Raw genomic sequence first — 56,137 nt, forward strand, 5'->3', positions numbered from 1 at the left:
TGGATGGGTGTGTCCCGATCCCCAGCTCCCACTGAACACATTTCGGTGGGGGCTACAGAACCATACAAGGATGGGTGCAGCGCGAGAGTCCTTGAGCTAGCACTCAAGCGCCGAACGCGCGCAACCCATGCGGCCGTGAGAGGCCGTCTTCGCCGTTCGGTGTCAGACACCCGTGACGACCGGCCCCGGTTCGGGGCGGCATTTCGTACGGGTGTCTGACACCTTGCATCCTACGGCACGCTTCAGCCCGCGTGCTCGATCACCAGTTGCACCGACACCATCCCGTTCCAGACGTTCTGCTCCAGGCGGTAGGCGGCCTGGATGTGTTCCGGCAGCGACTGGTCGTGGCCGAACCAGATGGCGTCGAAACGCTGGTGGCCGCGTTCCAGCGACAGCTTCAGGTGCTTTTCGCCGACCAGGCGCTGGTTGCGCACCACGAATTCGTCCAGGAACAGGGGGGCGGCGAAACCCGCGCCCCAGACCTGCTGTTGCAGCATGCCGGCCACGTCGGCGTTGGCATAGCCCGATTCCAGCGATCCGTCGGTCTCGATGACCGGCTCGAAAGCATCGCGGCCGGTCAGTTCGCGCACGGCGGCGTCGAAGGCGGGGGCGAAGGCGGCGAAATCCTCGCGGCCGAGCGTCAGGCCGGCCGCCATGGCGTGGCCGCCGAACTTGCGTATCAGGTTGGGGTGGCGCTTGGACACCAGGTCCAGCGCGTCGCGCAGGTGCACGTCCGGGATGGAGCGGCCGGAACCGCGGATTTCGTCGTCGCCGGCGGGCGCGAAGGCCAGCGTGGGCCGCCAGAATTTTTCCTTCAGGCGCGAGGCCACCAGCCCCACGACACCCTGGTGCCAGCCGGGATCGAACACGCAGACGGTGGCGCCGGCGGCCGCGTTCGGCTCTTCCATGGCGGCCAGCGCCTGTTCGCGCATCTCGGCCTCGATCGTGCGGCGCTCGCGGTTGATGTTGTCGAGTTCGCGCGCCATTTCCAGCGCCTGGGCCTCGTCGTCGGTGGTCAGGCAGGCGATGCCCAGGCTCATGTCGGCCAGCCGGCCCGCGGCGTTGATGCGCGGGCCCAGCGCGAAGCCCAGGTCGAAACCATTGGCGCTGCGCGGTTCGCGGCCCGCGACGGCGAACAGGGCGCGCAGCCCGGGCTGCAGGCGGCCCGTGCGCATGCGCTGCAGGCCCTGGGTGACCAGCAGGCGGTTGTTCGCGTCCAGCTTGACCACGTCGGCCACCGTGCCCAGCGCGACCAGGTCCGACAGCGCGTCCAGGCGCGGGCCGCCGTCGGGCGCGTACACGCCGCGCCGGCGCAGTTCGGCGCGCAGCGCCAGCATCATGTAGAAAATGACGCCCACGCCCGCCAGGTTCTTGGACGGAAAGCCGCAGCCGGGCTGGTTGGGGTTCACGATGGCCAGCGCGGCCGGCAGGGTGTCGCCGGGCAGGTGGTGGTCGGTGACCACCACGCCGATGCCGGCGGCGTTGGCCGCGGCCACGCCGTCCACGCTGGCGATGCCGTTGTCCACCGTGATGATGATGTCGGGCTTGCCGGCGCGGTGCCGGCAGGCCAGTTCCACGACGGCGGGCGACAGGCCGTAGCCGGTCTCGAAACGGTTGGGGACCAGGAAGTCCACGTCGGCGCCCATGGCTGACAAGGCCCGCAGCCCGACCGCGCAGGCGGTGGCGCCGTCGCAGTCGTAGTCGGCCACGATCAGCAGCTTCCTGCCCGCCTGGATGGCGTCGGCCAGCACGCCGGCGGCATGCGCCGAATGCGTCAGGCCGGCGGGCGGCAGCAGGGACGGCCAGGCCAGCCGGGTCTGGTCGGGATGGGTGACGCCGCGGGCGGCCCACAGGCGGGCCAGCAGGGGATGGATGCCCGAGGCTTCCAGGACGCGGCAGGCGTCCAGGTCGGACGGGCGGACAGTCAAGCGGGGTGAGACCACCAGGCGCTCCAGTTTTTCTTGGGCGCGGGCAGCAAGCCGAGCAGGCCCCCGCGCGGTTTCAGGGTAAGGGCGGCCTTGCGGTCGTCGCCCAGCAGCAGCAGTTCGACGGGCGCGCCGGGCAGCCCGTTCTTGCCGGCCAGCGGGCGCAGGTGCTGCGCGTCCAGTTCGGCCAGGGCGTCCAGCCACGCGGCCCAGTCGCCGTTGCGCTGGGGGGCGTCCAGCCCGGTCAGCACGCGTTCGGGGCCGGCCGCGGCGACAGGCCAGGGCGAGCCGCCGCCGTACAGCCACAGCGCGTTGACCGGCGGCAGGCCGCGGGCCGCGCGCGCCTCGTTGACGGGGTGGCCGTGCCACGCCATCTGTATTTCGTTCAGCAGCCGGCGCCACGGGCGCGTCTGCGCGTCCTGGCGCCACCAGTCGTTCAGGCGCTGCCCGGCCACCGCCAGGGGGCTGGCGGTCTGGGGGCGCAGGCCGTCCGGCAGCCGCAGGCGCCAGCGTTCGGGCGACAGCGGTTCGGCGGCGAAGCCCGTGTCCTCGAAGAGGGGGCGGGCCGTTTCCAGCAGGGCGGCGGTTTCCTCGGCGCGCAGGTCCATCATGCCGGGGTCCAGCAGGGTGGCCTGGTCCGTGCCCAACGCCAGATGGACCAGTTCGGCCAGCCAGACGGCCTCGCCGCCATCCGCTTGCCCGGCGGCCAGCAGGGGGCCGAGGCCGGCGCCTTGCAGCAGGCCCGGCTCGGGCGTGTAGCCGGCGCGGGACAGTTGCCACGATTCGAAGGCGGTACAGCCATGGGCGCGCACGTCGTAGGCCTCGGGCCGGGCGGCGCCGGCCCGCAGCCAGCCGTGCAGGGTGGGCGCGCGTTCGGGCAGGAGCTTGGCCAGTTCCGAAGCGACGGGGAGGGCGGGCAAGGCGCCCGGAATAACAATGAGCATGGCGGCGATTGTAAGCCCCCTATACCCCGGGGAACTAAGCGGCGCGGCCGCTGCCTTAGCCTGAAGCGAAACGTGCTTTCCGGTGCGGGTCGTCCCTCCGCCCGTTAATGCCATAATGCGCACGTGCTGAAAATACCCTACGAACTCTGGATAGGCGCCCGCTACGCCGGGCTGGCCCGAATCCGCCAGCGACGCGGGCGCCGCGATCGCTTCATCTCTTTCATCGCCGCCAGCTCCATGGCGGGCATCGCGCTGGGCGTGGCCGCCCTGATCGTCGTGCTCTCCGTCATGAATGGTTTCCAGAAAGAAGTGCGCGACCGCATGCTGTCGGTGCTGCCGCACATCGAACTCTACATTCCCGGGGCCGTGCCGGAGCGGGTGCTGGAGCAATGGCAGCAGTTCGCGTCCGCCGCCGAGAAGAACACCGCGGTCAAGGCCGGCGCGCCGTTCGTGGCGGCGCAGGGCATGCTGGTGCGGGGGCAGGCCTTGCGCGGCGTGCAGGTGCGCGGCATCGATCCGCAGTCCGAAGGCAATGTGTCGGACCTGCCCAGGCAGATGGTCTCGGGCAAGCTCACCGACCTGAAGCCTGGCGGCTTCGGCGTGGTGCTGGGCAACGAACTGGCCGACGGCATGGGCGTGAAGCTGGGCGACACCCTGCTGATGATGGCGCCGCAGGGCTCGATCAGCCCGGCGGGATTCACGCCGCGCATGCGCCAGTTCACCGTGGTGGGCGTGTTCTCGTCCGGCCACTATGAATACGATTCCTCGCTGGCGTTCGTCGACGACGAGGACGCCGCCCGCGTGTTCCGCGAGAGCGGCACCGCCGGCGTGCGCCTGCGCATTGCCGACATGCAGCGGGCCCCGGAAGTGGCGGCCGAACTGCAGAAGGTGCTGCCGCCCTACGTGATGGCCAGCGACTGGTCGCGCAACAACCGGACGTGGTTCGCGGCCGTGAAGACCGAAAAGCGCATGATGTTCCTGATCCTGGCGCTGATCGTGGCGGTGGCGGCGTTCAACCTGCTGTCCTCGCTGGTGATGGCCGTGAAGGACAAGCAGTCCGACATCGCCATCCTGCGCACGCTGGGCGCGGGCCCCCGGGAGATCGCGCGCATCTTCCTGGTGCAGGGCGCGCTGATCGGCGTCATCGGCACGCTGCTGGGCGTGGCGGGCGGCATCCTCATCGCCTACAACGTCGACGTGATCGTGCCGTTCATCGAGGGCCTGCTGGGCGTGCATTTCCTGCCGCGCGAAATCTATTTCATCAGCGCCTTGCCGTCGGACCCCCAGATGGGCGACATCGCCACCATCGGCCTGACCTCCCTGGTGCTGTCGCTGCTGGCGACCCTGTATCCCAGTTGGCGCGCCTCGCGCCTGCAACCCGCCCAGGTGCTGCGCCATGACTGACAACCTGACTCCCGCGCTGCAGGCCGACAACATCGTCAAGGTCTACGACGAAGGCCCCGCGCGCATCGAAGTGCTCAGCAACGTCAGCCTGTCCGTCGCGCGCGGCGAGATGGTCGCCATCGTCGGCGCCTCGGGCTCCGGCAAGAGCACGCTGCTGCATATCCTGGGCCTCCTGGACGTGCCGACCAGCGGTTCGGTGTCGGTGGACGGCCAGCTTGCCGTCGGGCTGTCCGAGAGCCGCAAGAGCGCGGTGCGCAACCGCAGCCTGGGCTTCGTCTACCAGTTCCACCACCTGCTGCCGGAGTTCTCCGCGCTGGACAACGTGGCGATGCCGCTGATCGTGCGCCGCGAGAACCGCGACAAGGCCCGGGAGGCCGCCCGCGATGTCCTGGGCCTGGTGGGCCTGGCCGCCCGCGAAGAGCATTTCCCGGGGCAGTTGTCCGGCGGCGAACGGCAGCGCGTGGCGTTGGCGCGCGCGCTGGTGACCCGTCCAGCCTGCGTGCTGGCCGACGAGCCCACGGGCAACCTGGACCGCCACACCGCCCACAATATGTTCGAACTGCTGACGCGGGTGAACCGGGAGTCCGGCACGGCGTTCGCCATCGTGACGCACGATCCGGAACTGGCCGCCCGCGCCGACCGCCAACTGCTCATGGAAAACGGCCGCCTGGTTTCGGGTTGAGCGGGGCGGGTGGATAATCGGGGCTGGGGCCCGCGCGCGGCTCCTTTCCGTGTCAACAGGCCCCGGGAGGCCGAGCCCATGCTGATCGACACCCACTGCCATCTGGATGCCCCCGAGTTCGACGCCGATCGCGAGCAGGTGGCCGACGATGCCTGCGAGGCCGGCGTCCAGTCCATCGTGATCCCGGCCGTCGAACGCGCCAATTTCTCCGTCGTGCGAGAGCTGGCCGGCCGGACGGCCGGCGGCGCCTACGCGCTGGGCATCCATCCGCTCTACGTGGGGCGCGCGTCCGACGCCGACCTGGACGCGCTGCGCGCCGCCGTCGAGGACGCGCTGGGGGACCCCCGCTTCGTCGCCATCGGAGAGATCGGCCTGGACTTCTTCGTGCCCGAGATCGCCTCGGGCGAACCGCGCGAGCGCCAGGAACGCTTCTATGCCGCGCAACTGGCGATGGCGGCGGAGTTCGGCCTGCCGGTGCTGCTGCACGTGCGCAAGTCGCAGGACATCCTGTTGAAGTACTTGCGCCGCCATCCGCGCATCGGCGGCATCGCCCATGCGTTCAACGGCAGCGCCCAGCAGGCGCAGGCATTCATCGAGCAGGGGTTCGCGCTGGGCCTGGGCGGCGCGATGACCTACGAGCGCGCGCTGCAGATCCGCCGCCACGCGGTAGAGGTGGACCTGGAGCACCTGGTGCTGGAGACCGACGCGCCGGACATTCCGCCCGCCTGGCTCCATCCGCCCGACCGGCGCAACCGCCCCGGCGAACTGGCGCGCATCGCCGAAGTGCTGGCCGAACTGCGGGGGCTTTCGCTCGCGCGGGTTGCGCATGCCACCTCGGCCAACGCCATGCGGGTGCTGCCGCGCCTGCCGGCGGCCATTCTGGCCGACGCCGACTGATCTCCGTCCCGTTTTTTTTGGCTGCGCGATAACGGAAGTTGTTGCGTGAATACGTCATTTTTCTAAGAATTGTCTGAAACCTTTGATTTAGCTGAACAAAACCTGACAAATAATTGAACGTATTAATAGGAATGAATATCATTGGCGTTCCCTAAAAGAACCCAATCGGCGCCTTGCGCCAATCGCCCGGAAAAGGGCGGTTTTTTCTTGTCATTCCTATGCCCACACAGAAAAGCTTGAACGGCTCCGGCCGCACCCGTTCTCCACATCGCCTGCCTGTCCGCCAGTTGCCGCTTGCGCTGGCCCTGGCCGCCGCAGGGGCCGCCCATGCGCAAAGCGAAGACACCATGGGCGTGGCTCAACTGGATACCGTCGTGGTGACCGCGTCCGGTTTCGAGCAGGAGATCAAGAATGCGCCGGCGTCCATTTCCGTCATTACCCGCGAACAGTTGGAAACCAAGCCCTTCCACAACCTCGCCGACGCCGTCGCCGATGTCGAAGGCGTGACGGTGGAGCGGGGCGGCAAGGCGGGCGGCATGAACATCAGCATCCGCGGCCTGCCCAGCGACTACACGCTGGTGCTCGTGGACGGCAGGCGTCTGAACCAGAACAGTTCCGGCGCGCGCCCCAACGGCTTCGGCGACGTGGACACGAACTTCATTCCTCCCATGGCGGCGATCGAGCGCATCGAAGTGGTGCGCGGCCCGATGTCGACGCTGTACGGCTCCGATGCGATGGGCGGCGTCATCAACATCATCACGCGCAAGGTCAGCCAGGAATGGACCGGGCAGGTCACGCTGGACGGCACGGCGCAAGGCGACAACCGCTACGGCAACAACTATGGATCGGCGTTCTACCTGAGCGGCCCGCTGGTGACCGACAAGCTGGGCCTGACCCTGCGCGGCGGGCTGTACCGCCGCCTGAGCGCGCACGGCAGCTATCCGGCCAATCAGGCCGAGTCCGACAGCGGCGAATACACGGGCGACATCGCCAGCTTCAGCGGCCTGGGCGACAGCCTGCAGCGCAACGTCGGGCTGCGCCTGGCGCTGACGCCCAACCGCAACCATGACATCCTGTTCGACGTCGACAGCAACTGGCAGACCTACGACAACGCCAACGGCGAACTGGGCACCCTGAACGACAGCGTGGCGCCCAACCGCCAGGGCGGGGGCTATGAGCCCGAAATGAAGTTCAACCGCCAGCGCTATGCGCTGACGCACCTGGGCCGCTACGCCGGCTCGATCAGTTCCGATACCAGCCTGGTGTACGACACCACGGAAACCATCGGGCGCACCAATCCCATGAACGCGCCGCGCCGTCCCTCCGACGGCGACAAGCGCGACCTGGAATACGACAACTGGGTGTTCGACACCAAGTGGACCATGCCGCTGTTCAACGACCGCCACAATCTGACCATGGGCGGCCAATGGCGCGAACAGCATTTCAAGGACACGCTGGTATCGGCGCCGCTGGACATGAAGCAGTACCAGTGGGCCCTGTTCGCCGAAGACGAATGGCGCATCGTGGACGACCTGGCGCTGACCATGGGCGCGCGCTACGACCGCAACGAGCAGTTCGGCGGCAAATGGAGTCCCCGCGGCTACCTGGTGTGGAACGCCACGCCGGCGTGGACGTTCAAGGGCGGCGTGAGCAAGGGCTACAAGACGCCCGACATCAACCTCATGACCGACGGCATCATCGGGCTGGGCGCGCAGGGCACCATGCCGCTGCTGGGCAATTCGCAGCTCAAGCCCGAAAGCAGCACCTCGTCCGAACTGGGCGTGCTGTTCGACGACGGCGCGGGGCTGACCGGCAACCTGACCGCCTTCCACACCAAGTTCAAGGACAAGATCGACAGCCAGAACGTGCCCAACTGCCTGGCGGTGGGCGGCCCGGCGCCGGGGTGCCTGGACCTGGGCGTGTGGGAACGCAACGGCGTGCCCGTCGCCAACTTCTCGCAGCGGGTCAACGTGGATTCGGCCACCATCAAGGGCTTCGAATTCGGCGGCCGCGTGCCGCTGTACGCCGGCTGGTCCTTCAACGCCAACTACACGCTGACCGCAAGCGAAGTGACCTCGGGCGCCAAGCAGGGGCAGCCGCTGGGCTCGCAGCCCAGGCACGCCCTGAACCTGGGCCTTAACTGGAAGATCAACGACCAGTTCAATACCTGGGTGCGCGGCGAGTACCGCGCCAAGCAGTTCAACGACATGAACTGGGAAAAGGAGCAGGTGTTCTACAGCCCGTACTGGCTGGCCAGCCTGGGCGGCTCCTACGCGGTCAACAAGAACGTGACCTTGTCGGCATCGGTGCTCAACCTGTTCGACAAGAACTTCGTGGACTACGGCCCCACGAAGACCGGCACGTCGGCGCCGGCGGCCAATGCCAACTGGTCGAACTCCTACCGGCAGGTGCTGGAAGGCCGCCGCCTGTGGGTGTCGGCGAACATCACGTTCTGATGGCAGTGAACGCCCGGCTCCGGCCGGGCGTCGTATGGAAACGCACCGCGAAAAGTAGTAACGTACGTAATTATCTGGTGCGTACCGTATGTCTGCCACTGCCAAGTCCAATCGAGTCCCGCCGCGGTCCGCGGCCCAGGCGTCATCGTTCGATCCGTTCGAACAGGCCATGCGCGACTTGTCGCGAAGGCTGGGCCCGGATAGCGGCAATCCGTTGCAGCAGGCCGTCCTGTCGCGCCTGCTGCAGCACACGGCGTTGCGGCTGACGGATGCGCTGGATGCGCCATTGCGGCCGCATGGCCTGAATTCCACCCTGTGGACGGCGCTGGTGGTCATCTACAGCAGCCAGGACCACGAGCTGATGCCGTCGGCGCTCAGCGTTTTCATGAATTCATCGCGCACCAACATCACGCGCGTTTCCAGAGAACTGACGAAACAGGGCTTCGTGCGGCGGATCGCCAGCGCGCATGACGGCCGCCAGGTGCTGCTGCAACTGACCGGCAAGGGGCGGCGCTTCGTCGAAGACCACCTGCCGCTGCGCCGCGCCCAGATGACCCGCATCTTCGCGGCGTTCGACGCCGCCGAACTGGAGCAGTTCGAGGCGCTGGCGCGCAAGCTGTTGCGGGCGGCCGAATAGGATCCGGGCCGCCGCGCCATCATGACTGCCGACCTTCCCGTCCGGCCCGCTCCCGCGCCGTCCCACCGGCTGATGATTACGGTGTCCATCATGATGGCCACGATCATGCAGACCCTGGACAGCACCATCGCCAACGTCGCGCTGCCGCACATGGCGGGCGGCCTGTCCGCATCGCAGAGCCAGATTACCTGGGTGCTCACGTCCTACATCGTGGCCGCGGCGATCGCCACGCCCGTCACCGGCTGGCTGACGGGGCGCTATGGGCGTTCGCGGATATTCCTGGTCGCCATCGCCGGCTTCACGGTCATGTCGCTGCTGTGCGGCGCCGCGGCGAACCTGGCGGAGATCGTCGTTGCCCGCCTGCTGCAAGGCGCGTTCGGCGCGGCGCTCGTCCCCTTGTCGCAGTCGGTCATGCTGGACATCAATCCTCCGGAACGCCATGCGCGCGCCATGGCGACGTGGGGTATGGGGGTCATGCTGGGGCCCATCCTGGGCCCGACCCTGGGCGGCTGGCTGACCGACAACATGAGCTGGCGCTGGGTGTTCCTGATCAACCTGCCGGTCGGCCTCCTGTCTTTCGCGGGGGTCTGGTTCTATCTGCGCGACGAGGGAGCGGCGCGCAAATCGGGTTTCGACTGGTTCGGCTTCGCGACGCTGGCCATCTTCGTGGGCATGCTGCAGCTAGTGCTCGACCGGGGAGACCAGGTCGACTGGTTCGAATCCATCGAGATCCGCATCTATGCCGCCTGCGCCGCCATCGCGCTGATCTACTTCATCATCCACACGGCCACCGTCGGCGCGGCCTCGTTTCTGAACGTCAATTTGCTGCGCGACCGCAATTTCGTTACCGGCACGGCGTTCTATTTCGTGGTGGGGCTATTGCTGTACGCCACCCGCGCGCTGCTGCCGCCCATGCTGCAGACGCTGCTGGGCTACCCGGTAGTCACGACGGGGCTGGTCACCGCGCCAAGCGGCTTGGGCACCATGGTGGCGATGCTGGTCGCCGGCCGCGCCGTCGGGAGGCTGGACGAACGCCTCATCATAGGATTGGGCCTGGGGCTGACTGCGCTGTCCTTGTGGCAGATGGCCAATTTTTCGCCCGAAATCACGGAATGGGGCGTGGCGTGGCCAGGGTTCGTCCAGGGACTGGGCCTGGGTTTCACCTCGGTCCCGCTGACCACGCTGACCTTCTCCACGCTGGACCGGGCGCTGCGGCCGGAAGGAACCGCCATTTTCAGCCTGTCGCGCAACATGGGGAGCAGCATCGGAATATCCACCATGCAGGCGCTATTGACCCGCAATACCGTGATGATGCACAGCTCATTGGCGGCCTACGTGACGGTGGGCGCTTTGCAGGCGCGTCCGGATGGCTTCGACAAAGTATTCGACCTGGGCACGCGGGCGGGCCTGGCGGGCCTGGATGCGGTAGTGCAGAACCAGGCGGCGTTCGTCGCGTATCTCGACGACTATCGATTGATGATGTGGCTGACGCTGGCCACGCTGCCGTGTCTGCTGCTGATGCGGGTGCGCAAGCGGAGCGTGGCCGCGCCGCAGGAGGAGCCGCTGCATATCGCGGCGGAATAGGGGGCCCCCGCGGCTCAGGCGTGCAGCCGGGGCAGTTCCAGCCGCACGCTCAAGCCCTGCGGCGACAGGTTGCGCGCCGACATGCGGCCCTTGTGCGCGGCCACCGCGGCCTGCGCGATCGACAGGCCCAGCCCGGCGCCGCTGCCAGGCTTGCGAGCGCCCGACGTGGTGCGGTAGAAGGGTTCGAACAGGGATTCCAGCTCGTCGTGGGCCACGCCCGGCCCGCGGTCCTCGATCTCCAGGCAGGCCTCGCGCGCGCTGACCAGGAGCCGCACGCGTATCGTGCTGTGCGCGGGCGCGAAACGCAGGGCGTTGCGCAGCACGTTTTCGATGGCGCTGGCCAGGCTGCAGCGGTCGCCGATGAGGGGCACGGCGGGATGTTCGTCCCAGTCGATGCGGATCTGCCGGCCGCCGGCCTCGTAGCGGGCGTCCTCGACGACGGCGGACACCACCTCGGCCAGGTCCAGCGTGTCGGTGGGCACGGGCAGGGCGCCCAGCCGGGCCAGCCGCAGCGTGTTGCCGACCAGCGAGTCCAGGCGCTCGCATTCGCGTTCGATACGGTCTAGCTGCAAGTCCTGGCGTTCGTCCTTGCGCCGCGCCAGCTCGGCCGCCAGCCGCAGCCGGGCCAGGGGAGAGCGCAGTTCGTGGGCGATGTTGTGCAGTAGCTGTTCGCGGGTGTCGACGAAGGCTTTCAGGCGGTCGGCCATGGCGTTGAAGTCGCGCGCCAGCAGGCCCAGTTCGTCCTGGCGCCGGGCCAGTTTCGGCGGGGTCTGCGCATCGAGGCGTCCGGCGGACAGGGCGTGCGTGGTCTGGCGCAGTTGCGTCAGCGGCGCCGCCACGTGGCGGGTCAGGGCCCAGCAGAACGGGGCGGTCACCGCCAGGGCGAACAGCAGCAGCGCCAGCGCCACCGGCGAGAGCTCCAGCACCTCCCAATGCGAGGAGTCGAACGGCAGGAACAGCATCAGCAGTTCGGTGCCGTCCGGCAGCGCCAGCCATTGCGGCTCCCACCAGGAGACGCGCTCGGCCTCGGGGGCGGCGGGCACGTCGTCCGCCTGGGACGGGCGGTCGGGCGCGGCGCGGTACGAGGTCAGCCAGTCATGCATGCGGGTGGGCAGCCGCCGTCCGAGGATGTCGGCATCCTGGGCGTCCATGATGTAGATCTTCAAGGCCGAGTAGCGCTGGTCCATCGCCTGGACCCAGCGTTCGAGGCCGTCCTTGCCCTGCGTGCGCGCGATCTGCGCGGCGTCGCGGGTCAGGCTGGCGGGGTTCAGGCCGTCCAGGGAATTGAAGCGGTACCAGGCGACCGCGGCGGTGAGCATCATGCCGCACACCAGGATGACGGCCATCGCGCTCCAGAAGGTCAGGAAGGCGCGCCAGAAGAGCGAGCGGGCGGGCAGCCAGGCCATGTCAGGCGCCGCCGGCCAGCACGTAGCCCAGGCCCCGCAGATTGCGGATGGACAGCGCATCCGCGCCATTGTCCAGATGCAGCTTCTTGCGCAAGGCGCTGATGTGGGTGTCGATGCTGCGGTCGTAGCGGTCGGGCTTGCGGCCCAGGGCGTACAGGCCGATCTGGTCGCGCGCGACGACCTGGCCGGGGGCGCGCATGAGGATCTCCAGGATGCGCTGTTCCGCGCCGGTGAGCGCGATCTCTTCGTCGCCGATCCGCGCGCGCCCGGTGGCCGGGTCCAGGAACAGCGCGCCCAGCGTCAGGCCGGGCCGGCCAGCGTCCGGCGCTTCATCGAAGCGCCGCTGCACCGCCGTGATGCGGGCCTTGAGTTCGCGCGGGCTGAAGGGCTTGGCCAGATAGTCGTCGGCGCCGAATTCCAGGCCCAGCACGCGGTCGGTCTCGCCGCCATGCGCGGTGAACATGATGACGGGGCGGCGCGAGCGCTGCCGGTAGTGCTTCAGCAGATCCAGGCCGCTGCCGTCGGGCAGCATCAGGTCCAGCAGCACGAGGTCGAAGTCGTTCCGCGCCAGCAGGGCGAGTCCCTGCGCGCCCGTGTGCGCCAGCGTCAGCAGGCAATGGTTGGGTTCCAGGTATTCGCGCAGCATCTGGGCCAGTTCGACATCGTCGTCGATCAGCAGGATGCGGCGCGTCGCCGGGGAATGGGAAAAAGGCATTCGTATCGTCGGTTCTGCACCCGGCAGTTTGGCGGATGGCCGCGGGCCGGAGTGTCAAGAAGTGCAAAGAAAATAAAAGTTGCGGAAAGCGGGTTGCCGGTCTCCGACAGGTCCAATTCTAATATGAGAATAGTTTTCATTCATAAAGTCGAAGAGGGCAGGATGCGGCACGCAGGGTGCCGCACAAGCCAGGGACGGGAGAAATCGGAATCATGAGCAGGAAAAATCAGGCCGGCGGCGGGCGCGCGCCGGGTTCGCGCACACGGCTGGCCGTGGCGCTGTGCGCGGCGGGTTTCGGGATGGGACCGGCGTGGGCGCAGAGTGGGGATGCCGCCAAAACGATGGAAACCGTGGTGGTGACCGCGTCCGGCTATGAACAGCAGATCCAGGACGCGCCTGCTTCGATCAGCGTCATCACCCGCGAGGACCTGGACAAGAAGTTCTACCGCGACCTGAACGACGCGCTGGTGGAAGTGCCGGGCGTCATCGTCACCGGCGGCGGCGACCGCCAGGACATCAGCCTGCGCGGCATGGGCCCGAAGTACACCCTGATCCTCATCGACGGCAAGCGCCAGAACTCCCGCGAAACCCGCACCAACTCGGACTCCTCGGGCGTGGAGGGCGGCTGGACGCCGCCGCTTTCCGCCATCGAGCGCATCGAAGTCGTGCGCGGCCCGATGTCTTCGCTGTACGGCTCGGACGCGATGGGCGGGGTGATCAACATCATCACCCGCAAGGTGCCCGACGCCTGGGGCGGCGAGATCCGCCTGGACACCACGATCCAGGAAAGCAGCAAGTCGGGCGATATCTACCAGGGCAACTTCTACCTGGCCGGCCCGATCAAGACCGATCTCCTGGGCTTGCAGATCTACGGCCAGGCGACGCAGCGCGACGAGGACGACATCGTCAGCGGCTTCCGCAAGCGGAACTCCGAAAGCGTGACCGCCAAGCTGGCGCTGACGCCCAACCGCGACCACGACATCGTCCTGGAAGCGACCACCATGCGGCAGAAGCTCCAGGAAACGCTGGGCAAGACCGTCGCGCCGCTGGCGCCGGGCGAGGCCTGCTCGCGCAACGGATGCCCGGCGTCTTCCGAAACCGACTACCGCAGCAACAAGTGGGCGCTGTCGCACACCGGCCGCTGGGGCTGGGGCGTGTCGGACAGCTATGTGCAGCAGGAAGAGTTCGACAACCGCTCGCGCCAGATGAAGATCAAGAACCTGGACCTGCAGACGAGCTGGTCGCTGCCGCTGGGTTCGCACATGCTGACGCTGGGCGGCAGCTACCTCAACCAGCGCCTGAACGACCAGACCGGCAACCAGTTGGCGGGCGGCCCCAGCAAGGTGGACCGCTACCAATGGGCCCTGTTCGCCGAAGACGAATGGCGCCTGACCGAGAGCTTCGCCCTCACCGCCGGCCTGCGCATGGACGAGGACGAGAACTTCGGCTCGCATTTCAGCCCGCGCCTGTACGGCGTCTGGCACTTGGCGGAACGCTGGACCCTGAAGGGCGGCGTATCCACCGGCTTCCGCGCGCCCGACCTGCGCCAGACGGTGGCCGGCTGGGGCCAGGTCAGCCGCGGCGGCAACATGTACGGCAACCCGGACCTGACGCCGGAAAAGTCGGTGACCGAGGAAATCGGCATTCTGTATGACGACGGCGAAGGCTTCAACGCCGGCCTGACCGTCTTCAACAACGATTTCAAGGACAAGATCACCCGCGTGGCGTGCCCGGCAAGCCAGTGCACGGACGGGCCCAACCAGTTCGGTTCCGACCCCACCACCTACATGAACGTGGACAAGGCGAATTCGCGGGGCGTGGAAGCCAACATGAAGCTGCCGCTGTCGCGCGAATGGTCCCTGACCACCAGCTACACCTTCACGAAGTCGGAACAGAAATCCGGCGAGTACAAGGGCCAGCCGCTGAACCAGTTGCCCAAGCACCTGTTCACCACCACCGTGAACTGGCAGGCGTCGGATGCGCTGCAGGCCTGGGCGCGGGTGAACTACCGCGGCAAGGAAAGCCAGCCCATCACCGGCCCGTCCTCGTCGTCGCTGGTGGCGCCGTCCTACACCTTCGTGGACCTGGGCGGTTCGTACCAGCTCAACAAGACCGTGTCGGTGTACGCCGGTATCTACAACCTGTTCGACAAGCAGGTCGCCTACGACGACTACGGCTACGTCGAAGACGGCCGCCGCTACTGGCTGGGCGTAGGTGTGAAGTTCTGAGACCGGCGGGCGCGCGGCGCCCGCCACATGAAGAGGTACGCATGAAGAAGCAAACGCAAACGGGCCGCGCCCGCCGCTGGTTCGCCCAGGCCGGCGCCGCCCTGGCCCTGGGCGCCGCCACCGCGGTGTGCGCGGCGCAGGCGACGGTGCCGGTGAAGCACGCGCGCGGCGAAACCGCCGTGCCGGCCAATCCGGCGAAGACGGTGGTGATGGACCTGGCCGTGCTGGACACCCTGCACGCGCTGGGCGTGGAGGCGACGGGCGTGCCCAGCGTCGCCAAACTGCCGCCGCAACTCGAACAGTACGCGGACAAGCGTTACCTGAAGGTGGGCACGATGTTCGAGCCCAACTACGAAGTGATCCACGCGGCCGCGCCGCAGGTCATCTTCGTGGCGGGCCGCTCCGCGCCCAAGTACGACGAACTGGCCAGGCTGGCGCCTACCGTCGACCTGACCGTGGACGCCAAGGACCTGGTCGGCAGCGTCACGCGCAACACGGAAACGCTGGCGGCCATCTATGGCAAGCAGGCCCTGGCCAAGGAAAAGCTGGACGCCCTGCGCGCGTCCATCTCGGCCTTGAACGCCAAGGCGGCCGGCGCCGGCACGGCGCTGATCGTGCTGACCACGGGCGGCAAGATGAGCGCCTACGGCCCGGGCTCGCGCTTCGGCGTGATCCATGACGCCTTCGGCGTGAAGCCCGCGACGACGGGGCTGAGCGTGTCCAACCACGGCCAGGCGATTTCCTTCGAGTTCATCGCCCAGACCGATCCGGACTGGCTGCTCGTGATCGACCGCGACGCGGCCATCGGCCGCGAGGGCGTGTCGGCCCAGCGCATGCTGGACAACGAACTGGTGCGCCAGACCAAGGCCTGGAAGAACAAGCGCGTGGTGTACCTGAACGGCTACAACTGGTACCTGATGGGCAGCGCGGGCCTGACGGCCATGCAGCAGAACGTCGACGAGATCGCGGGCGCGCTGGCGGCAGGCAAGTAGGTGGGTTTGCGGCAGTCGATGGGCGGTTGGGGCGGCCTGGCCGCGGTGGCGGCGCTGCTGTTGCTGCTGTGCGCGGCCAGCGTCAGCCTGGGCGCGGGCCAGTTGTCCTGGGCCGCGCTGTGGGGCGGCGAGGACGCGGAGCGCGCCTGGCGCCTGTTGATGGTCAGCCGCGTGCCGCGCACGCTGGCGCTGCTGCTGGCCGGCATGTCGCTGGCCGTGGCGGGGCTGATCATGCAGATGCTGGTGCGCAACCGCTACGTCGAGCCCACGACGGCCGGCACCGTCGAATCCGCGACCCTGGGCATACTGGTCATCACCCTGCTGGCGCCGGACACGCCCGTGATCGGCAAGATGCTGACGGCCACGGGCTTCGCCCTGGCCGGCACCTTGCTGTTCCTGGCGCTGCTGCGCCGCGTGCCGCTGCGCACGCCGTTCATCGTGCCGCTGATCGGGCTGATCCTGGGCGGCGTGATCCACGCGGCGACCACCTTCGTCGCGTACCGCTACGACCTGCTGCAATCGCTGCACGCCTGGACCACCGGCGATTTCTCGGGCGTGCTGCGGGGGCGCTACGAACTGCTGTGGATCGGCTTCGGCCTGGCCTGCGCCGCCTACCTGGCGGCCGACCGGTACACGGTGGCCGGCATGGGCCGGGAGTTCGCGTCCAACCTGGGCCTGAACCACGCGCGCCTGACCCTGGCCGGATTGCTCATCGTGTCGGCGATTTCGGCGGTGGTCGTCGTGACCGCGGGCGGGATCCCCTTCCTGGGCCTGATCGTGCCCAACGCCGTCAGCCTGATGCTGGGCGACAACATGCGCCGCTCCATCCCCTGGGTGGCCGCCCTGGGCGGGATCTTCGTGCTGGCCTGCGACATCATCGGCCGGCTGGTGATCCACCCCTACGAGATTCCCATCGGCACGGTGGTCGGCGTGCTGGGCAGCATCCTGTTCCTGTGCCTGCTGCGCACCCGGAGGAACCGCCTTGCCTGAGACCGCGACCCTGGCATCGGCGGCGGCATCCGCCGCGCGCTCGCCGCAGGCCTGGCGGCTGGGCCTGCTGGCCGCCGCCGCGCTGGCCTGCATGGCCGCCTTCATGACCCTGGGCGCCAACGGGCAGTGGTCTTTCGTGATCCCGTTCCGCGGCGCCAAGCTGGCGGCGATGCTGCTGGTGGCGTATGCCGTCGCGCTGTCGTCGGTACTGTTCCAGACGATCACGCACAACCGCATCCTGACTCCGGCCATCATGGGCTTCGATGCCCTGTACCTGTTGATCCAGGCGGTGGTGGTGTTCGGCTTCGGGCAGGCGGCCGCGGCCGCCAGCCACCCGGTGGCTGCCTTCCTGCTGGAAGTCGGCGCCATGACGGCGTTCGCCTGCCTGCTGTTCCGCTGGCTGTTCGCCGACGGGGTGCGCAGCCTGCACCTGATGATGCTGGTGGGCATCATCTTCGGGCTGCTGTTTCGCAGCCTGTCGAATTTCGTGGTCCGGCTGATCGATCCCAACGAGTTCCTGGTGCTGCAGGACCGCATGTTCGCCAGCTTCAACAGCGTGCGCGTGAGCCTGCTGCCGATCGCGCTGGCGGCCGTGTGCGCGGCCTCGCTGCTGGTCTGGCGCATGCGGCACCGCTACGACGTGCTGGCGCTGGGCCGCGAGATCGCCGTGAACCTGGGCGTGGACTACCGCCGCACGCTGATGCGGACGCTCGCCGCGATCGCGGTGCTGGTGTCCGTGTCCACGGCGCTGGTCGGCCCGGTGACCTTCTTCGGCCTGCTGGTCAGCAACCTGGCCTACCAGGCCATGGGTTCCGACCGGCACCGCTACACCGTCCCCGCCGCGACGCTGCTGAGCGTGATTTTCCTGGTGGGCGGCCAGACGCTGCTCGAGCGCGTGCTGGGCCTGAACACCACGGTCAGCGTGGTGATCGAATTCCTGGGCGGCGTCATGTTCCTCGTCCTGATCCTGCGCAAGGGGCGCCGATGATAGAGATCCAGCAAATCAGCAAGCAGTACGGCGACAGCGTGGTCGTCGACGGCGTCACCCTGTCCCTGCCGGCGGGCGGCGTCACCGCCATCATCGGACCCAACGGCGCGGGCAAATCGACGCTGCTGTCCATGGTCAGCCGCCTGCTGCCCATGTCCGCGGGCCGGGTGCTGGTCGACGGCCTGGACGTGACGAAGGCCGACAGCCGCGAGCTGGCGCGCCGCCTGTCCATCCTGCGGCAGGACAACCACCTGCCGCTGCGGCTGACGGTGAAAGACCTGGTGGCGTTCGGCCGCTATCCGCACACCGGCGGCCGCCTGACGCTGGACGACAAGGGCCACATCGACCGCGCCATCGCCTACCTGAACCTCGAGCCCCTGGCCGATCGCTACCTGGACGAGATGTCCGGCGGGCAGCGCCAGCGCGCCTTCGTCGCGATGGTGCTGTGCCAGGACACCCGCTACGTCCTGCTGGACGAGCCGCTGAACAGCCTGGACATGAAGCACGCCGTCGCCATGATGGGCACCCTGCGCCGGGCGGCCGACGAACTGGGCAAGACCGTGGTGCTGGTCCTGCACGACATCAATTTCGCGTCCACCTACGCGGACCGCATCGTCGCGATGCGGACGGGCCGCATCGCGCATCAGGGAACGCCCGCCGAACTGGTGCGGGCGGAAGTCCTGAGCGAACTGTACGAACTGCCGATCGAGGTGCACGAGATCGGGGGCCGGCGCATCTGCGTGTATTACCGGCAGGCGGCGCTCAGCGCAGCGGCGATTCCCGGGTGAGGCTGTCGGCTTCCAGCGACGCCAGCGCGTCCAGGAACCGCCACGCGAACGATCCCGGCCCCTCGGCCAGGGCGCCGGCGCGCTGGCCGGCAAGCGCGAAACACGACAGGGCGGCCACGGCGGCGGCATAGGGATCGGTCCGCGACACCGCGGCGAACGCGCCGACCGCCGCGGTCAGCGCGCAGCCCGTCGCGGTCACGCGCGGCATCAGCGCGGAGCCGCCCGCGATGCGAACCGAACGCGCGCCGTCCGTCACGAAATCCACCTCGCCGGTGACGGCGACCACGGTGCGGCGAGCCTGCGCGATGGCGGTGGCGGACGCCTCGGCCTGCGCCACCGCGTTGCCGGAGTCCACGCCCTTGCCGGCGCTCTGGCCGCCGGCCAGCGCGATGATTTCGGAAGCGTTGCCCCGGACGATGGCGGGCCGCAGGTCCAGCAGTTGCGCGACCGCCGCGCGGCGGAAGGCCGTGGCGTGGTGCGCCACCGGGTCCAGCACCCAGGGCGTGCCGGCCCGGCCGGCGGCGCCGGCGGTCAGCAGCATGCTGTCCAGCCAGGGCGCCGACAGCGTTCCGATATTGATCACCACCGCGCCGCTCAGGCGGGCGAACTCCGGCGCTTCCTCGGCGGCGTGGACCATGGCGGGAGAAGCGCCGATGGCCAGCAGCGTGTTGGCCGCGTAGTTCATCGATACGAAATTGGTCAGGCACTGCACCAGGGGCGCGTCGCGGCGCACGGCCTCAAGCAGGTCTTGCGAGATCCGGGCCTGGGCGGCGTGGGAGAGAGGGCGGGCTTGCATGCCGGGCGGTCCTTGCGGGAAGAACGCGCTGGCGGGGAGGGCGGCTGGGCGCGACGCCTGTGTGGCGTACACGCTCGAGGCCGCGGCACCGTCCCTACGCCAGCGTTATCTGGATCAGGTTCGACGGGTCGCCGTGCACTGCGGGCCCGGTCCGGGCCCGCCAACGGATTCTCAGCTTCTTGCCGAAGCTCCCCGGGTGGATTTCCCGTATGTTCCGAGCGCGGGATGGGGTTGTCAAGTTCCCCCGGACGGGCCCATCAGGCGCGAGACGTGTCGAAGGCCAGCAGATTGCGCTTCACGAGGCTCAGCATGTCGGCCAACTGGTGGCGTTGGCCGGCGCTGAGCCCCTGCAGGATGGCTTCGCTCATGACGTCGCTCTTGACGCGCATGCGTTCGATCATGGCGCGGCCTTCCGGCGTCAGCAGCACCAGCTTGGTGCGCCTGTCCTGTTCGTCCGCCCCCCGGCGCACATAGCCCAGCGCTTCCAGGCGATCGACCAGGCCGCCGAGCGCGGCGCGGCCCAGGTCCAGCACGTCGGCCAGGTCGCTTTGCGACATGCCGTCGTGCCGCGACAGGTGCGCCATGACCCACCACTGCGACCGCGTGATGCCTTCGGGCTTCATGACTTCGTCGAAGACTTTGCGGCGCAACCTGGACACATCGTGCATCAGGAAGCCCAGCCGCTGGTCCCAGTTTTCCTGCGCGGTATTGACTGCCTTGTCGGTCATTCAGGCATCCTCCAGCCGGATCAGGCGCTTGCCCATGTTCTTGCCTTGATAGAGATCGGCGATCGACCCCGGCGCGGCTTCGATGCCGTCCAGGATTTCTTCGCGAAAGCGCAGTTTCCCCTCGCGCACCAGCGGCGCCAGCGCAGCGACGGCTTCCTCGTAGCGGTGTTCATAATCCCACACCAGAAAGCCCTGCATGCGCGCCGCCTTGTTGAGCAGATGCCGTTCCACGCGCGGACCCGTCGGCCATGGATCCCAACTGGCCACGGACGCCGTGCCGCAGACGACGATACGGGCGTGCCGGTTGATCAGCGGGATCACCGCATCGCTGATGCGCCCGGCGGTATTGTCGAAATAGACGTCCACGCCGTCGGGGCAGGCCTGCGCCAACGCCTGCGCCAACTCGGGCGCATGATAATCCACCGCCGCGTCGAAGCCGAATTCCTCCACGCACAGCCGCGTCTTGGCCGCGCCGCCCGCGATGCCCACGGCCCTGCACCCCAGGTGGCGCGCCAGTTGCCCCGCGACCGAGCCGACGGCGCCCGCGGCGGTGGAGACGACCACGGTCTGTCCGGCCCGAGGTTCGCCGCAGGCGTTCAGCGCGAAGTAGGCGGTGACGCCGTTCAGGCCCAGCACGCCCAGCGACAGCGACAGCGGCAAGTCGGTCTCCAGCACGCGCCGCCGGATCGCCCGTCCGTCGGTCACGGCATAGTCCTGCCAGCCCAGCATGCCCATCACCAGGCAGCCTTCGGGATAGCGCGGATTGCGCGATGCGACGACCCGTCCGGCCGCGAACGAGCGCATGACCTCGCCGATGGCCACGGGGTCCGAGTAGTTGGCGGCGGCATTGACCCAACCGCGCATGGCCGGATCCACCGACAGGTACAGGTTCCTGACCAGGACTTCGCCTTCCTTCGGTTCCGGCACCGGCGCGGTGCGGATATCGAAGTGCGCGGCCTGCGGAATGCCCAGCGGCCTTTCTTTCAAGACGACCTGCCGATTCACCAGATTCCCGGTCATTGCTTGTCTCCTTGGGGTTGTTCCCAATATTGTATGGATGCATACAGTATGTTAGCGTTCATTTTAACGCGGCCGGCCGGGATGTCCATGGCCAGGCGGGACAAAAGTTCCACGACGCGGCGCCAAGGAGACACGACGATGGCAGGGTTGTACTTCGAGCAGTTCCAGGTCGGGCAATGCTTCCGGCATGACGTGCGGCGTACGGTCACCGAGACCGACAACGTCCTCTTTTCCTCCATGACCATGAATCCCGCCGCCATCCATCTGGACGCGGAATACGCCAAGACCACCGAGTTCGGCCGTCCGCTGGTGAACAGCGCGTTCACGCTGGGCCTGATGGTCGGCATTTCCGTGGGCGACACCACGCTCGGCACCACGGTGGGCAACCTGGGGTGGGACGAGGTGCGCTTTCCCGGCCCCGTGTTCGCCGGCGACACCTTGCGGGTGGAAACGGAGGTGCTGGAACTGCGCGACAGCCGTTCGCGTCCGCAGAACGGCATCGTGGTGTTCGGCCATAGCGCCTACAACCAGCGAGACGAACTGGTCGCCAGTTGCCGCCGCGTGGCGCTGATGCTGCGCCAGGCCGCCTGAAGCCGCCGGCCGGCTTGCGCCGATTTTTCCTTCATTCGAAAGGCAGCCCATGGATTTCGCGCTTACCGACGAGCAGATCGCCATCCGCCACGCCGTACAGGATTTGTGCGCCGGATTCGACGACGATTACTGGACCCGCAAGGACAGGGAAGGCGGTTTCCCCGAGGACTTCTACCGCGCCATGGCGGGCGCCGGCTGGCTGGGCGTGGCCATGCCGGCCGAATACGGGGGGGCGGGCCTGGGCATCCAGGAAGCCGCGCTGATGATGGAGACCGTGGCCGCTTCCGGAGCGGGCATGGCCGGCGCGTCCTCCATCCACATGAACGTGTTCGGGCTGCATCCGGTGGTGGTGCACGGCAGCGACGCGCAACGCGCGCGCTGGCTGCCGCCCATCATCAGCGGCGAGCAGAAAGCCTGCTTCGGCGTGACCGAGCCGAATACCGGCCTGAACACGCTCAAGCTGCGCACCCTGGCCGTGCGCCGCGGCGACCGCTACGTGGTCAATGGCCAGAAGATCTGGATATCGACGGCGCAGGTGGCCAGCAAGATTCTGCTGCTGGCGCGCACGACGCCGCTGGACCAGGTGACCGGGCCGACTCAGGGCCTGAGCCTGTTCTACACCGACCTGGACCGCAGCCGCGTCAGCGTGCGCGAAATCGAAAAGCTGGGGCGCAAGGCCGTCGATTCCAACGAGCTGTTCATCGACGGCCTGGAGGTGCCGGTCGAAGACCGCATCGGCGAGGAAGGCAAGGGCTTTTCCTACATCCTGCACGGCCTGAATCCCGAGCGGGTCCTGCTGGCGGCCGAGGCGACCGGGCTGGGGCGGGCGGCCTTGCGCCGGGCCGCCGCCTACGCCGGCGAGCGGATCGTGTTCGACCGGCCCATCGGCCAGAACCAGGGCGTGCAGCATCCGCTGGCCGAACGCTGGGTGGAGCTGGAGGCGGCCGAGCTGCTGTACCGCCGCGCCGCCTGGCTGTACGACCAGGGACAGCCCTGCGGCGCCGAGGCCAACGCGGCCAAGTTCTTCTGCGCCGAGGCGGGCTTCCGCGCCTGCGAGACGGCGGTGCTGACCCATGGCGGCATGGGCTACGCGAAGGAATACCACGTCGAACGGTATTTCCGCGAGGCCATGCTGCCGCGCATTGCGCCGGTCTCGCCGCAATTGATTCTTTGCTACATCGCCGAAAAAGTACTGGGCCTGCCCAAATCGTATTGAGGAGACAAGCATGCGCAAATCCCCCAAAGTCATCATCACCTGCGCCGTCACCGGCTCGATCCACACGCCGTCGATGTCGCCCTACCTGCCCATCACGCCCAGGCAGATCGCGGACGACGCGGTAGCGGCCGCCGAGGCCGGAGCCGCCATGCTGCACTTGCACGCGCGCGATCCGGAGACCGGCAGGCCCGACCAGGATCCGAAGCTGTTCGCCCAGTTCCTGCCCGAGATCAAGGCCCGCAGCAACGCCATCCTGAACATCACCACGGGGGGCGGCCTGGGCATGTCGCTGGACCAGCGGCTGGCGCCGGCCAAATGGGCGCAGCCCGAGGTCGCGTCCATGAACATGGGATCGCTCAATTTCAATATCGCGGGTGCCGGCGACCGCGTCAGCGAATTCAAGTTCGATTGGGAAAAGCCCTATCTGGAGATGACGCGGGATTTCATTCTGTCGAACACGTTCGCGCAGATCGACCGAGGCCTGCGCGAACTGTCGGACCTGGGCACGCGATTCGAGTTCGAATGCTATGACGTCGGCCATCTGTACAACCTGGCGCACTTCGTCGACCGCGGCCTGGCCAAGCCTCCGTTCTTCCTGCAGTGCATTTTCGGCATCCTGGGCGGCATAGGCGCCGACCACGAGAACTTGCTGCACATGCGCACCATCGCCGATCGCCTGTTCGGCGATGACTATTACCTGTCGGTGCTGGCCGCGGGCCGCCACCAGATGCCGTTCGTCACCGCCAGCGCGCTATTGGGCGGAAACGTGCGCGTGGGGCTGGAAGACAGCCTGTACGCGGGCCGCGGCAAGTTGGCCACGTCCAACGCCGAACAGGTCGCGAAGATCCGCCGCATCCTGGAAGAGCTGTCGCTTGAAATCGCGACGCCCGACGAGGCGCGGGCCATGATTCAAACCAAGGGCGGCGACAACGTCGCTTTTTGAGCGCCGCGAGGCGCGCGCAGGAGACGGATGCAATGGATGCCTTGCAAGGGTTGAGGGTGGTGGATTTTTCCAAGGTGCTGGCCGGCCCCTTGTGCACGCAGTATCTGGGCGACATGGGGGCGGAGGTCATCAAGGTGGAGCCGCTCAAGGGGGACGACACACGCCGCTGGCCGCCGTTCCGGAAAGACGACGGCACGGTGTTCCTGAGCGTGAATCGCAACAAGCGCAGCGTGGCGCTGGACCTGAAATCGCCCGAGGGCCGCGAAGCGGCGCAGCGGCTGATCGCCACGGCGGACATCGTGGTGGAGAGTTTCGGCCCCGGGGTGGCGGCACGGTTGGGTATCGATTACGACAGCGCGGCGGCGCTGCGCCCGGACGTGGTCTATTGCAGTATCTCCGGCTTCGGCAGCAAAGGGCCGCTGAACAAGGGCAAGGGCTACGACGTCATCCTGCAGGCATTCTGCGGCATGATGTCCATCACGGGAGAAGAAGACGGGCCGGCGGTCCGCAGCCCGATCTCGCCCATCGACCAGGCCACGGGCATGCACGCCGCCACCGGGATCCTGGCTGCGGTAGTGCGCAAGCTGCGCACAGGCAAGGGCTGCAAGGTCGAGGCGTCGCTGTTCGATACGGCGGTCGGGTTCATGGGCTACGTGATGCAAAGCTACTGGGAGCGTGGCAGCGAGCCGCGCCGCTGGGGCTCGGCCCATGAGTCCCTGTGCCCGTATCAGGTGTTCGAGGCCAGCGACCGCCCCTTGCTGCTGGGTGTCGCGAACGATTCGCTGTGGCGCGCCTTCTGCGACGAGGCCGGCAGGCCCGGCTTGGCGGATGACCCGCGCTATGCCACCAACGCGGACCGGGTGCACAACCGCCGGGAAGTGCTGGAGCTGGTGTCGGAGATCATGCGCGGCGACGACCGGGACGCCTGGATCCGGCGGCTGGCGCGCGCCGGCATTCCCTGCGCGCCCATCCAGGGCGTGGGCGAACTGCTGGCGCACGAGCACATGGCCGCCAGTGAAATGATCCATCGCTTCGCCGATTCGGCGCACGGCGAATTGAACGTGGTGTCGCAACCGCTGCGTTTCGACGGCCAGCGGCCCAGACCGGTATCGCCGCCGCCCAGAGTGGGCGAGCACACGGGGCAAGTGTTGGCCGAGCTGGGCTACGGTCCGGCCGCCATCGGCCGCTACCTGGACGCGCTGGCGCCGCGGGCCGGCGCGGCGCCAGGGAAGGAGGCCTGAGATGTCCATCGATTTTCAAGAACAGGACGGCGTGGCGCTGATCACCATCAACCGCCCCGAGAAAAGCAATGCGCTGGACCGCGAGCACTATGACGCCTTGTCCGAGGCCTGGCGCCGGGTCCGCGACGACGACGCGATCCGCGTGGCGGTTATCACCGGAGCGGGAGACCGGGCCTTTTGCGCCGGCGCGGACCTGAAGTCGTTCGTCGGAGCGCCGCCGAGTCTGGCGGCGCTGATGCACACGCAGCAGGGCCAACTGCTGAACCGCGGGCTGGAAGTGTGGAAACCCGTCGTCGCCGCGGTCAACGGGCACTGCCTGGGAGGCGGCATGACGCTGCTGTTGGCCACCGACCTGCGGGTGTGCGTGCCCACGGCCACCTTCGGCCTGACGGAAGTCCAGCGCGGCGTCTTTCCGGCCAATGGCGGTACCCAGCGCGTGGCCCAGCAATTGCCGCATGCCATCGCCATGGAAATGCTGCTGCTGGGCGATGCCTTCGACGCCGACGCCGCCAACCGCTGGGGCCTGGTGAACCGGGTCGTGCCGCGCGAGGAACTGCTGCCGGCGGCCATGGCGTATGCGCGCAGGCTAGCCGCCAATGCGCCGCTCGCGGTGCAGGCGGCCAAGGAACTGGCTTTGCGCAGCCGCGACGCCGACCTGGCGACGGGCCTGCGGCTGGAACAGTTGTTCCTGCGCTTGTTGCAGGACTCGCAGGATGTCGCCGAAGGTACGCGGGCATTCGCCGAACGGCGCGCCCCGAGATTTCAAGGACAGTGAGGAGCAAGAAAATGGCATTGAGATCGATGTTGTTCGTCCCCGGGGATAGCGAGCGCAAATTGGCCAAGGCCCCGGCCGCCGGCGCCGACGCCCTGATCCTGGACCTGGAGGATGCGGTGGACGCGGCGCGGCTGCCGGCGGCGCGCGTCATCGTGAGGGAATACCTGGCGGCGCGTCCCGCGTCGGGCCCGGAACTGTGGGTGCGCATCAACCCCCTGGATTCGGGCCTGGCGCTGGACGACCTGGCGGCGGTGGTGAGGTCGGCGCCCGACGCCATTCTGCTGCCGAAAGGCCAGGGCGCGCAGGCCATCGTCACGCTGGACCATTACCTCACCGCGCTGGAAGCGCGCGAAGGCCTGGAGCCCGGCGCCATCGGCATCATGCCGGTTGCCACCGAGACCGCGGGCGCCATGTTCAACCTGGGCGGCTATGCGGATTGCAGCCCGCGCTTGCGCGGGCTGACCTGGGGGGCGGAAGACCTGGCCGCGGTGCTCGGAGCGGCCAGCAATCGGCGCGAAGACGGCGAGTACGACTTTACGTATCAGCTTGCGCGCTCTCTCTGCCTGCTGGGCGCCACCGCGGCAGGCGTGCCCGCCATCGACACGATATGGGGCAATTTCCGGGATACGGAAGGCCTGCGCAAGGACGCGGCGCGGGCGCGGCGCGCCGGCTTCACCGGCAAGATCGCGATCCATCCGGACCAGGTGGCCGCCATCAATGAGGCATTCACGCCCGATCCCGCGGATGTCGAGCGCGCGCGCCGTATTGTCCAGGCGTTCGAGCAGGCGCCCGGGGCCGGCACGCTGCAACTGGACGGAGAAATGTTGGACCGCCCGCATCTGAAGCAGGCGATGCGCATTCTGGCCAGCGTCCCGGCCGCAGGCTGAACCCGCTGGGGCGGGACCGACGAAGGTCCTGTCCCGAGCCCACGGCGACCGTCCGGAACAAGGCCGGCGCCTCTTCAAGGAGAGAGACATGATGCGTTCCGTATTCAAGCCGCTATGCGCCGCCGCCTGGCTCGCGCTGACTCTGGCGGGGCCCGCGAAGGCGGCGGACTATCCATCCCAGCCCGTGAAACTGATCACGGCATTCGGCGCGGGCAGCGCCAGCGACATCGTCGCCCGCCTGATCGGCGAGCGCCTGCAGGCGGCCCTGGGGCAGGTCGTGATCGTCGAGAACCGGCCCGGCGCTTCGGGCCAGATAGCCGCCGACATGGTGGCGCGCGCCCAGCCCGACGGCTACACGATCATGCTGGCCACGAACACCACCCATTCTTCCAATCCCTACCTGTACAAGAACCTCCGCTACGATCCGATCAAGGATTTCACGCCGCTGGTGCAGGTCTGCAATTTCCCGTTCGTGCTGGCGGTCAGCGCCAAGTTGCCGATCAACAGCGTCGACGATCTGTTGCGCTACGGCAAAACCAATCCCCAGGGCCTGAACTATGCCTATGGCAACAGCACCGGCCAGATCTCGGCCGCTTCGTTCGACAAGCTGACCGGGCTGAAGGCGACGGCCATTCCCTACAAGAGCACGCCGCAGGCGATGACGGACATCATCGGCGGACGCGCCACGTTCATGTTCGTGGACCTGGCGTCGGCCACCGCCCACATCCAGGCCGGCACCTTGAAGGCGCTGGCGGTATCGACCGAGAAACGCAGTTCGCTGGCGCCAAGCCTCCCGAGCGTATCCGAGGCGCTGGGACAGCCCGGGTTCGACCTGGCCGCCTGGGTCGGAATCTTCGGGCCCGCGAAGCTGCCGCCGCCCATCGCCCAGCGGCTGGGCGACGAACTCTACAAGATCGTGTCGTCGGAAGAGATCAAGGGCAAGCTGGTCCAACTGGGGGCGGAGCCCATGCCGGCGCCGGCGTCGGAGTTCGGGCCTTTCGTGGCGCAACAGGAAAAGGTCTGGGGAGACAAGGTCAGGCAGGCGGGCATTCAGCCGGAATGACTCGCCTGCGGGCGAAATCGCGGACGCTGCGCGCCTAGCCGGCGTTGCCGGGCGCCGGTTTACCGCCAAGCGTACGCGGCCACCCGAGGCGGATAAAACCGCCCCCGCCGCAGCCCGCTCCGCAACGCTTGCGCCTACGCTGTCCCGTTTCGGGAGGCGTATATCACAGGCCGTATTTTCTGCATCGCGTTCGTGGCGGGCTCGGGACTGGTGCAGGTGACGCCGCGCCTGCCCGGGGCCGGCGCGGCGTGGCTGTTGGCGGGGGCGTGCCTGCTGGCGCTTGCCGCTTTACTGCGCTCGCGCCATGGGGGCGCGAAGGCCTGTTCGGCCCTGGCGCTGGGCCTGTGCGCGGGGCTGCTCAATGCCGGCGCGCGGGCGCAATGGCGGTTGGACGACGGGCTGGGTGACGTCCACCATGACGCCGTATCCCGGCTGGTGCTGCGCATCGCCGAACTGCCGGATGGCGACGAGCGCGGCCAGCGTTTCGTGGCCGAACTGCACGAGCCCGCCGCGCCGGGCGTTCCGTCCCGCATCCAGGTCGCCTGGCAGGCGGCGCCGGGCGCGCAGGCGGGGCTGCCCACGCTGATGCCGGGGCAGGTGTGGCGCATGGCGCTGGTGCTGCGGCGCCCGCACGGCCTGCTGAACCCCGACGGGCCGGACGCGGAAGGGCGTCTCTTCGCGCGGGGCCTGCGCGCGGTGGGCACGGTGCGCGGACAGCCCCGCCTGCTGGCCGACCGGCCGTGGGCGACGCCGGGCGTGGCGATCGAACGCGCGCGCCATCGCGTCAGGGAGGGTTTGCGCGCCGCGCTGGGCGAGCACCGCTACGCGCCGGTGCTGATCGCCCTGGCGATCGGCGACCAGGCGGGCGTGGCGCGCGAGGACTGGCGCCTGTTCAACCGCAGCGGCATCACGCATCTCGTGTCGATCAGCGGCATGCACGTCACGTCGATCGCCGGCATCGTGGGCCTGCTGGTGGCCGCCGTCTGGCGGCGCGCGCGCTGGCGGGGAGTGGGTCTGGCCGAATACGCACCAGCGCGCGCGGCGGGCGGGGCCGCCGCCGCCATCGCCGCGCTGCTGTATTGTCTGCTGGCCGGCTGGGGCGTGCCGGCGCGCCGTACCTTCTTCATGCTGTCGGTGGCGCTGGCGGCGTCCGTGTCGCGCCTGCCCGTGTCGGCGGACAGGGTATTGGCCAGCGCCGCCGCGGCGGTGGCGGCGCTGGATCCGTGGGCGCCGCTGGCGCCGGGGTTCTGGCTGTCGTTCGGGGCGGTTGCCGTCCTGCTGCGCATCGCGGACGCGCCGTTCGACGCGGAGGCCGGCTGGCGGGCGCGCTGGGCGGCGCGGCTGGCCCAGGCGGCGCGGCTGCAACTCATGGTGACGCTGGGCCTGACGCCGCTGCTGGCGTACCTGGTCCATCAGGTGTCGCTGGGTTCGCCCCTGGCCAATGCCGTGGCGATTCCCGCCGTGACTTTCATCGTGACGCCGCTGGCGCTGCTGTGCGCGGCCCTGTCGGCGGTGCCGGGCGCCGGAGGCATGGCCGCGCTCGCGGGGCGGGCGGGCCTGCATGCGTTCGAGCTGACCATGGCCCCGGTCGCCTGGGTGGGCAACGCCGAGTGGGCCAGCTTTCCGGTGGCCGCGGCGCCCTGGCCGTGGCTGGCGCTGGCGGTGGCCGGCATGGCCTGGGCGTTGCAGGTTCGCGGATGGCCGGGCCGGCGGCTGGGGTGGGCCTGCATGCTGCCCCTGCTGTTCTGGCGTCCGGACAGGCCTGAACCGGGATACTGGCGCATGAGCGCCCTGGACGTGGGGCAGGGCAGCGCCATCCTGGTGGAGACGGCCAGCCAGGCCCTGCTGTTCGACGCCGGGCCGCGCCACCATGGCGGCAGCGACGCCGGCGAGCGCGTGGTCGCGCCCTTCCTGCAGGCGCGCGGCATCCGGCGGCTGGACGTGCTGGTCCTGTCGCACGCCGATATCGACCACGTCGGCGGCGCGCAAGCCGTGTTGGCGGCGGTGCCGGTGCTGCGCGGCTACGCTTCGTTCGACCTGGCGGCGTTCCTGCGGCGCGATGCCCGCCTATGGCCGGATGCGGGTAAGTTGCCAGCCGCCCCGCCGCGCGACGCGCAGCGATGCCGGCGCGGACAGCAGTGGGAAGCGGACGGCGTGACGTTCACGTTCCTGCATCCGGCGCGCGACGGCGGCGGGGCGCCGGAAGACCGCAACGCGGAAAGCTGCGTGCTGCGCGTGGAAGGCGCGGCCCATTCGCTGTTGCTGACCGGGGATGTGGGCCTGGCGCAAGAGCGCGAACTGGCCGCGTCCGGGCTTCCCGCCACGGACGTGGTGCTGGCTCCGCACCATGGTTCTTCGTCGTCGTCGGGCCGGGAGCTGGTCGCCGTCACGGCCGCCGGCCACGCGATCGCGCAGGCCGGCCATCTGAACCGCTTCCGCCACCCGGCCCGCGCGGTGGAGCTGCGGTGGACGCGCGCGGGCGCGGCGTTCTGGCGCAGCGACCGCGACGGCGCGGTGACGGCGCGCTCAGGCCCGGACGGACTGGAGGTATGGGCCGAGCGGGAGCGCGGGCGGCGGTATTGGCATGGGCACTGAGGGGCCGCCGGCCACGGCGGAGCCAATGGCTCGGCAGGATCCGAACTGTGGCCCTCCCGCGGGGCGGGATTCAGGGCTCTTTGCCAAGTCCTCCCTGTCCATTGCCCGCAAGAGCGCGTTCCAGTCATCCTGCGTCGCGGCGCCGGCCGCCCCTTGGGGCCTAGTTCGCGCCCAACAGGTTCGCGCTCTTGACCAGGGATGACACGCGTTCCGAATCGCGCTTGAGCAGATCCGAGAAGGCCACGGGCCCGCGTTCCTGGGTGTTCGGCGCCTGCGCCGCCAGTTGCTCGAGCCGGGTCTTGAACTCGGGCGTGTCGATGGCTTGCGACAGGGCGGCGGACAGCTTGTCGACGACGGGCTGGGGCGTGCCGGCGGGCGCGACCAGGCCGTTCCAGATGGCCAGGTCGAACTCGGGGAGGCCGCCCTCCGCGAACGTGGGAATGTCCGGGCTTTGCGCCAGACGCGACGTTCCGGTCACGGCGATGGCCTTGACGCGCTTGTCCTGGTGCAGCGGCAGCATGGTCACGGTCTGGTCTATGACCCCGTCGATCATCCCGCTCATCAGGTCGGTGAGCGCCGGGCCCGTGCCGCGGTAGGGAATGAGCTCGCCGCGCGCGTTGGCGAAATGCAGGAACATGGCCTCGGCCAGGTGCGCCGTGCTGCCCGGGCCGCTCGAACCCAGATTGAGCTTGACGGCTTTTTCGTCGCGGATGCGCTTGAGCATGGCGGGCAGGTCCTGGATGCCGCTCTTGTTGCTGACCGACAGCACCATGGGCACCGTCGCGACGATGCCGATGGGCGCCAGCTCCTTCTGCGGGTCGTAGTTGGCCTTGGGGTGCAGGTGCGGCAGGATCGCCAGCGACATGTTGTTGAAGGCCAGGGTATAGCCGTCCGGCGTGCTCTTTTGCAGTTTCTGCATGCCGATCAGGCCGCCCGCGCCGCCCGAGTTTTCCACGACCACCGTCTGGCCAAGCTGCTTGCCCAGCGAGGTGGCCACCAGCCGGCCCAGCGTGTCGCTGGTGCCGCCCGGCGCGAACGGCACGATGACTGTGATGGAACGGCTGGGGTAGTCCTGGGCGGCGGCCGGGGCGGCGAAGGTTGCGGCAGTCAGGGCGGCGCACAGGATGGGGGCGATTCGTAGCATTGGGGTGTCTCCTCGTAATGTCTTTGTTGTGGAAGGGGGTGTCCCGCGGTCAGCGGGCCAGTGCGCGGCAGACGGCTTGCGTCATGTCGGTGCAGCTTGCGGTGCCGCCGAGATCGCGCGGCACGTGGTCGCCTTTGGCGAGCACGCGTTCGACCGCGAGTTCGATGCGCTGGGCGGACTCGGTCAGCGCGGCGTCGCCGTGCTTGTCTCCCAGCCAGCGCAGCATGAGCGCGCCGGACAGGATGGTGGCCAGCGGGCTGGCGGCGTTCTGGCCGGCGATGTCGGGGGCGGAGCCGTGCGCGCCCTGGAACAGGCCGTGCGTATCGCCCAGTTCCGCCGACGCCGACAGGCCCATGCCGCCGATGGTGGCGGCGCCCAGGTCGGAAATGATGTCGCCGAACATGTTCTCGGCCACGATCACGTCGTAGAAGTCGGGGCGCTTGAGCATGTGCACCGTGATCGCGTCGGCGTAGGCGTAATCGATTTCGACGTCGGGGTAGGCCGCCGCCACGTCGTCGCAGACGCTGCGGAAGAAGGCGTAGGTGCGCAGGATGTTGGCCTTGTCGCAGACCGTGACGCGGCGCTTGCCGTCGCGCGGCGCGCCCTTGCGCTGGCGGGCGAGATCGAACGAGAAGCGGGCGACGCGCTCGATGCCCTTGCGGGTGACGACGATGGTGTCGGTGGCCACTTCGTCGCGCAGCACGATGCCGCCGCCACGGCTTGCGTAGAGGCCTTCGGTGTTTTCGCGCACGATGACGTAGTCGATCTGCCCCGGCTTGAAGTGCTTGAGGGGCGAGTCGACGCCCTGGTACAGGCGGATCGGGCGGACGTTGGCGTACAGGTCCAGCCGGAAGCGCAGGCGCAGGTGCAGGTCGTTGCCGACTTCGGTGCCGTCGGGGTAGGTCACGCCGGGCATGCCCGCCGCGCCGTGCAGGATGGCGTCGGCCGCCTTGCAGGCGGCGTAGGTGTCGTCAGGCAGCACGTGGCCCGACTTGACGTAGTGGTCGGCGCCGCCGTCATAGCTGCTGAACGCCAGCAGGTCGGCGCCGCAGGCTTCTTTCAGCACGGTTATAGCCGATTGGCAGACTTCGGGGCCGATGCCATCGCCGTCGATGGTCGCGATTTCATATGTAGCCATGTCTAGCTGTCTCCTGAGGTGAAACTTGGGATGGGGGGCCGCGCCAGGGGGCGCGGCCGCGCGCGGCGCGCTACCAGTTGGTGGCGATGTACTTGGCTTCCATGAATTCCAGCAGGCCGTGGTGCGCGCCTTCGCGGCCCAATCCGCTTTGCTTGACGCCGCCGAAGGGCGCGGCCGGATCGGAGACCAGGCCCCGGTTCAGGGCGATCATGCCGCTTTCGATGCGTTCCGATACCCGCATGCCGCGCGCGAGATCGCGGGTGTACACATACGCCACCAGGCCGTATTCGGTGGCGTTGGCCAGGGCCACGGCTTCGTCTTCGGTATCGAAGGCCACGATGGGCGCCACGGGGCCGAAGATCTCCTCGCCCAGCAGGTCGGCGTCGGGCGGCACGTCCACCAGCACCGTAGGCGCGTAGAAGTAGCCGCGCCGGTCCAGCCGCGCGCCGCCGGTGCTGATCCGCGCGCCCTTGGCGACGGCGTCGTCCACCAGCGAGGCCACCTTCTCCACCGCGCCCGCGTTGACCAGGGGGCCGCATTGCGTATCCGCGCCGACGCCGTCGCCGGTCTTCAGCGCGGCCATGCGCTCGGCGAACCGGGCGCTGAACGCCTCGAGCGCGCCGCGCTGCACGTAGAAGCGGTTGGCGGCGGTGCAGGCCTCGCCGCCGTTGCGCATCTTGGCGAGCATGGCGCCTTCCACCGCGGCGTCGATATCCGCGTCGTCGAACACCAGGAACGGCGCGTTGCCGCCCAGTTCCATCGAGCAACTGATGATGGAGTCGGCGGCCTTGCGCAGCAGCACGCGGCCGACTTCGGTCGAGCCGGTGAAGGAAAGCTTGCGCACGCGCGGGTCGTCCAGCACGGCATTGGCGAACTTGCCGGCCGACGAGGTGGTCACCACGTTCACCACGCCAGGAGGCACGCCGGCTTCTTCGAGCAGGCGGGCGACGGCATAGGCGGTCAAGGGCGTTTCCGTGGCCGGCTTGAGGATGCAGGTGCAGCCGGCGGCCAGGGCGGGCGCGATCTTGCGGGTGGCCATGGCGGCGGGGAAGTTCCACGGCGTGATCAGCAGGGCGACGCCTATCGGCTGGTATTGCACGATGATGCGGCTGGCGCCGCTGGGCGATACGCTGATGTCGCCATTGATGCGCACGGCTTCTTCGGAAAACCAGCGGAAGAACTCGGCGGCATAGGCGACTTCGCCGCGCGCATCCGCCAGCGCCTTGCCGTTCTCCATCGAGATCAGGCGGGCCAGGCTCTCGGCGTCGCGCATCATCAGTTCAAAGCACTTGCGCAGGATCTCGCCGCGCTGGCGCGCCGGGGTCGCGGCCCAGCCGGCGGCGGCGCGCGAGGCGGCGTCCACGGCGGCGGCGGCATCTTCCAGCGTGGCGTCGGCCACGCTGGCGATGGTCTGCTCGGTGGACGGATCGAGCACGTCGATGCGGCGGCCCGAGGTCGAGGCGCGCCAGGCGCCGTCGATGTAAAGGTCAGTGGACAGCTTGCTGGCCTCGGTGGTCATGTGTCAGCTCCGGGTAGGGGAAGTAGGGGGGTTATCGGGCGTCGCGGAACGAACCCCGCCCGGCATGGGCGGCGGCCACGATGGCCGCGATGCCTGCCTGGTCCAGCGGGCGGGGATTGTTCGTGACGAGGCGGGCCGCCAGCAGGGACTGCCCGGCGATCCAGTCGAGCTGGTCCGCGCGCACGCCCAGGCCTTCCAGCGTGGCGGGGATGCCGATGCGCGCGAACAGCTCGTAGACGTGGCGGGGGGCGTTGGCGGCCAGGCGGCCCGGGTCGGTTTCCGGATCGCCCATGGCCCGCGAGATGTCCGCGTAGTCGTCCGCGCAGGCCGGCGCGTTGAAATCCATGACGTAGGGCATCAGCGTGGCCACGCCCGCGCCATGCGCGGTGTGGGTCAGGGCGCCGATGGGATACTGGATGGCGTGGGCCGCCGCCGTTCCCGCCACGCCGAAGGCCAGGCCCGCGGCCAGCGCGGCGGCCATGACCTGGCCCCGGGCGTGCAGGTCCGAGCCGTCTTCGACCGCGCGGGGAAGGTGGGAAGCGAGCGCGCGGATGGCGATCAGCGCCTGCTGGTCGCTGAAGGCGTTCTTGCCGACGAACACGCGCGTCTGCGCGATGTCGGGATCCGGGCTGCGCCGCACCGCGGTCAGCGCTTCGATGGCGTGGGTCAGCGCGTCGGCCCCGGCGATGGCGGTCAGCCCCCGGGGGCAGGTCAGCGTCAGTTCCGGATCGCAGATGGCCGTGTGGGGAATCAGGTGCGGGCTGGACACGCCGACCTTCAGATCGCGCGCGCTGTCGGCCAGCACGGCCACGGGCGTGACCTCGGAACCCGTGCCCGAGGTGGTGGGCAGGGCGATCACCGGGATCGTGGGGCCCGGCACCTTGTATTCGCCGTAATAGTCGGCGGCCTCGCCGCCGTGCGCCAGCAGCAGGCTGACGAGCTTGGCCATGTCCAGGCAACTGCCGCCGCCCAGCCCCACGATCGTGTCGGGCTGGAACGCGCGGTGCGCGGCGACGCATTCGTAGACGCCTTCGACGGGCAGGTCGGGCTGGGTGCGGTCGAACACCTGGACGCGCACGCCGGCGCTTTCCAGGGCCGCGAGCAGCCCGGCCATTTCCGGCGTGCCGGCGAAGCGCTCGTCGGTGCAGATCAGCGCGCGCCGGCCCAGGGCGGCGGCGACGCGGCCCAGCGCATGGCGCTGGCCGTTGCCGAACAGCACGGCGCGCGGCGTGCGCATGATTCCAAACAAATCGGTCATTGCGGATCCTTGAGGAGGAGTCGTGTGGAGTTCAGGCGGCGCATTGCGCCAGGTCGAGAATGCGGTGCCAGACGTCATCGGCCAGTTCGATGCCGGTTTCCAGGCGCTGGCGGCGTTCGGCGCGGGCCCGGTCGCCCGGCACCGCGACGGACCGCCCGGGCAGCAGGGCGGGGCAGGCGCGGATCTCGTCCAGATAAGCGGAAATGCGGGCGGCGACCGCGCCGGATCCCGCTTCGACCACGATGAAGACGTCGCCCTTGTTGCAGGCGGCGCTGGAATCCAGCGTGCCCTTGACCGCCGTGCCGAGCGCGGAGGCCGTCAGGCTGGCGACCAGCAGTTCGAACGCCAGGCCCAGCGCGTAGCCTTTGGCCTCGCCGAAGGGCGCCAGCGCGCCGGACTTGGCGGCGGCGGCGTCCGTGGTGGGGTTGCCGGCGCCGTCCAGCGCCCAGCCTGGCTCGAGCGCCCGGCCATGGTTGGCGTAGTCGTGGATCTTGCCCATGGCGACCTGGCTGGTGGCCATGTCCAGCACGAAGGGTTCGTCCTCGGTGGGCACGCCGATCGCGATGGGGTTGGTGCCGATCAACGCGCGGCGGCCGCCCCAGGGATGAACCAGGGCTTCGCTGGTCGACAGGGCCAGCAGGATCTGGCCTTCGCGGGCGACCTGTTCCGCATACAGCGCCAGCATGCCGATATGGTTGTTGTTGCTGACCGCCGCGATGGCGATGCCGGTCTCGCGGGCGCGTTCGCGGATCTGGTCCAGCGCCGCCAGCGCGATGACGGGGCCGAGACCGCGCTCGCCATCCAGGTCCAGGAAGGCGGGCGAGCGCCAGACGGCTTTGCCGCGGGTCTTCGGGTCCGCCACGCCGTTATGGATGCGTTCGATGATGCGCGGCAGGCGCAATAGCCCGTGCGAGGCGCGGCCCCGCAGTTCGGCTTCGAGCAGCAGGTTGGTCTGCGTCGCGGCATGGCCCGCGGGGGTGCCGGCCTGTTCCAGCGCGCGCATGCAGACTTCCCATGCCTCCCCCATTTTTATCGTTGTCGTCATAGTCTCGGTAAGTGGTTAAATCCGATCGGATCTGAAATACGATCTGATTTATGCTAACCTCGTAACAAATTGGACGTCAACCGATTATTGGCAAACCTAGGGGACAACCATGACGACTCTCTCCCTCGGCTCCACAGCCGCGTCCTCGGCCGCGCCCGGCGGGCCGCGCCTGGGCGAGCGCGTGCGCTCATTGGGCGATGAGGTCTACGAAACGCTGTTGTCGCAGCTCATTTCCTTGAAGATCGCGCCAGGGATGCGGATCGCGGTGGACGCGCTGGTCCGGGAATTGGGCGTGTCGCAAACGCCGATCCGCGCCGCGCTGATCCGGCTGGAAACGGAAGGCCTGGTCGTGAAGACGCACCACGTGGGCTACAGCGCCGCGCCCATGCCGTCGCGCCGCCGCTTCGAGCAGATGTATGAACTGCGCCTGCAACTGGAACCGTTCGGAGCCAGCCTGGCCGCGCAACGCATGACGGACGCGTCGCGCCAGCAATTGGCGGCGCTGTCGGCCGCGATGAGCGCGCCGAGCGCCGACGACGCGCGCGTGGCCTACGGCAAGTTCGCCGTGCTGGACGCGCAATTCCATTCCTGGATTGCGGAGCAAAGCGGCAATGAACTGCTGGCCGAGGCGCTCGCGCGGCTGTATGCGCACACGCATTTGTTCCGGCTGCGCTTCCATTCCCGGGTGACGGAAGAGGCCGTGACCGAACATGCGCGCATCGTGCAGGCGCTGGACCGGCGCGATGCCGACGGCGCCCAGGCCGCCATGCGCGACCATATCCTGCGGTCGCGCGAACGCATGGCGCCATTCTTCGAAATGCTGGATTGAGGCATGGCACGCCGTCGCCGGCGGGCCGAAGCTGTGTCATATTCCCCTTCTTTGAAAAGCCAGGCAGGGGCGCGCGCATGATGGGCAACGGAAAAGAAGCGGTGGAGAACGTCCGGCTGCGGCCGGCGCTTGCGGCATGAAGGGATCCCGGAATTCGCTGGTTACGCTGCGGATTTTCCTGTCCGCGGCGCGCAGCCTCAATTTCAGCCGCAGCGCGGAAGAACTGCACCTGACCCAGAGCGCGGTGAGCAAGCACATCGGCGCGTTGGAAGATCGCCTGGGCACGGCGCTGTTCAAGCGCTTGCCCAACGGGCTGCGGCTGACGCATGCCGGCGCGCTTTACCTGGAACGGATCAGCGCCGCCGTGCGCCTGATCGACGAGGCCGACGCGCTGGTGGCGCATCCCATGTCGCGCGTGGCGCTGAACGTCGCGGTGTCTCCGTCGTTCGCGCAGTTCTGCCTGATTCCCGGGCTGGCCGAGTTCTTTGCCCTGCACCCGGAAGTGCGGGTCAACGTAAGGCCGCGCCTGCTGTACGGCCGCGATCAGGCCGAGCGCTTCGATGCCGAGATCCAGTTGCATACCGGCCACGTGGCGGGCATGTCGGCGCGATACCTGTGCGGCCGCGAGATGACGCTCGTGGCCGCGCCTTCCCTGCTGGCGCGCCATCCGGTGCGCACCGTCGAGGACCTCGACGGGGTGCCGTTGTTGAAGCGCGCGCAGCGCGGCTATAGCTGGGACGAATGGCGCGCCGACGTGGCGCCGCTCTGGGCCGGCGCGCCGGCCACGGCGCCCGAGTACGAAGGGTTTTCCGTGCTGCTGCCCGCCGTCCTCCACGGGCTGGGCGCCGCCATCGTGCCGGTGTGCATGGTCCTTTCGCACTTGGAATCGGGGCAGTTGGCGCGCCCCTTGGGCGAATCGGTCGAGGGCCGCTACGGCTATTACCTGATGCAGCCCCGTCCCAACGTGGGAGGGGCCTATGCCGACGCCTTCTGCGATTGGGTGGCGGAACGGGCCGCGGCGTTCAACGCGCAGGTGCGGGCGTATCTGGCGCGCTGAGCGGGCAGCGGTCGCCGGTATTCCACTGTGGAATGCCCCATGCGCATATGTCCTTTGCGCGGGCCGGCCGGGAGCCGCCAGAATGGCCGGACCCTAGCGACCTACTGGTTCGATCCACACCATGAACATGTCCAAGTTCCCGCGCATCGCCCGCATCCTGCCCGCGTTGGCCGTGGCCGCGCTTTTTGCCGGCGCGCCGGCGCAGGCCGAGTATCCCGACAAACCCGTGCGCCTGATCGTGCCCTATGCCACGGGAGGCAGTTCGGACGTCATCGCGCGCGGCATCAGCGATCAACTGAGCGCGGCCCTGGGCCAGCCCGTCGTGGTGGAGAACCGCGCGGGCGCGGGATCGATGATCGGCACCGCCTACGTGGCGGGCGAAGCCGCCGACGGCTACACGCTGCTGCTGGCCGACGTGCCGTTCACCATCGTGCCCGCGCTGTATGGCGACCGCGTCAAGTATGACGCGCGGAAGGGCTTCGCGCCGATCTCGCTGCTGGGCCTGTCCCCCATGTACCTGTTCGTCAATCCCCGTTTCGAGGGCAAGACGGTGCCGGCGTTGATCGCGGCCGCCAAGGACAAGCCCGGGTCCATTTCCATCGGTTCCGGCGGCAACGGTTCGCTGACGCATCTGATGGCCGAGCTGTTCATGCTGAACACGGGCAGCAGGCTCGTGCATATTCCCTATAAAGGGGCGTCGGCTTCCGTCAATGACCTGGCGGGCGGCCAGATCCAGGTGAGCTTCACCACCATGCCCACGGCCGCCGCGCTCTACCAGGGGGGCAAGATCGCGCCGATCGCCGTGTCCTCGCCGGCGCGCGAGGCCGCCACGCCCGATGTGCCGACTTTCGAGGAACTGGGCCTGCCGAAGCTGACAGTGCAAAGCTGGTGGGGCCTCATGGCGCCGGCAGGCACGCCCAAACCGGTGCTCGACAAGCTGGAAAGCGCCATGAAGACCGTCATGCAGTCCGCGCCCGTCAAGCAGCGGCTGGGCAGCGTCGGCGTGGCGGCGCCGCCTGACGCGGGCGCCGAGGCGCTGACCCGGTTGCTGAACGCCGACTTCGACCGTTGGCAGGACGTGGTCCAGCGCGCGGGCATCAAGTTCGAGTGACGCGCGGGCCCGACGTCCGCCGCCTTCCCCCAACGCGGTCGCCGCCGTCCCGACGGACGCCGGCGCCGGAACACGAGACATCCAAGATGGAACCCTGGCTTCATGCCGCCGCCCATGACGCGGCGCTGATGAGTGATTTCGAGACGGTCTGCTCCTTTGGCGGACGCATGTCCGGCAGCGGGCAGGATGACGCCGCCATGGAGTGGGCCATGGGCCGGGCGCGGCAGGCCGCGTCCACCGCGCAGTTGCTGACCGTGCCCTACGACGGCTGGCGCTGCGAGCTGGCGAGCCTTGACCTGTTGGGGGCGGCGCCGCAGCCGCTGGCCTGCCGCCCTCTGTTGCGTTCGGCGTCCACGCCGGCCGGCGGGCTGGAACTGGAGGTGGTTGACGCGGGAGCGGGCCGCCCCGACGATTTCGCCCGGCTTGGCGCGGCCGCGCGCGGCCGCGCCGTGCTCGTGCGCCACGAATACCCGTTCACCGGCGACCATGTGCATCGCCGCCGCAAGTACGACATGGCGGTGGAGGCGGGCGCCGCGGCGTTCCTGATCGCCAACAACGTGCCCGGGCAGGGCGTGCTGTCGGGTTCCTCGGGCAGGCCGCGCGGCGGCGCCGGCATCCCCGCCATGTATATCGATCATGAAGGCGGCGCGGCGCTGGCGGCGGCCTGCGCGGCCGGCGCGGCGCGTGTGCGCATCGTGGCCAGGGGCAGCGAGATCGACGATGCGCGCGCCAGTGTCGGCATCGCGGAAATCGCGGGCGGGCGCGACGGCGTGATCGTCATCAGCGCCCATATGGACGGCCATGACCTGGGCACGAGCGCGCTGGACAACGGCACGGGCGTGGCGGCGGCGTTGGCCGCGTTCCGGGCCCTGTCGGCGCGCGTCGGACCGGATACGCCCAGCCTGCGGCTCTGTTTTTTCTGCGCCGAGGAATGGGCGTTGACCGGCTCGGCGCGCTACCTGGCGGACCTTGCTCCCGCGGAGCGGGCGCGCATCAAGCTCGACATCAACCTCGATACGGTGGCCGGCGATGCGGCCTTGACCGCGCTGATCAGCGATTTCCCGGCGCTGGCGCCGGTGGTGCAGGCGGCCGCCGAAGCCAGCGGCGTGCCGGTGGCCACGTGGCTGCCGCTGATGCCGAACTCCGACCATGCCAACTTCGCGCGCCACGGCATTCCGGCGTTGCGCCTGCTGGCGGGATTCGGCAAGCCGGAGTCGCGGGTCAACAATATCCTGTCGGCGGGCGACGTGCCCGGCATCATCGAGGAAGCCGAACTGCGCCAGGCCGTGGCGGTCACTTGCGCGATGGCCGACGCGGCGCTGCGCATGAGCGACGCCCAGCTCGCATCCCTGGCGTCGAGATAAGGGCGGCGAGGGCGGGCAGCGAGCCGGGCCGGCGGACCATGCCGGCCCCGAGCGGCCTCGGCGTCAGTATTGGCCCCCGTTCATGGCGACGTTGCTTCCCGTCATGAAGGCCGCCAGGTCACTGCAGATGAAAGCGACGAGCGCGGCGATTTCCTCGGGCCTGCCCAGGCGGCCGACGGGGATCTGGGGCAGCACCTTGTCGCGCAGGACATCGGGCGCCACGGCCGCCACCATCGGGGTATCCAGATAGCCGGGCGATACCGTGTTGACGGTTATGCCCTTGCGCGCGACTTCCAGCGCCAGGGACTTGGTAAAGCCATGGATGCCGGCCTTGGCCGCGGCGTAGTTGGTCTGGCCGAACGCGCCCTTGAAGCCGTTGACCGAGGAAATGTTGACGATCCGTCCCCAGCCCCGCTCCACCATGCCGTCCAGCAAGGGCTGAGTCATGTTGAACATGGAGTCCAGATTGGTGCGCAGCACCGCGTTCCAGTCGTCGAGGGGCATCTTGCGCAGGCTGGCGTCGCGCGTGACGCCGGCATTGTTCACGAGGATGTCGATGGCATGCCCGTCGGCGGCGAGGGCGGCGGCCAGTTGCCGGCATGAGTCGTAATCGGCCACGTCCACGGGATAGGCGAGGAATTCCCTCCCCGCGGCTTTCTGCGTGTCCAGCCACGCCTGTACCTTGGGGCTGTGCCGGTGGCAGGTAAGGATGACCTTGTGGCCGGCGTCATGGAGCGCATGGGCCACGGCCTGGCCCAGCGCGCCCATGCCTCCCGTGACGAGCGCGGTGTGCTTAGCTTCCATGCCGTTCTCCCGAAGCTTGCTGCGGCTGGGCGGAGGAGGTCATTTGTTGGGCCATGGCGGTCCAGATATTCTCGGCGGGAACGTTTATCAGCGCGTTGCAGGCGCAGGCGCTATCGTGCTGCCAGGTATTCATGGCTTCGGACAGGCCCGCGGCGAGCGTGGCCTGTTCCGACAAGGCGGCGTGCGTGACGGCTTCGGCGGCGTTCAGGCGCGCCTGCCATTGGCGCTGCGCGGCTTCGCCCAGGGCGGGCGCCAGGGTTTTCCAGCTTGGCGTCTCCGGCAGGGGCGCGAACGCGGCTTGGCAGAAGTAGGCGTGTTCGTCCCAGATCCGCTGTCCCAGCTCGGCCCAGCGGGCCTGGCTTTCCTGGGCCAGCGAGGCCAGGCGCTGGCAAAAGGCGAGGTTGGCGCCCAGCATCGAGGCCGGGGCCGCGGGAGGACTGGCGGGGGCTGCTATGGCTTTCTTCATGATCCGTCCTTGCAAAGTGTGTGAAAAGGAGGGCTCTCGTTCAGGCGGACTGGCCGAGGGTCTAGCGAAAACGCAGGCTACGTCTCCAGCACATAAGTCCCGGGCGCGGGGTCCAATACCGGCAGGCCGCGGCGGGGCGCACCCATGGCGGGCGGCTTGGCATTGGCCGGCCCCGACTGGCTGTCCAGCCATTGCAGCCAGGCAGGCCACCACGAGCCTTCCTGTTGCGGCACCTGCGCCAGCCAGTCATCGGCGGTGAGACTGGTCTGGTTCGCCGGCCGGCACAGGATGCGGTAGGCGCGGCGCGGATGGCCGGGCTCGCTCACGATGCCGGCGTTGTGGCCGCCGGTGGTCAGCAGGAAGGTCAGGGGCGCGGGACTGAGGTAGTGCAGCTTGTAGACCGAACGCCACGGCGCGACGTGGTCGGTCTCGGTGCTTACCGAGAAAATGGGCAGGCGCAGGTCGCCGAGCATGACGGGCCGGCCGCCCACTTCGTAGCGGTTCTGGGCAAGATCGTTGTTCAGGAAAAGCCGGCGCAGGTATTGCCCGTGCATGCGCGCGGGCATGCGCGTGGCGTCGGCGTTCCAGGCCATGAGGTCGGACATGGGGCGGCGCCTGCCCAGCAGGTAGTCGTTGACCATGCGCGACCACAGCAGGTCGTACGAACGCAGCATCTGGAAGGCGCCCGCCATCTGGCCGGCACGCAGATAGCCGGTGCGCGCCATCTGCGCTTCCAGCATGCTGACCTGGCTTTCGTCGATGAACAGGCCCAGTTCGCCGGGTTCGCTGAAATCGGTCTGGGCGGTGAACAGCGACAGGCTGGCGAGCCGGTCGTCGCCGTCGCGCGCCATGGCGGCCGCGGCGATGGCCAGCAGCGTGCCGCCCAGGCAATAGCCGGTGGCATGCACGCGGCGGCGCGGCACGATGGCGGCCACCGTGTCCAGCGCCGCGCCGATGCCCAGGCTGAGATAGTCGTCCATGCCCAGGTCGCGGTGGGACGCGTCCGGATTCTTCCACGACACGCAGAACACCGTGTAGCCCTGGTTGACCAGGTAGCGGATGAGCGAGTTGTGCGGCGAGAGGTCCAGAATGTAGTACTTCATGATCCAGGCCGGCACCACCAGGATCGGCTCGGGATGGACGGTCTTGGTCGCGGGCTCGTATTGCAGCAATTCGATAAGGCGGTTGCGGAGCACCACCTTGCCGGGGGTGATGGCGACTTCCTTGCCCGGGCGGAAATGGTCGGCGCCCGCCGGCGGCTGGCCCGCCATTTCGCGCAGCACGTCCTCGGCGGCGTTGCGCGCGCCGCGCGCGAGGTTGGCGCCGGCTTCTTCCCACGTCTGGCGGATGACCACCGGATTGGTGAGCGGGATGTTCCCCGGGGAGAGCACGTCCAGCCACTGCCGCGCGGCGAAGGCCGCCACCTGGGCATGGTGGGGATCGACGCCGGGCACGCCGCTCGTGGCGGTCTCCCACCATTGCTGCGCGAGCAGGAATTGCTGGTGATAGACATTGAAGGGCCAGCGTTGCCAGGCGGCGTCGGCGAAGCGCCGGTCCGTGGAGGGCAAGGGGGCCGATCCGTCGCCGGCGCACTGGGCCAGCAGATACTGGCCCAGCATGCCGGCCTGGTGCAGGGCCAATTCGGTCAGGGCAAGGCGCTTGCCCGGGGCATTGGCGAGGTGCGCGGCCCAGTCCGTCCAGGCAAGCAGCCCCGCGGCGGGCGAGAAGGACGCGGTCCAGCGCGCCAGCGCCGCCTTGGCCGCCGTGTCCAGAGCCTGGGCGGTATTGTCCGGTGAGGGGGGCGCGCGCTTGCTCATCTATCTGCCACCTTTTTCGTTGCGGCGCGGGGGGGAGCGCCGCTTGATAAGCAGGATTAACTCGATTGTGCCTGGATTGCGGGCGGATTTCTTTCGCCTGCCAGATGATTATCGGCCAAAACCGACTGGGACTTCCTCGACGGAGATCAAGACCGTGGCAGATAAGCCGGCGGCCGATGGCGCCACCCTCAGTCCATCCCCAGCGCCAAATCGTCGAACAGAAGGTCGCCGCCCATCTGGCCGCCCTTCAGCATCAGTTCCAGGCCATCGGTCAGCGGGTCGTCGCTGCGGGCGATGCTGACGGCGACGCCGGGCGCGAGCACGCAGCGGAACGCCAGGCCCCACAGGCCGAGGGCCAGGGTGGCCTGGCTGGAGGTGTCGCCGCCCGCGATGCCGATGCGGCCGAGCCGCGTGCCGGCCTGGGCGCTGCCCTGCACGATCGCGGCGGCGAGCCGCGCGGTGGCGCGGGCGGTGGCGGCGGTGTGCTCGGCGGAGGGCGCCTGCGCCGGCCGGTCGGTATGCACCAGCACGTTCCGGCCCTGGGCCAGCGTGGCGACGGCCTGCCGGGCCTGTTCGGCGGCGTAGGCGGCATCCGCGAGCAGGCGTTCCACGCGCAGCGGCTGGCGCGTGTAGTGCCGGCAGGCGGCTATCTGCCGCGCCGTGACGGGCGACAGGCTGCCGGCCACCACCAGCACCGGCCCCCGGGCCGCCGGCAGCGGGGCCGGGGCGGCGCTCGCGGGTGCGTCGGGCAGGGCGCGGGCCAGCGCCTGCTGCACGCTGCTGGGGCCGACGGCCAGGACCGGCAGGCGGGAGGCGGCGCGCCAGATCAGGCGGCCGATGACGGCCAGTTGTTCGTCGTCGACCAGGTCCAGCAAGAGGGGGCCGTCGGCGGCCCCGATGGTCCGGCCGATCCAGTCCTCCACGGCGGGCGCGTCCGAGGCCTGCCGCAAGCGCGGGTAGGCGGTGTGCGGCACCGAGCGGATAGCCGGCAGCCCTTGCGCCGCGAGGTGCAGGCGGAGGTCCGCTTCGTGCATGGGCGTGACGGGATGCGCGCTCATGACCGGGTGGCGGTCGATGCGGTGGATGTCGGGGGCGGAGCCGGCGCGGGCGAACAACTGGGCGAAGCTGCAATAGCGCCCGATGCTGGGCTGCCCGCCGACGATGGGCACCAGCGGATTGGGCATGTGGCGGCGCAGTTCGCGGACGGCGGCGCCGATGCTGCCGACGTGGGGCGCGCTGTCGAAGGTGGAGCAGCATTTGTAGTGCAGCACGCGGATGCCGGCGCCGGCCAGGAAGCGGCCCACGCCGCCCAGTTCCGTCTGCATCTCGGAAGGCGCCATGGCGCGGGCCGCGCCCGCGATGCCGATGGCGTCCAGCGGGCCCGCGCGCCGCAGTTGCTCCGCGGTGGGCACGCCCAGGAACAGCAGGCTGCGCAGGCCGGCGCGGGACACCTCCGCGAGCGTGTCGGTGGCGCCGGTGAAGTCGTCGCCGTACCAGGCCACGCGCGGCGCCGAGGGGCCGCGTTCGCCGCCGTTCATGCGCGGTTTCCGAAGAACTCGATGGCGCGCCGCAGCTCGGGGGCATCGCGCGCGTAGTCGTCCAGGCTCCGCCCCTCTCGCATCGCCTGCCAGGCCTGGCGGATGCTCAGTACGCCGGCGGCCGGGCCGTCCGGGTGGGCGAGGATGCCGCCGCCGGACATGAACAGCAGATCGTCGCTGCGCACGGCCGACCAGGTGGCGGGCACGGTGCCGGCCCATTGGCCCGACGAGAAGGCGGGCATCACGGCGTCGTCGATGCCGGGCGTGAGCGGCGCCAGGCAGTCGCGCGCGGAGTCCACGACCTCTCGGTCGTCCTGCGAGAACTTGCCCTGCAGGCCGTGCACGTGCATGTGGTCCACGCCCGCCAGCCGCCACAGCGTCTGGTAGGCCTGGAATCCCACGCCCAGCATGGGGTGGCGCGACAGCGCGCCGTAGCCGTTGCGATGGCCGTGCAGCGCCAGCGGCGTGCCGCGCCGCAGGGTCTGGATGGCCGAGTAGCCGCAGTGGTTCAGGCTGGCCATGACGCAGGTGCCTTCCTCGCGTTCGACCAGATCGGCGTGGCGGCGCATGGCGTCGGTTTCGTCGCTGATGTTGAACGCCACCATGACCTGGCGGCCGGTGCGCTCGCGGTGCGCGCGGACGACGGCCATGACGGCCGCCACGCGCTGCGCCAGCGGCGCGTGGGACGGGTTGGCGCAGACCTCGTCGTCCTTGATGAAGTCGACGCCCGCGGCGCAAAGCTGGGCCGCCAGGTGCGCGGTCTGCTCGGGCGACAGGCCCACGTTCGGCTTGATGATGGTGCCCACCAGGGGGCCGCTGGCTACGCCCGTCAGCTCGCGGGTGCCGGCGATGCCGGCGCGGGGCATGTCGAACTGGGCTCGGTAGTTCGCCGGCAGTTCCAGGCTTTCCAGGCGCAGGCCGGTGACTTCTCCCAGGTCGTACAGGTTGCCGCCGACGGTGGCCGCCAGCGTCGGCAGGTTGGCGCCGACGTTGGCGACGGGAAAGGCGATGCGCACGCGGGCGCGCCGGTACTCCGCCGGCATGCCGCCCGGCTGGCGCGCCAGCCACGCGTTGGGCAGGCTGGGGGCGGCGGCGGGCTCCAGCATGTCGATGGATTCAACGCGCGCGCGGGCGCGGGCGCGCAGTTCGTCGGTTTCGCCCTGGACCCGCGTGAAGGTGCCGCAGGATTGCTCGCCGGCCATGACCTCGGCCACCCGGGCGGGGTCCAGCGGGGTTTCGATCAGGTACGTGGCGGTAAACGATTGGGAATTCATGGTGGCGGTATGCGGCGGTGGCGAAGGGGATGCGTCAGAGTCGGCTCAGGTCGGGGAAGGGACGGACGGGATCCTTGCCGTCCCAGTCGCGGGCGCTGTCCCGGATCAGGTCGAACATGCGGCCCTTGGGGCCGGCCACTTCGGACAGCTCGATCACGGTGCCGGGGTGGTATTCGGTGTCGAAATAGATGAAGCGGCCCTTTTCGCCCACTTCGCCGCTCATCTTGGGCTTGAAGCCCTGCGCCAGCAGGCGCTCCAGGTCGGCGTCGTAGTCTTCGGTCCAGTAGGCCACGTGCTGCAGGCCGGTGCGGCCGGCTTGCAGGAAGTCGCGGTACATGGAGGGCACGTCGTTGCGCGTCTGGATCAGCTCGACCTGCACGAAGCCGGAGTTGGCCAGCGCGACCGAGTTGTGGGGTTCATGGCTGGCGCCGTCGTAGCGGTAGTTCACGATGGGCACGCGCGGGTTGTAGTACCAGGGGCCCACGCCGAGCGTGGTGCTCCAGTAGTCCATGGCGGCTTCGATGTCGTGGACCACATAACCGAGTTGGCGGATTTCGCCCAGGAAACGACTCATGATGGATCTTCGCAGGAGTAGGGTTGGAGAGTGCCGGGAAAGCGCGGCCCGCGTCCGGGCCGCGGGCTTTACAGGAAACCGATGGAGAACCAGGGGAAGGCCGCGACGATGACCAGGCCCACCAGCAGGGCGGCGATATAGCCCCAGATCGGGCCGATCCCTTCGTTGGGATCGACGCGGCTGATGGCGCAGGCGCCGTAGTAGCCCACGCCGAAGGGCGGCGCGAAGAGGCCGATGCCCATCGAGAAGATCACGACCATGGCGTAGTGCACCTCGTGCACGCCGGCCTGCGCCGCGATCGGGAACAGCAGCGGGCCGAACAGCACGATGGCGGGAATGCCTTCCAGCACGCTGCCCAGGATGATGAAGGCCACGATGGACACGGCCAGGAAACCGTAGGCGCCGCCGGGCATGCCGGCCATCAGGCGCGCCAGGTCGCCCGAGAATCCCGATTGGGTCAGGGCCCAGGCCATGGCCGTGGCGCAGCCCACGATCAGCATGATGGCGCCCGACAGCGAGGCGGTCTCGATCAGCATGGGCCGAAGCCGCGCCCAATCGAAACGCCGGTAGACCAGCAGGCCGACGATGGCGGAATACACGATGCCGATGGTGGACACCTCGGTGGCGGTCGCCACGCCTTCGACCACCGCGGCGCGGATCACGAAGGGCAGGGCCACGGCGGGCAGCGCGATCGCGAAGTAGCGGCCGATCTCCTTCAGGGTGAAGCGCTGCGCCAGGCTCAGGTCTTCCTTGCGGTAGCGCCACCACACCACCGAGCACAGCGCCAGGCCCAGCACCACGGCCGGCAGCAGGCCGCCGGTGAACAGCGCGGCGATGGACACGCCCGTCACCGAACCGATGGTGATCAGCACGATGGACGGAGGAATGGTCTCGGTCTGCGCGCCGGTGGCCGACAGCAGGGCCACCAGGTCGCCCGGCTTGGCGCCGCGCTTCTGCATTTCCGGGAAGAGCACGGGCGCGATGGCGGCCATGTCGGCGATCTTGGAGCCCGAAATGCCGGACACCAGGTACATGGCGCCGATCAGCACGTAGGATAGTCCGCCGCGCACGTGGCCCAGCAGGCTGGCCAGGAACTGGATCATGGCGCGCGCCATGCCGGTCATTTCGATGAGCGATCCCAGGAAGATGAACAGCGGCACGGCCAGCAGCATCAGGTGGGACATGCCTTCGTCCAGCCGGCCCACCATCACCAGCATGGGGGTGTTGGTGGTCAGGGCCAGGTAGGAGAACGTGGCCAGCGCGAACGAAAACGCGATCGGCACGCCGGCGAAGACCGTGGCCGCGACGATGCCGACGAAGAAGACCAGCAGGTTCAGCTTGCCCAGCGTGGAGAACAGCGGCTGCGCCAGCCAGAACAGCGCGACGACGGCCGCGGCGCCCGCCAGCGCCGCCAGCATCTGGGGCAGGGTCTGCGTGCGCACCAGGCGCAGCAGGGCGACGACCGCCATCAGCCCCATGCCGACGGGGATGGCGGCGGCGCGCCAGGCGTTGCTCAGCTCCAGCGCGGGCGTGATGATGAAGTGTTCTTCATGCGCGTATTCGGCGGCGGGCGCGAGGATCAGCGCCAGGAAGGCCAGCGACGCGGCCATGGCGGCCGTTTCCAGTTGCGCGCGGCGCGCCGGGCCGACGTTGTTGACCAGCGCCGTCATGCGCATGTGCTCGCCGCGCCGCAACGCGACCACGGCGCCCAGCATGGACAGCCACAGGAACAGGATGGACGCGAGTTCGTCGGACCAGACCAGCGGGCTGTGGAACGCGTAGCGCGCCACCACGCCCGCGAACAGCACGGCGATCTCGACCAGCACGATGGCCGCGGCCGCGTGCTCGACCACGCAGCCCAGCAGCCCGTCCAGCGCGCCGGCGGCCCGGCGCAAGGGATGGGCCGGCAGCAGGGGCGGCGCGGCGTGGGGGGCGGACAGGGAAGACATGGCGCGACCTCAGGCCAGCTTGCCGACGGCCTGCTCCAGCAGGGTCCAGGCCTCGTTGCCGAAGCGGCCCTGCCATTCCTTGTAGAAACCGGCGCTGCGCAACTGTTCGCGGAAGCTGTCGGCGGACGGCTGGTTGAACAGCAGGCCCTTGCCTTCCAGGTCCGACTGCACCGAGGCGTTGAGCTTCTTGATGTCTTCGCGCTGCGCCAGGCCGGCTTCGTTGATGCCGCGCGCCACGACCGTCTTCAGGTCTTCCGGCAGGCCTTCCCACATGCGGCCGTTGGCGATGAACCAGTAGCCGTCCCAGATGTGGTTGGTGAGCGAGCAGTACTTCTGCACTTCGTACAGCTTGGCCACCTGGATGATGGGCAGCGGGTTTTCCTGCGCGTCCACCACCTTGGTCTGCAGCGACGAATACACCTCGCTGAACTGCAGGCTGGCCGGGGCGGCGCCCAGGCCCTTGAACATGGAGATGGGCAGGGAACTCACCGGCACGCGGATCTTCAGGCCCTCCATATCCGCGGCCGTCTTGACCGGGGCCTTGCTGCTGGTGGTCTGGCGAAAGCCGTTGTCCCACATTTTTTCGAAGGCATAGAGCCGGCGCTGCGCGATGGCGGCGCGCACGTGCGCGCCCAGCGCGCCGTCCATGGCGCTCCAGACCTGGTTGTAGTCCTTGAAGGCGAAGCCGACGGCGTTGATCGCCGCGACCGGCACCAGGGTCGCGATCACCAGCGCCGAAGGCGTGAAGAAGTCGATGCCGCCCGAGCGCACCTGCGCCAACATGTCGGTGTCCCCGCCCAACTGGTTGTTCGGGAAGATCTTGATGTCCACGCGCCCGTTGCTTTCCTTTAGGATGCGTTCGGCGGCTTCCTGGGCGCGGATGTTCAGCGGATGGGTGACGGGCAGGTTGTTGCCGTACTTGAGCGTGTAGTCGGCCGCGCGGGCGACCAGCGGAAAGCCGCCGGTCAGGGCAAGGGCGGGAACCGCGGCAAGGCGGCGCAGGGCACTGCGGCGTGTCAGCAGCTTCATGGTTGTCTCCATAATCATGGTTATGATGTTTTTTGATGTTCCGCAAAAGCGCCAATCCCATGCGGCAGACTGGACAATAGTGAATAGGCGCTATCATCGTCAAACTTCATTCATGATGGTTTTTGATGTGAATCGAACTCCTTCCGAACGCAAGCTGGCGCGCCTGGCGGACGTGGCGGCGCGGGCCGGCGTCTCCACCGCCACGGCCGACCGCGTGCTGAACCGCCGTCCCGGGGTGCGGGCCAGCACCGCGCAAAAGGTCTTCCGGGCCGCCATCGAACTGGACTACCTGCCCGAGCAGGAAATCCGCTCGGCCGCCGCGTCCGAACCGATGCGGCTGGTGTTCCTGCTGCCGCGGGGCAGCAACCGCTATCTGCGCATGCTGGGCGATACCGTCGGCTACGCGCAGGAGCACTTCGCGCCCTTGAACGCCAAGTGCCAGGTCGAGTACGTGGAAAGCTTCAACCCCGACGCGCTGGCGCAGGCGCTGGCCAAGCACGGCAGGCGCGCGGACGGCATCGCGTTCATGGCGCTGGAGCATCCGGCGGTGCGCGAAGCCGTCAATACGCTCGCGCAGCGGGGCGTGCCGGCGGTGACGCTGATTTCCGACATCGCCAACAGCGCGCGCGCGGCCTACGTGGGCCTGGACAACCGCGCCGCCGGCCGCACCGCCGGATACCTGATCGCGCGCTTCATCGGTTCGCGGGCGGCGCACGTGGCGCTGATCGCCGGGTCGCGCCACTACCGGGCGCACGAGGAACGCGAAGGCGGCTTCCTGCAGTTGTACGCGGAACAGTTCCAGGCCATGCAGGTGGTGGACCTGCGCGAAGGCTACGACGACGCGCAGCGGAACTATGAGCAGACGCGGCAGTTGCTCGAGCAATATCCGCAACTGGCCGGCATCTACAACATCGGCGGCGCGTCCGACGGCGTGGCGCGCGCGCTGAAAGAGGCGGGCCTGCAGCACCGCGTCGTCTTCATCGGCCACGGCCTGACGCCCGACACCCGTTCGCTGCTGATCGACGGGACCATGGACGCGGTCATCACGCAAAGCCCGATGGAGGCCCTGATGAGCTGCGTGCGCATTTTCGGCAACCTGCGCGACAAGCGCAGCGCGATGAACGGCGTGGAACTGGCCCGCAGTCAGGTGATCTTCCGCGAGAACCTGCCGTAGGCCGGGTGCCGGTGCGCGAAGACGATGGAATGCGCGCTGGATCTACGAGGCTAGCCGTCGCCGGCCTGCCCGACGATCTGCCGCGCCACGTCCGCCAGCGACAGCCCGCCGTCCATGGCGGCGCGTTGCAGGCGTTCGTGCGCGGCCTGTTCCGTCAGGCCGTAGCGGCCGATCAGGATCCGCTTGGCGCGGTCGATGCGCCTGGTTTCGTCCAGCGCGCCGCGCGCGGCGGCCAGCGCGTCGTCGGCTTGCTGCATGCGCAGCGCCTGTTCGCGCATCATGTCCAGGATGGGCCGTTCCAGTTCGCCGCCCACGCCGTCCGGCGGCGGCGCGTCCACGACGCGGCCGTGCACGCCATACACCATGCTGGGCGCGCGGCCGCTGGCATGGTCGGCGTAGCGGCTGAGCAGCAGGCGGCGGTCGTCCAGTTCCTGGCGGGCTTCGGCGATGCGCTGGGCGCAGCGCTGGGCCAGGGCCTGGGCCAGCAGGCTTTCCAGCCCGCGCATGGCGTCGATGCGCGCGGTGTACAGGTCGAACCACAGTTCGGCCAGGCCGGCGTCCACGGGCTGCCCGGCCGAAGTGCGCTGCGCCACGTCGCGCATGCGGCGCACCTGCCCGCCCTGTTGCTGGATCCGTTCCCAGCATTGCAGGGCGTCGGGTTCGGCGTACTGCACGAAGATGCCGAAGCTGCGTTCCTGGCTGGCGGCCAGGCCCAGCATGCGGGCCTTTTGCGCGTCGCTGAAGCAGCCGGCGGTGTAGCCCATGACGCCGCAGGCGCGTTCCTGGCCGCTCAGTTCCTTGCCCTGCATGAAATTCAGCAGCGCCACCAGGTTGCGCGCCACGCCGGGGTCCAGCGCGGCGTCCGCGGTTTCGAAGACGATGGCCAGCAGGCTGCCCACGGCCTGGGTGAAGCGCGCGTCGGCGTCTTCGGCCGGCACGCGCCGGTCGCGGACCAGCCGCCGCAGCCCGGCAAGCTCATCCAGCCGGAACAGGGAATAGGCGATGCCGTTGAGCAGCCGGGCCCGGGCGTTGCCCGGGTCCGCCGCCAGCCCGTCCAGCAGTTGGCGGACTTCCGCCTCGACCGCCTCGGCGTCCCCGGTCAGACCGGCCAGCGCCGGCTGCAGGCGCGCGTCGGCGCTGCACAGGTACAGGTTGGAATAGCCGCGTTCCTTCTGCAGCGCATGCGCCAGCGCGCCGATGCGCACGACCAGGTCGCAACTGCGCGCCAGGGCTTCCAGGCCATGGAGTTCGCTGCGGCGCGCGGCGAGCAGGAAGCGCAGCGGCGGCGGCATGTGGCGTTCGGCCATGGAGGCTCCGGTCTCGGTCGGATGAGGTTCAGGCGCTTCGGCGCGACCCGGCGTCGGGCAGCGCGGGGGCTTCGGGGATGCCGAACATCCGGCAGGCGGCAACCTGGCCGATCACCAGCACCGCGGGGCTGCGCAGGCGGAACGCGTCCGCGTCGGCGGCCATGGCCGCGACCGTGGACGCGCATTCGCGCTGGCCGGGCAGGCTGGCGTTTTCGATCATCGCCACGGGGGTATCGGCGGCCATGCCGGCCGCCAGCAACTGGCTGCGCATGTCTTGCAGTTTGGCGACTCCCATGTAGACCACCAGCGTCGTGCCGCCGCGCGCCAGCGCGGACCAGTCGGGCGCGCCGCCGTCCTGGGTGTGGGCTGTGACCAGTGTAACGCCCGTGGCCAGCCCGCGTTGCGTCAGCGGGATGCCGACGGCGGTCGCGGCGGCCAGGCCGGCGGTGATGCCGTTGACGACCTCGCAGGCCACGCCGCGGGCGCTCAGCCACTGGGCCTCTTCGCCGCCCCGTCCGAAGATGCAGGGGTCGCCGCCTTTCAGCCGCGCCACGCGCAGCCCCTGCCGGGCGTAGCGCAGCATCAGGCGCTGGATGAAATCCTGCGGGGTCGAACGGCACCCGCCGCGCTTGCCCACGCGCACGATGCGCGCGCGGGGGCAGTATTCGAGGACCCGCGGGTCGACCAGGTCGTCCACCAGGGCCACGTCGGCCTGGCCCAGGGCCTTGACCGCTTTGAGCGTCAGCAGCTCCGGATCTCCGGGGCCCGCGCCGATCAGCCAGACGGCAGGATTCATGATGGGTGTCCTTGCGTTCATGAGTGGAGGGAAACGAGGGCGAGCGCGATGGCAAGCACCAGGCTCAGGCCCTTCCAGAAGGCCAGCGGATTGCGTTCCAGCAGGGGCAGGCGCTCGCCGCGCCGGGCGGCCTCGCCGGGATGGCGCAGCGCGTGGGTGAATTCGGACAGCTCCGGGGTGCGCGAGCGCGGATCGGGATGCAGCGCGCGGCTGAGCACCCCGTCGATCCACGCGGGAATCTCGCGGTCGCGGTCCAGCACCGACACGTAATTCAGGCGCAATTGCGCGGCGCGGCTGCGGGCCCGCGCCGCGTCCGGCCCATAGGGCAGGCGGCCCGACAGCATCTGGTAGAGCATCGCGGCCAGCGAATAGAGGTCGGACCGCGGCGTGCCGGCCTCGCCCAGGAAGTACTCGGGCGCGGCGTACTGCGCCGTGCCCAGCACCGGGCCGGGGTGGTCCCCGGCCGGCGCCAGTTCCTCGATGCCCGCGGCCTTGGCGGAGCCCAGGTCGATGATCTTCGCCGTGCCGTCCGGCGTAATGAGGACGTTGTCCGGCCGCAGGTCCTGGTGCACCAGTTCCAGGCGGTGCAGGGCCTGCAGGCCGCGGGCGATCTGCTCGACGATCGCGATGGCGGCGTCCAGGGCGGGCCGGGGATGGGCCGCCATCCATTGCGTCAGGGTGCGGCCTTCGATGTACTCGCTGGCGGTGTACAGGTAGCGGCGCGGCCTGTCGCGCGGCCAGGCGCGCACCACGTGGCGGCTGTCGATGCGGCGGGCGATCCATTCCTCGGTCAGCAGCCGTTCCAGGTAGGCCGGGTCGTGCCGCAAGTCCAGCGAGGGAATCTTGATGACGGCCTGCCCGCCGCTGGCGAGGTCGCGCGCCAGGTAGACATGGCTGCGGCTGCTGGCGCGCAGTTCGTCCAGGATGCGGAAGCCCTCGAAATCCTGGCCCGCCGACAACAGCGGCGGACAGGGCAGGTCGCGGCTGTAGTCGCCCAGCTCGCTGGCCTGGCGGCCGGGCAGGGCGTCGACGCGGACGATCTGCACCGTCAGGTTGTCTCCGCTGCCGCGTTCATAGGCCAGCGCGGCCAGCTTGCGGGCGGCCTCGTCCAGGCAGCCGGGGTGCGCGGCCACGGCCTCGGCCATGTCGCGCGCGCCCACGTGTTCGTAGACGCCGTCGGTCGCCAGCAGAAAGACGTCGCCCGGTTCCAGCGGCTGGGTGTGGTAGTCGATCTCCAACTGCGGGGCCAGCCCCAGCGCGCGGCTCAAGCAGCTTTTGTCGCGCGCGATCCAGACGCGATGGTCGTCGGTCAGTTGTTCCAGCGCGCCGTTGCGCAGACGGTAGAGGCGGGCGTCGCCCACGTGCAGGATATGCGCGGTGGCGGACTTCAGCACCATCACCGTCATCGCGCATACGTATCCGCGGTCGCGGTCCGGGTCGTGGCGCTGCCGGGTCTGGGCATGCAGCCAGGCGTTGGCCGCGCCCAGCACCTTCTGCGCCGATTTTTTCACCGACCAGGTTTCCGGCGTGCAGTAGTAGTCCTCCAGAAAGCTCGCGACCGCGGTCTCGCTGGCGATGCGGCCGACCTCGCTGCTGCTGATGCCGTCGGCCAGCGCGACCGCGATGCCTTTTGCGCCCAGCAGCGGTTCGCCGGGCAGGCACAGGCCATGGAAGTCCTGGTTGACGGGCTTCCTGCCGGGCTCGCTGTGCTGGCCCGCCGCGACCTTCAGGGAGGCGGCGCGCTCGCGGGGCGCGTAGCTGTTCATGGCCGGCGGATCTCAGTTGAAGCTGCGCTTGGGCGCGGTCTTCATGTGCGTGGTGTAGAGCGTCAGGCCGGTCAGCGACAGCCCGCCGATCAGGTTGCCCAGCACCACGGGGATCTCGTTCCAGACCATGTAGTCCATGATCGAGAAGTTGCCGCCCAGGATCAGGGCCGAGGGGAACAGGAACATGTTCACGACGGAATGTTCGAAGCCCATGGCGAAGAACAGCATGATGGGCATCCACATGGCGATCACCTTGCCGCTGACGGTGGTGGAGATCATGGCGCCGACGACGCCCAGCGACACCATCCAGTTGCACAGCACGCCGCGCACGAAGATCGTCAGCATGCCGCCCGCGCCGTATTCCTTGTAGCCCAGCGTGCGGTTCTCGCCGATGTGCGAAATGACCTCGCCGACCTTGCTGGGCGGCGTCGAGAAGCCGTAGGTGAAGACGATGGCCATCAGGAAGGCCACCGTCAGCGCGCCCAGGAAGTTGCCCACGAAGATCACGCCCCAGTGCCGCAGCACGCCCTTGAGCGTGACGCCGGGGCGGCGGTCCATGAGCGCCAGCGGGGTCAGGACGAACACGCCCGTCAGCAGGTCGAAACCCATCAGGTAGAGGATGCAGAAGCCGACCGGGAAGAGCGCGGCGCCCAGGATGGGCGAGCCCGTCTGCACGGAGACGGTGAC

Annotated in this window: 48 protein-coding genes and 1 riboswitch (1 of these 49 cut by a window edge); of the genes, 24 read left to right on the forward strand and 24 right to left on the reverse strand. The window is 69.1% G+C overall.

All coding sequences use genetic code 11. The features are described from left to right. Window positions 1–242: 242 nt before the first annotated feature. Both recJ and AVE30378_RS17400 read right to left on the reverse strand, forming a co-directional pair. A complete protein-coding gene (gene recJ / locus AVE30378_RS17395; protein WP_129242124.1) occupies window positions 243–1,943 on the reverse strand; it encodes a single-stranded-DNA-specific exonuclease RecJ in 1,701 nt (566 codons plus the stop codon). Then, window positions 1,925–2,869 carry a hypothetical protein gene (locus tag AVE30378_RS17400; RefSeq protein WP_129242125.1) on the reverse strand — a complete coding sequence of 315 codons (945 nt, stop codon included), beginning with the start codon at window positions 2,867–2,869 and terminating at the stop codon, window positions 1,925–1,927. The genes recJ and AVE30378_RS17400 overlap by 19 nt, the downstream gene beginning before the upstream one ends. Before the next feature lie 171 nt (window positions 2,870–3,040). Between AVE30378_RS17400 and AVE30378_RS17405 the strand changes: the two genes are divergently transcribed. The 6 genes from AVE30378_RS17405 (at window position 3,041) to AVE30378_RS17430 (ending at window position 10,529) form a co-directional block, all read left to right on the forward strand. Continuing rightward, window positions 3,041–4,273: a lipoprotein-releasing ABC transporter permease subunit gene (locus tag AVE30378_RS17405; RefSeq protein ID WP_244235088.1), complete on the forward strand. Its 1,233-nt coding sequence runs from the start codon at window positions 3,041–3,043 to the stop codon at window positions 4,271–4,273. Then, on the forward strand, window positions 4,266–4,955 hold the full coding sequence (locus tag AVE30378_RS17410; RefSeq protein ID WP_129242127.1) for an ABC transporter ATP-binding protein: 690 nt from the start codon (window positions 4,266–4,268) through the stop codon (window positions 4,953–4,955). Before AVE30378_RS17405 ends, AVE30378_RS17410 begins: the two co-directional genes overlap by 8 nt. 78 nt (window positions 4,956–5,033) lie before the next feature. Continuing rightward, window positions 5,034–5,852, forward strand: coding sequence for a TatD family hydrolase (locus AVE30378_RS17415; protein ID WP_129242128.1), 819 nt, complete (start codon window positions 5,034–5,036; stop codon window positions 5,850–5,852). Window positions 5,853–6,070: 218 nt separating this feature from the next. After that, entirely contained in the window at window positions 6,071–8,308 is a 2,238-nt protein-coding gene (locus AVE30378_RS17420) for a TonB-dependent receptor domain-containing protein (protein WP_129242129.1), read from the forward strand. Between the two features lie 88 nt (window positions 8,309–8,396). Then, entirely contained in the window at window positions 8,397–8,945 is a 549-nt protein-coding gene (locus AVE30378_RS17425) for a MarR family transcriptional regulator (RefSeq protein WP_129242130.1), read from the forward strand. Window positions 8,946–8,966: 21 nt separating this feature from the next. Next, entirely contained in the window at window positions 8,967–10,529 is a 1,563-nt protein-coding gene (locus tag AVE30378_RS17430) for a DHA2 family efflux MFS transporter permease subunit (RefSeq protein ID WP_129242131.1), read from the forward strand. A gap of 14 nt (window positions 10,530–10,543) precedes the next feature. Here the strand turns inward: AVE30378_RS17430 and AVE30378_RS17435 are convergent, their stop codons facing one another. Together AVE30378_RS17435 and AVE30378_RS17440 are read right to left on the reverse strand one after the other, a co-directional pair. Beyond that, the gene (locus AVE30378_RS17435) at window positions 10,544–11,935 is read right to left on the reverse strand and encodes a sensor histidine kinase (protein ID WP_129242132.1); all 1,392 of its coding nucleotides are present in this window, start codon (window positions 11,933–11,935) and stop codon (window positions 10,544–10,546) included. Window position 11,936: 1 nt separating this feature from the next. Continuing rightward, window positions 11,937–12,650 (reverse strand): response regulator transcription factor, encoded by a 714-nt coding sequence (locus AVE30378_RS17440; protein WP_129242133.1) that lies wholly within the window; start codon window positions 12,648–12,650, stop codon window positions 11,937–11,939. 212 nt (window positions 12,651–12,862) lie between these two features. On the opposite strand from AVE30378_RS17440, the gene AVE30378_RS17445 reads away from it, so the two are divergent. The 5 genes from AVE30378_RS17445 to AVE30378_RS17465 are packed head-to-tail and all read left to right on the forward strand — an operon-like array spanning window position 12,863 to window position 18,636. Beyond that, complete coding sequence (locus AVE30378_RS17445) at window positions 12,863–14,878, forward strand: ligand-gated channel protein (RefSeq protein WP_129242134.1); 2,016 nt, start codon at window positions 12,863–12,865, stop codon at window positions 14,876–14,878. Between the two features lie 41 nt (window positions 14,879–14,919). Continuing rightward, on the forward strand, window positions 14,920–15,870 hold the full coding sequence (locus AVE30378_RS17450) for a siderophore ABC transporter substrate-binding protein (protein WP_129242135.1): 951 nt from the start codon (window positions 14,920–14,922) through the stop codon (window positions 15,868–15,870). Window positions 15,871–15,888: 18 nt separating this feature from the next. Further along, window positions 15,889–16,860, forward strand: coding sequence for an ABC transporter permease (locus AVE30378_RS17455; RefSeq protein WP_129242236.1), 972 nt, complete (start codon window positions 15,889–15,891; stop codon window positions 16,858–16,860). Then, a complete protein-coding gene (locus AVE30378_RS17460; RefSeq protein WP_479683715.1) occupies window positions 16,853–17,848 on the forward strand; it encodes an iron chelate uptake ABC transporter family permease subunit in 996 nt (331 codons plus the stop codon). The genes AVE30378_RS17455 and AVE30378_RS17460 overlap by 8 nt, the downstream gene beginning before the upstream one ends. Beyond that, on the forward strand, window positions 17,845–18,636 hold the full coding sequence (locus AVE30378_RS17465) for an iron ABC transporter ATP-binding protein (RefSeq protein ID WP_129242136.1): 792 nt from the start codon (window positions 17,845–17,847) through the stop codon (window positions 18,634–18,636). The genes AVE30378_RS17460 and AVE30378_RS17465 overlap by 4 nt, the downstream gene beginning before the upstream one ends. Here the strand turns inward: AVE30378_RS17465 and thiM are convergent. From thiM to AVE30378_RS17480, 3 genes are all read right to left on the reverse strand, one after another. Further along, window positions 18,611–19,432, reverse strand: coding sequence for a hydroxyethylthiazole kinase (gene thiM, locus AVE30378_RS17470; RefSeq protein WP_129242137.1), 822 nt, complete (start codon window positions 19,430–19,432; stop codon window positions 18,611–18,613). The genes AVE30378_RS17465 and thiM overlap by 26 nt on opposite strands. 73 nt (window positions 19,433–19,505) lie before the next feature. After that, window positions 19,506–19,637: riboswitch (TPP riboswitch) on the reverse strand. A 52-nt stretch (window positions 19,638–19,689) separates the two neighbouring features. Further along, the gene (locus tag AVE30378_RS17475; RefSeq protein ID WP_129242138.1) at window positions 19,690–20,160 is read right to left on the reverse strand and encodes a MarR family winged helix-turn-helix transcriptional regulator; all 471 of its coding nucleotides are present in this window, start codon (window positions 20,158–20,160) and stop codon (window positions 19,690–19,692) included. Continuing rightward, window positions 20,161–21,180, reverse strand: a complete 1,020-nt coding sequence (locus tag AVE30378_RS17480) for an NADP-dependent oxidoreductase (RefSeq protein ID WP_129242139.1) — start codon at window positions 21,178–21,180, stop codon at window positions 20,161–20,163. 87 nt (window positions 21,181–21,267) lie between these two features. On the opposite strand from AVE30378_RS17480, the gene AVE30378_RS17485 reads away from it, so the two are divergent. From AVE30378_RS17485 to AVE30378_RS17520, 8 genes are all read left to right on the forward strand, one after another. Then, a complete protein-coding gene (locus tag AVE30378_RS17485; protein WP_338879100.1) occupies window positions 21,268–21,771 on the forward strand; it encodes a MaoC family dehydratase in 504 nt (167 codons plus the stop codon). A gap of 49 nt (window positions 21,772–21,820) precedes the next feature. After that, window positions 21,821–22,987: an acyl-CoA dehydrogenase family protein gene (locus AVE30378_RS17490; protein ID WP_129242141.1), complete on the forward strand. Its 1,167-nt coding sequence runs from the start codon at window positions 21,821–21,823 to the stop codon at window positions 22,985–22,987. A gap of 10 nt (window positions 22,988–22,997) precedes the next feature. Then, window positions 22,998–23,930, forward strand: a complete 933-nt coding sequence (gene kce / locus AVE30378_RS17495; protein ID WP_129242142.1) for a 3,5-dioxohexanoate:acetyl-CoA acetone transferase — start codon at window positions 22,998–23,000, stop codon at window positions 23,928–23,930. Between the two features lie 32 nt (window positions 23,931–23,962). Then, window positions 23,963–25,171: a CaiB/BaiF CoA transferase family protein gene (locus AVE30378_RS17500; protein WP_129242143.1), complete on the forward strand. Its 1,209-nt coding sequence runs from the start codon at window positions 23,963–23,965 to the stop codon at window positions 25,169–25,171. A gap of 1 nt (window position 25,172) precedes the next feature. Then, complete coding sequence (locus tag AVE30378_RS17505; RefSeq protein ID WP_129242144.1) at window positions 25,173–25,946, forward strand: enoyl-CoA hydratase/isomerase family protein; 774 nt, start codon at window positions 25,173–25,175, stop codon at window positions 25,944–25,946. A gap of 11 nt (window positions 25,947–25,957) precedes the next feature. Beyond that, window positions 25,958–26,833, forward strand: coding sequence for an HpcH/HpaI aldolase/citrate lyase family protein (locus AVE30378_RS17510; protein WP_129242145.1), 876 nt, complete (start codon window positions 25,958–25,960; stop codon window positions 26,831–26,833). 88 nt (window positions 26,834–26,921) lie between these two features. After that, window positions 26,922–27,896, forward strand: coding sequence for a Bug family tripartite tricarboxylate transporter substrate binding protein (locus tag AVE30378_RS17515; protein ID WP_129242146.1), 975 nt, complete (start codon window positions 26,922–26,924; stop codon window positions 27,894–27,896). Window positions 27,897–28,088: 192 nt separating this feature from the next. Beyond that, window positions 28,089–30,491, forward strand: a complete 2,403-nt coding sequence (locus AVE30378_RS17520) for a DNA internalization-related competence protein ComEC/Rec2 (RefSeq protein WP_244235082.1) — start codon at window positions 28,089–28,091, stop codon at window positions 30,489–30,491. A 160-nt stretch (window positions 30,492–30,651) separates the two neighbouring features. Here AVE30378_RS17520 and AVE30378_RS17525 read toward each other — a convergent pair whose 3' ends face one another. From AVE30378_RS17525 to AVE30378_RS17545, 5 genes are all read right to left on the reverse strand, one after another. After that, on the reverse strand, window positions 30,652–31,635 hold the full coding sequence (locus tag AVE30378_RS17525; protein ID WP_129242148.1) for a Bug family tripartite tricarboxylate transporter substrate binding protein: 984 nt from the start codon (window positions 31,633–31,635) through the stop codon (window positions 30,652–30,654). A 49-nt stretch (window positions 31,636–31,684) separates the two neighbouring features. Next, window positions 31,685–32,773 carry an isocitrate/isopropylmalate dehydrogenase family protein gene (locus AVE30378_RS17530; RefSeq protein ID WP_129242149.1) on the reverse strand — a complete coding sequence of 363 codons (1,089 nt, stop codon included), beginning with the start codon at window positions 32,771–32,773 and terminating at the stop codon, window positions 31,685–31,687. A gap of 70 nt (window positions 32,774–32,843) precedes the next feature. Further along, window positions 32,844–34,292 carry an NAD-dependent succinate-semialdehyde dehydrogenase gene (locus AVE30378_RS17535; RefSeq protein ID WP_129242150.1) on the reverse strand — a complete coding sequence of 483 codons (1,449 nt, stop codon included), beginning with the start codon at window positions 34,290–34,292 and terminating at the stop codon, window positions 32,844–32,846. A 31-nt stretch (window positions 34,293–34,323) separates the two neighbouring features. Beyond that, window positions 34,324–35,550 carry an iron-containing alcohol dehydrogenase gene (locus AVE30378_RS17540; protein ID WP_129242151.1) on the reverse strand — a complete coding sequence of 409 codons (1,227 nt, stop codon included), beginning with the start codon at window positions 35,548–35,550 and terminating at the stop codon, window positions 34,324–34,326. A 31-nt stretch (window positions 35,551–35,581) separates the two neighbouring features. Further along, entirely contained in the window at window positions 35,582–36,595 is a 1,014-nt protein-coding gene (locus tag AVE30378_RS17545; protein WP_244235083.1) for an Ldh family oxidoreductase, read from the reverse strand. Window positions 36,596–36,704: 109 nt separating this feature from the next. On the opposite strand from AVE30378_RS17545, the gene AVE30378_RS17550 reads away from it, so the two are divergent. The 4 genes from AVE30378_RS17550 (at window position 36,705) to AVE30378_RS17565 (ending at window position 40,956) form a co-directional block, all read left to right on the forward strand. Beyond that, window positions 36,705–37,424 (forward strand): GntR family transcriptional regulator, encoded by a 720-nt coding sequence (locus AVE30378_RS17550; protein WP_129242152.1) that lies wholly within the window; start codon window positions 36,705–36,707, stop codon window positions 37,422–37,424. A 136-nt stretch (window positions 37,425–37,560) separates the two neighbouring features. After that, window positions 37,561–38,481: a LysR substrate-binding domain-containing protein gene (locus AVE30378_RS17555; RefSeq protein WP_129242153.1), complete on the forward strand. Its 921-nt coding sequence runs from the start codon at window positions 37,561–37,563 to the stop codon at window positions 38,479–38,481. A 121-nt stretch (window positions 38,482–38,602) separates the two neighbouring features. Beyond that, window positions 38,603–39,592: a Bug family tripartite tricarboxylate transporter substrate binding protein gene (locus tag AVE30378_RS17560; protein ID WP_129242154.1), complete on the forward strand. Its 990-nt coding sequence runs from the start codon at window positions 38,603–38,605 to the stop codon at window positions 39,590–39,592. A gap of 86 nt (window positions 39,593–39,678) precedes the next feature. Further along, window positions 39,679–40,956 (forward strand): M28 family peptidase, encoded by a 1,278-nt coding sequence (locus AVE30378_RS17565; protein ID WP_129242155.1) that lies wholly within the window; start codon window positions 39,679–39,681, stop codon window positions 40,954–40,956. A 63-nt stretch (window positions 40,957–41,019) separates the two neighbouring features. Here AVE30378_RS17565 and phbB read toward each other — a convergent pair whose 3' ends face one another. From phbB to AVE30378_RS17605, 8 genes are all read right to left on the reverse strand, one after another. Continuing rightward, window positions 41,020–41,760: an acetoacetyl-CoA reductase gene (gene phbB / locus AVE30378_RS17570; RefSeq protein WP_129242156.1), complete on the reverse strand. Its 741-nt coding sequence runs from the start codon at window positions 41,758–41,760 to the stop codon at window positions 41,020–41,022. After that, window positions 41,750–42,226 (reverse strand): hypothetical protein, encoded by a 477-nt coding sequence (locus AVE30378_RS17575; protein ID WP_129242157.1) that lies wholly within the window; start codon window positions 42,224–42,226, stop codon window positions 41,750–41,752. The genes phbB and AVE30378_RS17575 overlap by 11 nt, the downstream gene beginning before the upstream one ends. 77 nt (window positions 42,227–42,303) lie before the next feature. Continuing rightward, window positions 42,304–44,043, reverse strand: a complete 1,740-nt coding sequence (locus AVE30378_RS17580) for a PHA/PHB synthase family protein (protein ID WP_129242158.1) — start codon at window positions 44,041–44,043, stop codon at window positions 42,304–42,306. A 188-nt stretch (window positions 44,044–44,231) separates the two neighbouring features. Next, a complete protein-coding gene (locus AVE30378_RS17585; RefSeq protein WP_129242159.1) occupies window positions 44,232–45,581 on the reverse strand; it encodes a four-carbon acid sugar kinase family protein in 1,350 nt (449 codons plus the stop codon). Continuing rightward, on the reverse strand, window positions 45,578–46,855 hold the full coding sequence (locus AVE30378_RS17590; RefSeq protein ID WP_129242160.1) for a ribulose-bisphosphate carboxylase large subunit family protein: 1,278 nt from the start codon (window positions 46,853–46,855) through the stop codon (window positions 45,578–45,580). The genes AVE30378_RS17585 and AVE30378_RS17590 overlap by 4 nt, the downstream gene beginning before the upstream one ends. Window positions 46,856–46,889: 34 nt before the next feature. Further along, window positions 46,890–47,429 (reverse strand): VOC family protein, encoded by a 540-nt coding sequence (locus AVE30378_RS17595; protein WP_129242161.1) that lies wholly within the window; start codon window positions 47,427–47,429, stop codon window positions 46,890–46,892. A gap of 68 nt (window positions 47,430–47,497) precedes the next feature. Then, on the reverse strand, window positions 47,498–49,378 hold the full coding sequence (locus AVE30378_RS17600) for a TRAP transporter large permease (protein ID WP_129242162.1): 1,881 nt from the start codon (window positions 49,376–49,378) through the stop codon (window positions 47,498–47,500). A 9-nt stretch (window positions 49,379–49,387) separates the two neighbouring features. Then, entirely contained in the window at window positions 49,388–50,407 is a 1,020-nt protein-coding gene (locus AVE30378_RS17605; protein WP_129242163.1) for a TRAP transporter substrate-binding protein, read from the reverse strand. A gap of 112 nt (window positions 50,408–50,519) precedes the next feature. Here AVE30378_RS17605 and AVE30378_RS17610 point away from each other — a divergent pair, with 112 nt between their 5' ends. Then, entirely contained in the window at window positions 50,520–51,581 is a 1,062-nt protein-coding gene (locus tag AVE30378_RS17610) for a LacI family DNA-binding transcriptional regulator (RefSeq protein ID WP_129242164.1), read from the forward strand. Window positions 51,582–51,631: 50 nt separating this feature from the next. Here the strand turns inward: AVE30378_RS17610 and AVE30378_RS17615 are convergent, their stop codons facing one another. The 4 genes in view from AVE30378_RS17615 to AVE30378_RS17630 are tightly spaced (at most 28 nt apart) and all read right to left on the reverse strand, a layout consistent with a single transcriptional unit that may run on beyond the window. After that, complete coding sequence (locus tag AVE30378_RS17615; protein ID WP_129242165.1) at window positions 51,632–52,888, reverse strand: nitrate- and nitrite sensing domain-containing protein; 1,257 nt, start codon at window positions 52,886–52,888, stop codon at window positions 51,632–51,634. Window positions 52,889–52,916: 28 nt separating this feature from the next. Then, window positions 52,917–53,684: a uroporphyrinogen-III C-methyltransferase gene (gene cobA, locus AVE30378_RS17620; RefSeq protein ID WP_129242166.1), complete on the reverse strand. Its 768-nt coding sequence runs from the start codon at window positions 53,682–53,684 to the stop codon at window positions 52,917–52,919. A gap of 17 nt (window positions 53,685–53,701) precedes the next feature. Further along, window positions 53,702–55,450 carry a bifunctional protein-serine/threonine kinase/phosphatase gene (locus tag AVE30378_RS17625; protein ID WP_129242167.1) on the reverse strand — a complete coding sequence of 583 codons (1,749 nt, stop codon included), beginning with the start codon at window positions 55,448–55,450 and terminating at the stop codon, window positions 53,702–53,704. A 12-nt stretch (window positions 55,451–55,462) separates the two neighbouring features. After that, window positions 55,463–56,137: the 3' portion of a formate/nitrite transporter family protein gene (locus AVE30378_RS17630; protein WP_129242168.1), read on the reverse strand. 138 nt of this gene lie beyond the right edge of the window; only the last 675 of its 813 coding nucleotides appear in the window; its start codon lies off the right edge, out of view; its stop codon occupies window positions 55,463–55,465.

The sequence above is a fragment of the Achromobacter veterisilvae genome, from assembly GCF_900496975.1.
GTDB lineage: Bacteria > Pseudomonadota > Gammaproteobacteria > Burkholderiales > Burkholderiaceae_B > Achromobacter > Achromobacter veterisilvae.

Excerpts from the sequence above, each read along its gene's own strand:
- AVE30378_RS17400 (WP_129242125.1), bottom strand. The coding sequence starts at position 2,869 with ATGCTCATTGTTATTCCGGGCGCCTTGCCCGCCCTCCCCGTCGCTTCG.
- AVE30378_RS17410 (WP_129242127.1), top strand. The coding sequence starts at position 4,266 with ATGACTGACAACCTGACTCCCGCGCTGCAGGCCGACAACATCGTCAAG.
- AVE30378_RS17415 (WP_129242128.1), top strand. The coding sequence starts at position 5,034 with ATGCTGATCGACACCCACTGCCATCTGGATGCCCCCGAGTTCGACGCC.
- AVE30378_RS17420 (WP_129242129.1), top strand. The coding sequence starts at position 6,071 with ATGCCCACACAGAAAAGCTTGAACGGCTCCGGCCGCACCCGTTCTCCA.
- AVE30378_RS17425 (WP_129242130.1), top strand. The coding sequence starts at position 8,397 with ATGTCTGCCACTGCCAAGTCCAATCGAGTCCCGCCGCGGTCCGCGGCC.
- AVE30378_RS17430 (WP_129242131.1), top strand. The coding sequence starts at position 8,967 with ATGACTGCCGACCTTCCCGTCCGGCCCGCTCCCGCGCCGTCCCACCGG.
- AVE30378_RS17435 (WP_129242132.1), bottom strand. The coding sequence starts at position 11,935 with ATGGCCTGGCTGCCCGCCCGCTCGCTCTTCTGGCGCGCCTTCCTGACC.
- AVE30378_RS17440 (WP_129242133.1), bottom strand. The coding sequence starts at position 12,650 with ATGCCTTTTTCCCATTCCCCGGCGACGCGCCGCATCCTGCTGATCGAC.
- AVE30378_RS17445 (WP_129242134.1), top strand. The coding sequence starts at position 12,863 with ATGAGCAGGAAAAATCAGGCCGGCGGCGGGCGCGCGCCGGGTTCGCGC.
- AVE30378_RS17450 (WP_129242135.1), top strand. The coding sequence starts at position 14,920 with ATGAAGAAGCAAACGCAAACGGGCCGCGCCCGCCGCTGGTTCGCCCAG.
- AVE30378_RS17455 (WP_129242236.1), top strand. The coding sequence starts at position 15,889 with ATGGGCGGTTGGGGCGGCCTGGCCGCGGTGGCGGCGCTGCTGTTGCTG.
- AVE30378_RS17465 (WP_129242136.1), top strand. The coding sequence starts at position 17,845 with ATGATAGAGATCCAGCAAATCAGCAAGCAGTACGGCGACAGCGTGGTC.
- thiM (WP_129242137.1), bottom strand. The coding sequence starts at position 19,432 with ATGCAAGCCCGCCCTCTCTCCCACGCCGCCCAGGCCCGGATCTCGCAA.
- AVE30378_RS17475 (WP_129242138.1), bottom strand. The coding sequence starts at position 20,160 with ATGACCGACAAGGCAGTCAATACCGCGCAGGAAAACTGGGACCAGCGG.
- AVE30378_RS17480 (WP_129242139.1), bottom strand. The coding sequence starts at position 21,180 with ATGACCGGGAATCTGGTGAATCGGCAGGTCGTCTTGAAAGAAAGGCCG.
- AVE30378_RS17485 (WP_338879100.1), top strand. The coding sequence starts at position 21,268 with ATGGCCAGGCGGGACAAAAGTTCCACGACGCGGCGCCAAGGAGACACG.
- AVE30378_RS17490 (WP_129242141.1), top strand. The coding sequence starts at position 21,821 with ATGGATTTCGCGCTTACCGACGAGCAGATCGCCATCCGCCACGCCGTA.
- kce (WP_129242142.1), top strand. The coding sequence starts at position 22,998 with ATGCGCAAATCCCCCAAAGTCATCATCACCTGCGCCGTCACCGGCTCG.
- AVE30378_RS17500 (WP_129242143.1), top strand. The coding sequence starts at position 23,963 with ATGGATGCCTTGCAAGGGTTGAGGGTGGTGGATTTTTCCAAGGTGCTG.
- AVE30378_RS17505 (WP_129242144.1), top strand. The coding sequence starts at position 25,173 with ATGTCCATCGATTTTCAAGAACAGGACGGCGTGGCGCTGATCACCATC.
- AVE30378_RS17510 (WP_129242145.1), top strand. The coding sequence starts at position 25,958 with ATGGCATTGAGATCGATGTTGTTCGTCCCCGGGGATAGCGAGCGCAAA.
- AVE30378_RS17515 (WP_129242146.1), top strand. The coding sequence starts at position 26,922 with ATGATGCGTTCCGTATTCAAGCCGCTATGCGCCGCCGCCTGGCTCGCG.
- AVE30378_RS17525 (WP_129242148.1), bottom strand. The coding sequence starts at position 31,635 with ATGCTACGAATCGCCCCCATCCTGTGCGCCGCCCTGACTGCCGCAACC.
- AVE30378_RS17530 (WP_129242149.1), bottom strand. The coding sequence starts at position 32,773 with ATGGCTACATATGAAATCGCGACCATCGACGGCGATGGCATCGGCCCC.
- AVE30378_RS17535 (WP_129242150.1), bottom strand. The coding sequence starts at position 34,292 with ATGACCACCGAGGCCAGCAAGCTGTCCACTGACCTTTACATCGACGGC.
- AVE30378_RS17540 (WP_129242151.1), bottom strand. The coding sequence starts at position 35,550 with ATGACCGATTTGTTTGGAATCATGCGCACGCCGCGCGCCGTGCTGTTC.
- AVE30378_RS17545 (WP_244235083.1), bottom strand. The coding sequence starts at position 36,595 with ATGACGACAACGATAAAAATGGGGGAGGCATGGGAAGTCTGCATGCGC.
- AVE30378_RS17550 (WP_129242152.1), top strand. The coding sequence starts at position 36,705 with ATGACGACTCTCTCCCTCGGCTCCACAGCCGCGTCCTCGGCCGCGCCC.
- AVE30378_RS17555 (WP_129242153.1), top strand. The coding sequence starts at position 37,561 with ATGAAGGGATCCCGGAATTCGCTGGTTACGCTGCGGATTTTCCTGTCC.
- AVE30378_RS17560 (WP_129242154.1), top strand. The coding sequence starts at position 38,603 with ATGAACATGTCCAAGTTCCCGCGCATCGCCCGCATCCTGCCCGCGTTG.
- AVE30378_RS17565 (WP_129242155.1), top strand. The coding sequence starts at position 39,679 with ATGGAACCCTGGCTTCATGCCGCCGCCCATGACGCGGCGCTGATGAGT.
- phbB (WP_129242156.1), bottom strand. The coding sequence starts at position 41,760 with ATGGAAGCTAAGCACACCGCGCTCGTCACGGGAGGCATGGGCGCGCTG.
- AVE30378_RS17575 (WP_129242157.1), bottom strand. The coding sequence starts at position 42,226 with ATGAAGAAAGCCATAGCAGCCCCCGCCAGTCCTCCCGCGGCCCCGGCC.
- AVE30378_RS17580 (WP_129242158.1), bottom strand. The coding sequence starts at position 44,043 with ATGAGCAAGCGCGCGCCCCCCTCACCGGACAATACCGCCCAGGCTCTG.
- AVE30378_RS17585 (WP_129242159.1), bottom strand. The coding sequence starts at position 45,581 with ATGAACGGCGGCGAACGCGGCCCCTCGGCGCCGCGCGTGGCCTGGTAC.
- AVE30378_RS17590 (WP_129242160.1), bottom strand. The coding sequence starts at position 46,855 with ATGAATTCCCAATCGTTTACCGCCACGTACCTGATCGAAACCCCGCTG.
- AVE30378_RS17595 (WP_129242161.1), bottom strand. The coding sequence starts at position 47,429 with ATGAGTCGTTTCCTGGGCGAAATCCGCCAACTCGGTTATGTGGTCCAC.
- AVE30378_RS17600 (WP_129242162.1), bottom strand. The coding sequence starts at position 49,378 with ATGTCTTCCCTGTCCGCCCCCCACGCCGCGCCGCCCCTGCTGCCGGCC.
- AVE30378_RS17605 (WP_129242163.1), bottom strand. The coding sequence starts at position 50,407 with ATGAAGCTGCTGACACGCCGCAGTGCCCTGCGCCGCCTTGCCGCGGTT.
- AVE30378_RS17610 (WP_129242164.1), top strand. The coding sequence starts at position 50,520 with ATGATGGTTTTTGATGTGAATCGAACTCCTTCCGAACGCAAGCTGGCG.
- AVE30378_RS17615 (WP_129242165.1), bottom strand. The coding sequence starts at position 52,888 with ATGGCCGAACGCCACATGCCGCCGCCGCTGCGCTTCCTGCTCGCCGCG.
- cobA (WP_129242166.1), bottom strand. The coding sequence starts at position 53,684 with ATGAATCCTGCCGTCTGGCTGATCGGCGCGGGCCCCGGAGATCCGGAG.
- AVE30378_RS17625 (WP_129242167.1), bottom strand. The coding sequence starts at position 55,450 with ATGAACAGCTACGCGCCCCGCGAGCGCGCCGCCTCCCTGAAGGTCGCG.